This window comes from Sphingobacterium sp. WOUb80 (assembly GCF_050058145.1).
GTDB lineage: Bacteria > Bacteroidota > Bacteroidia > Sphingobacteriales > Sphingobacteriaceae > Sphingobacterium.
The window spans coordinates 5,997,830-6,055,500 of the sequence record NZ_CP165617.1 but is presented as its reverse complement, the minus strand read 5'-3'; the positions used below and the strand labels follow the sequence as shown (position 1 = coordinate 6,055,500).

51 protein-coding genes (2 of these 51 running past the window's edge) are annotated in these 57,671 nt (G+C 38.6%); 30 read left to right on the top strand and 21 right to left on the bottom strand.

All coding sequences use genetic code 11. The features are described from left to right. The 16 genes from AB1Z56_RS25030 to AB1Z56_RS24955 all read left to right on the top strand — a co-directional run. Positions 1 to 1,186: the 3' portion of a dipeptidase gene (locus AB1Z56_RS25030; protein WP_309364446.1), read on the top strand. The gene continues 185 nt to the left of window position 1, outside the view; only the last 1,186 of its 1,371 coding nucleotides appear in the window; its start codon lies off the left edge, out of view; the stop codon is at positions 1,184 to 1,186. A gap of 61 nt (positions 1,187 to 1,247) precedes the next feature. Next, positions 1,248 to 2,150, top strand: a complete 903-nt coding sequence (locus tag AB1Z56_RS25025; protein ID WP_309364448.1) for a LysR family transcriptional regulator — start codon at positions 1,248 to 1,250, stop codon at positions 2,148 to 2,150. 80 nt (positions 2,151 to 2,230) lie between these two features. Further along, the gene (locus AB1Z56_RS25020) at positions 2,231 to 3,211 is read left to right on the top strand and encodes a c-type cytochrome (RefSeq protein ID WP_309364450.1); all 981 of its coding nucleotides are present in this window, start codon (positions 2,231 to 2,233) and stop codon (positions 3,209 to 3,211) included. Between the two features lie 31 nt (positions 3,212 to 3,242). Further along, positions 3,243 to 3,713: a DsrE family protein gene (locus AB1Z56_RS25015; RefSeq protein ID WP_309364452.1), complete on the top strand. Its 471-nt coding sequence runs from the start codon at positions 3,243 to 3,245 to the stop codon at positions 3,711 to 3,713. A 2-nt stretch (positions 3,714 to 3,715) separates the two neighbouring features. Beyond that, positions 3,716 to 4,633 (top strand): substrate-binding domain-containing protein, encoded by a 918-nt coding sequence (locus tag AB1Z56_RS25010; protein WP_426790445.1) that lies wholly within the window; start codon positions 3,716 to 3,718, stop codon positions 4,631 to 4,633. A 65-nt stretch (positions 4,634 to 4,698) separates the two neighbouring features. Further along, positions 4,699 to 5,490, top strand: coding sequence for a lysophospholipid acyltransferase family protein (locus AB1Z56_RS25005; protein ID WP_309364456.1), 792 nt, complete (start codon positions 4,699 to 4,701; stop codon positions 5,488 to 5,490). After that, positions 5,472 to 6,230 carry an ABC transporter ATP-binding protein gene (locus AB1Z56_RS25000; RefSeq protein WP_309364458.1) on the top strand — a complete coding sequence of 253 codons (759 nt, stop codon included), beginning with the start codon at positions 5,472 to 5,474 and terminating at the stop codon, positions 6,228 to 6,230. The genes AB1Z56_RS25005 and AB1Z56_RS25000 overlap by 19 nt, the downstream gene beginning before the upstream one ends. A 122-nt stretch (positions 6,231 to 6,352) precedes the next feature. Further along, positions 6,353 to 6,574 carry a DUF2795 domain-containing protein gene (locus AB1Z56_RS24995; RefSeq protein WP_028072584.1) on the top strand — a complete coding sequence of 74 codons (222 nt, stop codon included), beginning with the start codon at positions 6,353 to 6,355 and terminating at the stop codon, positions 6,572 to 6,574. A 151-nt stretch (positions 6,575 to 6,725) separates the two neighbouring features. Further along, on the top strand, positions 6,726 to 7,193 hold the full coding sequence (locus tag AB1Z56_RS24990) for a hypothetical protein (RefSeq protein WP_426790444.1): 468 nt from the start codon (positions 6,726 to 6,728) through the stop codon (positions 7,191 to 7,193). Positions 7,194 to 7,537: 344 nt separating this feature from the next. Next, a complete protein-coding gene (trpD, locus tag AB1Z56_RS24985) occupies positions 7,538 to 8,527 on the top strand; it encodes an anthranilate phosphoribosyltransferase (protein ID WP_309364463.1) in 990 nt (329 codons plus the stop codon). Between the two features lies 1 nt (position 8,528). Beyond that, on the top strand, positions 8,529 to 9,155 hold the full coding sequence (locus AB1Z56_RS24980; protein WP_426790443.1) for a phosphoribosylanthranilate isomerase: 627 nt from the start codon (positions 8,529 to 8,531) through the stop codon (positions 9,153 to 9,155). Beyond that, on the top strand, positions 9,152 to 10,336 hold the full coding sequence (gene trpB / locus AB1Z56_RS24975) for a tryptophan synthase subunit beta (protein ID WP_313268148.1): 1,185 nt from the start codon (positions 9,152 to 9,154) through the stop codon (positions 10,334 to 10,336). The genes AB1Z56_RS24980 and trpB overlap by 4 nt, the downstream gene beginning before the upstream one ends. A 3-nt stretch (positions 10,337 to 10,339) precedes the next feature. Continuing rightward, positions 10,340 to 11,101 carry a tryptophan synthase subunit alpha gene (gene trpA, locus AB1Z56_RS24970; protein ID WP_309364468.1) on the top strand — a complete coding sequence of 254 codons (762 nt, stop codon included), beginning with the start codon at positions 10,340 to 10,342 and terminating at the stop codon, positions 11,099 to 11,101. Positions 11,102 to 11,285: 184 nt separating this feature from the next. Continuing rightward, entirely contained in the window at positions 11,286 to 13,751 is a 2,466-nt protein-coding gene (locus AB1Z56_RS24965) for a phosphocholine-specific phospholipase C (RefSeq protein WP_309364470.1), read from the top strand. A 377-nt stretch (positions 13,752 to 14,128) separates the two neighbouring features. Beyond that, positions 14,129 to 14,548, top strand: a complete 420-nt coding sequence (locus AB1Z56_RS24960; RefSeq protein ID WP_309364472.1) for an HYC_CC_PP family protein — start codon at positions 14,129 to 14,131, stop codon at positions 14,546 to 14,548. Between the two features lie 281 nt (positions 14,549 to 14,829). Further along, positions 14,830 to 17,412, top strand: a complete 2,583-nt coding sequence (locus tag AB1Z56_RS24955; RefSeq protein ID WP_426790442.1) for a TonB-dependent receptor domain-containing protein — start codon at positions 14,830 to 14,832, stop codon at positions 17,410 to 17,412. Between the two features lie 55 nt (positions 17,413 to 17,467). Here the strand turns inward: AB1Z56_RS24955 and AB1Z56_RS24950 are convergent, their stop codons facing one another. Further along, positions 17,468 to 18,046, bottom strand: coding sequence for a Maf family protein (locus AB1Z56_RS24950; protein ID WP_309364476.1), 579 nt, complete (start codon positions 18,044 to 18,046; stop codon positions 17,468 to 17,470). Positions 18,047 to 18,048: 2 nt separating this feature from the next. Next, positions 18,049 to 18,567 (bottom strand): KdsC family phosphatase, encoded by a 519-nt coding sequence (locus AB1Z56_RS24945; RefSeq protein WP_309364479.1) that lies wholly within the window; start codon positions 18,565 to 18,567, stop codon positions 18,049 to 18,051. 922 nt (positions 18,568 to 19,489) lie between these two features. On the opposite strand from AB1Z56_RS24945, the gene AB1Z56_RS24940 reads away from it, so the two are divergent. The 7 genes from AB1Z56_RS24940 (at position 19,490) to AB1Z56_RS24910 (ending at position 28,741) form a co-directional block, all read left to right on the top strand. Then, positions 19,490 to 22,921, top strand: a complete 3,432-nt coding sequence (locus tag AB1Z56_RS24940) for a response regulator (RefSeq protein WP_309364482.1) — start codon at positions 19,490 to 19,492, stop codon at positions 22,919 to 22,921. A gap of 17 nt (positions 22,922 to 22,938) precedes the next feature. Continuing rightward, complete coding sequence (locus AB1Z56_RS24935; protein WP_426790441.1) at positions 22,939 to 23,676, top strand: CheR family methyltransferase; 738 nt, start codon at positions 22,939 to 22,941, stop codon at positions 23,674 to 23,676. Positions 23,677 to 23,752: 76 nt separating this feature from the next. After that, the gene (locus AB1Z56_RS24930; protein ID WP_205399721.1) at positions 23,753 to 24,313 is read left to right on the top strand and encodes a chemotaxis protein CheB; all 561 of its coding nucleotides are present in this window, start codon (positions 23,753 to 23,755) and stop codon (positions 24,311 to 24,313) included. Between the two features lie 22 nt (positions 24,314 to 24,335). Further along, positions 24,336 to 25,937 (top strand): response regulator, encoded by a 1,602-nt coding sequence (locus tag AB1Z56_RS24925; RefSeq protein ID WP_309364487.1) that lies wholly within the window; start codon positions 24,336 to 24,338, stop codon positions 25,935 to 25,937. Between the two features lie 176 nt (positions 25,938 to 26,113). Beyond that, positions 26,114 to 26,647: a plastocyanin/azurin family copper-binding protein gene (locus AB1Z56_RS24920; RefSeq protein WP_075991088.1), complete on the top strand. Its 534-nt coding sequence runs from the start codon at positions 26,114 to 26,116 to the stop codon at positions 26,645 to 26,647. A 214-nt stretch (positions 26,648 to 26,861) separates the two neighbouring features. Beyond that, entirely contained in the window at positions 26,862 to 28,268 is a 1,407-nt protein-coding gene (gene lpdA / locus AB1Z56_RS24915) for a dihydrolipoyl dehydrogenase (protein ID WP_075991087.1), read from the top strand. Positions 28,269 to 28,336: 68 nt separating this feature from the next. Beyond that, a complete protein-coding gene (locus tag AB1Z56_RS24910; protein ID WP_075991086.1) occupies positions 28,337 to 28,741 on the top strand; it encodes an acyl-CoA thioesterase in 405 nt (134 codons plus the stop codon). A gap of 144 nt (positions 28,742 to 28,885) precedes the next feature. Here AB1Z56_RS24910 and AB1Z56_RS24905 read toward each other — a convergent pair whose 3' ends face one another. Beyond that, on the bottom strand, positions 28,886 to 29,185 hold the full coding sequence (locus AB1Z56_RS24905; protein WP_046674086.1) for a DUF3817 domain-containing protein: 300 nt from the start codon (positions 29,183 to 29,185) through the stop codon (positions 28,886 to 28,888). A 245-nt stretch (positions 29,186 to 29,430) separates the two neighbouring features. Between AB1Z56_RS24905 and lpdA (AB1Z56_RS24900) the strand changes: the two genes are divergently transcribed. Continuing rightward, the gene (gene lpdA, locus AB1Z56_RS24900) at positions 29,431 to 30,819 is read left to right on the top strand and encodes a dihydrolipoyl dehydrogenase (RefSeq protein ID WP_070560650.1); all 1,389 of its coding nucleotides are present in this window, start codon (positions 29,431 to 29,433) and stop codon (positions 30,817 to 30,819) included. Between the two features lie 81 nt (positions 30,820 to 30,900). On the opposite strand, the gene AB1Z56_RS24895 is transcribed toward lpdA (AB1Z56_RS24900), so the two are convergent. The 4 genes from AB1Z56_RS24895 to AB1Z56_RS24880 form a co-directional block, all read right to left on the bottom strand. Then, a complete protein-coding gene (locus tag AB1Z56_RS24895; RefSeq protein WP_309364492.1) occupies positions 30,901 to 31,905 on the bottom strand; it encodes a LacI family DNA-binding transcriptional regulator in 1,005 nt (334 codons plus the stop codon). Between the two features lie 127 nt (positions 31,906 to 32,032). Further along, a complete protein-coding gene (locus tag AB1Z56_RS24890; protein WP_309364494.1) occupies positions 32,033 to 32,563 on the bottom strand; it encodes an HAD family hydrolase in 531 nt (176 codons plus the stop codon). A 75-nt stretch (positions 32,564 to 32,638) separates the two neighbouring features. Continuing rightward, positions 32,639 to 33,118 (bottom strand): hypothetical protein, encoded by a 480-nt coding sequence (locus AB1Z56_RS24885; RefSeq protein ID WP_309364496.1) that lies wholly within the window; start codon positions 33,116 to 33,118, stop codon positions 32,639 to 32,641. 65 nt (positions 33,119 to 33,183) lie between these two features. Continuing rightward, on the bottom strand, positions 33,184 to 33,834 hold the full coding sequence (locus AB1Z56_RS24880; RefSeq protein WP_309364775.1) for an ABC transporter ATP-binding protein: 651 nt from the start codon (positions 33,832 to 33,834) through the stop codon (positions 33,184 to 33,186). A 172-nt stretch (positions 33,835 to 34,006) separates the two neighbouring features. On the opposite strand from AB1Z56_RS24880, the gene sucC reads away from it, so the two are divergent. From sucC to AB1Z56_RS24865, 3 genes are all read left to right on the top strand, one after another. Continuing rightward, complete coding sequence (gene sucC, locus AB1Z56_RS24875) at positions 34,007 to 35,200, top strand: ADP-forming succinate--CoA ligase subunit beta (RefSeq protein WP_046674091.1); 1,194 nt, start codon at positions 34,007 to 34,009, stop codon at positions 35,198 to 35,200. A 321-nt stretch (positions 35,201 to 35,521) separates the two neighbouring features. Continuing rightward, entirely contained in the window at positions 35,522 to 36,967 is a 1,446-nt protein-coding gene (gene asnS / locus AB1Z56_RS24870; RefSeq protein ID WP_120333497.1) for an asparagine--tRNA ligase, read from the top strand. Between the two features lie 149 nt (positions 36,968 to 37,116). Further along, a complete protein-coding gene (locus AB1Z56_RS24865) occupies positions 37,117 to 37,737 on the top strand; it encodes an L-threonylcarbamoyladenylate synthase (protein ID WP_120333498.1) in 621 nt (206 codons plus the stop codon). A gap of 367 nt (positions 37,738 to 38,104) precedes the next feature. Here AB1Z56_RS24865 and AB1Z56_RS24860 read toward each other — a convergent pair whose 3' ends face one another. The 7 genes from AB1Z56_RS24860 to tilS all read right to left on the bottom strand — a co-directional run bounded on the left by AB1Z56_RS24860 (position 38,105) and on the right by tilS (position 43,214). Continuing rightward, complete coding sequence (locus tag AB1Z56_RS24860) at positions 38,105 to 38,539, bottom strand: SRPBCC family protein (RefSeq protein ID WP_426790440.1); 435 nt, start codon at positions 38,537 to 38,539, stop codon at positions 38,105 to 38,107. Positions 38,540 to 38,802: 263 nt separating this feature from the next. Continuing rightward, the gene (locus AB1Z56_RS24855; protein ID WP_120333500.1) at positions 38,803 to 39,366 is read right to left on the bottom strand and encodes a Crp/Fnr family transcriptional regulator; all 564 of its coding nucleotides are present in this window, start codon (positions 39,364 to 39,366) and stop codon (positions 38,803 to 38,805) included. 11 nt (positions 39,367 to 39,377) lie between these two features. After that, the gene (locus tag AB1Z56_RS24850; protein ID WP_227550177.1) at positions 39,378 to 39,650 is read right to left on the bottom strand and encodes a DUF721 domain-containing protein; all 273 of its coding nucleotides are present in this window, start codon (positions 39,648 to 39,650) and stop codon (positions 39,378 to 39,380) included. 46 nt (positions 39,651 to 39,696) lie between these two features. After that, on the bottom strand, positions 39,697 to 40,800 hold the full coding sequence (gene recF / locus AB1Z56_RS24845) for a DNA replication/repair protein RecF (protein ID WP_424544301.1): 1,104 nt from the start codon (positions 40,798 to 40,800) through the stop codon (positions 39,697 to 39,699). Between the two features lie 33 nt (positions 40,801 to 40,833). Beyond that, positions 40,834 to 41,154 carry a DUF4834 family protein gene (locus tag AB1Z56_RS24840; RefSeq protein WP_088160261.1) on the bottom strand — a complete coding sequence of 107 codons (321 nt, stop codon included), beginning with the start codon at positions 41,152 to 41,154 and terminating at the stop codon, positions 40,834 to 40,836. A gap of 89 nt (positions 41,155 to 41,243) precedes the next feature. Next, positions 41,244 to 41,738 (bottom strand): hypothetical protein, encoded by a 495-nt coding sequence (locus AB1Z56_RS24835; protein WP_120333501.1) that lies wholly within the window; start codon positions 41,736 to 41,738, stop codon positions 41,244 to 41,246. A 144-nt stretch (positions 41,739 to 41,882) separates the two neighbouring features. Beyond that, a complete protein-coding gene (tilS, locus tag AB1Z56_RS24830) occupies positions 41,883 to 43,214 on the bottom strand; it encodes a tRNA lysidine(34) synthetase TilS (RefSeq protein ID WP_426790439.1) in 1,332 nt (443 codons plus the stop codon). Between the two features lie 99 nt (positions 43,215 to 43,313). Here tilS and AB1Z56_RS24825 point away from each other — a divergent pair, with 99 nt between their 5' ends. Continuing rightward, entirely contained in the window at positions 43,314 to 45,842 is a 2,529-nt protein-coding gene (locus AB1Z56_RS24825; protein ID WP_313268116.1) for an OstA-like protein, read from the top strand. A 144-nt stretch (positions 45,843 to 45,986) separates the two neighbouring features. Here AB1Z56_RS24825 and AB1Z56_RS24820 read toward each other — a convergent pair whose 3' ends face one another. Beyond that, complete coding sequence (locus tag AB1Z56_RS24820) at positions 45,987 to 46,562, bottom strand: non-canonical purine NTP diphosphatase (protein ID WP_309364510.1); 576 nt, start codon at positions 46,560 to 46,562, stop codon at positions 45,987 to 45,989. Between the two features lie 167 nt (positions 46,563 to 46,729). On the opposite strand from AB1Z56_RS24820, the gene AB1Z56_RS24815 reads away from it, so the two are divergent. Then, positions 46,730 to 47,344: a hypothetical protein gene (locus tag AB1Z56_RS24815; protein ID WP_426790438.1), complete on the top strand. Its 615-nt coding sequence runs from the start codon at positions 46,730 to 46,732 to the stop codon at positions 47,342 to 47,344. A 72-nt stretch (positions 47,345 to 47,416) separates the two neighbouring features. Here the strand turns inward: AB1Z56_RS24815 and AB1Z56_RS24810 are convergent, their stop codons facing one another. The 6 genes from AB1Z56_RS24810 to AB1Z56_RS24785 all read right to left on the bottom strand — a co-directional run bounded on the left by AB1Z56_RS24810 (position 47,417) and on the right by AB1Z56_RS24785 (position 54,724). Then, positions 47,417 to 48,079 (bottom strand): hypothetical protein, encoded by a 663-nt coding sequence (locus AB1Z56_RS24810; protein WP_426790437.1) that lies wholly within the window; start codon positions 48,077 to 48,079, stop codon positions 47,417 to 47,419. A gap of 90 nt (positions 48,080 to 48,169) precedes the next feature. Then, positions 48,170 to 49,150 (bottom strand): deoxyhypusine synthase family protein, encoded by a 981-nt coding sequence (locus AB1Z56_RS24805; RefSeq protein ID WP_046674101.1) that lies wholly within the window; start codon positions 49,148 to 49,150, stop codon positions 48,170 to 48,172. 141 nt (positions 49,151 to 49,291) lie between these two features. Beyond that, positions 49,292 to 51,484 carry an outer membrane beta-barrel protein gene (locus tag AB1Z56_RS24800; RefSeq protein WP_426790436.1) on the bottom strand — a complete coding sequence of 731 codons (2,193 nt, stop codon included), beginning with the start codon at positions 51,482 to 51,484 and terminating at the stop codon, positions 49,292 to 49,294. Between the two features lie 51 nt (positions 51,485 to 51,535). After that, complete coding sequence (locus tag AB1Z56_RS24795) at positions 51,536 to 53,008, bottom strand: N-acetylmuramoyl-L-alanine amidase (protein WP_426790435.1); 1,473 nt, start codon at positions 53,006 to 53,008, stop codon at positions 51,536 to 51,538. Beyond that, the gene (locus tag AB1Z56_RS24790; protein WP_120333506.1) at positions 53,001 to 53,372 is read right to left on the bottom strand and encodes a BlaI/MecI/CopY family transcriptional regulator; all 372 of its coding nucleotides are present in this window, start codon (positions 53,370 to 53,372) and stop codon (positions 53,001 to 53,003) included. The genes AB1Z56_RS24795 and AB1Z56_RS24790 overlap by 8 nt, the downstream gene beginning before the upstream one ends. A gap of 254 nt (positions 53,373 to 53,626) precedes the next feature. Continuing rightward, on the bottom strand, positions 53,627 to 54,724 hold the full coding sequence (locus tag AB1Z56_RS24785) for a mandelate racemase/muconate lactonizing enzyme family protein (protein WP_426790434.1): 1,098 nt from the start codon (positions 54,722 to 54,724) through the stop codon (positions 53,627 to 53,629). Between the two features lie 304 nt (positions 54,725 to 55,028). Here AB1Z56_RS24785 and gltB point away from each other — a divergent pair, with 304 nt between their 5' ends. Further along, on the top strand, positions 55,029 to 57,671 hold the 5' portion of the coding sequence (gene gltB / locus AB1Z56_RS24780; protein ID WP_120333508.1) for a glutamate synthase large subunit. It continues 1,872 nt past the right edge of the window; the window shows 2,643 of its 4,515 coding nt (coding positions 1-2,643); it begins with the start codon at positions 55,029 to 55,031; its stop codon lies beyond the right edge, outside the window.

The following is a 57,671-nucleotide window of genomic DNA, read 5'->3' as shown; positions in this document are numbered from 1 at the left end:
TGCTGGTAATCCAATCGTTTATGGAGAAAAAATTATAGATCCAGCGCTACCTACCGTATTAACTTATGGCCATTACGACGTACAACCTGCTGATCCATATGAGTTGTGGGATACCCCTCCTTTCGAACCGACAGTCCGTGATGGCAAAATCTATGCACGTGGCTCTGCCGATGATAAAGGTCAGTTTTATATGCATGTAAAAGCCTTCGAATACATGATTAAAAATGATGCATTAGCATGTAACATCAAGTTTATGATTGAGGGTGAAGAGGAAGTGGGCTCAGTAAATTTGGGCACATTTGTTAAAGAAAATACGGAAAGACTGAAAGCTGATGTTATTGTTATATCTGACACATCAATGATCAGCATGGCACAACCATCGCTAGAAACTGGCTTACGTGGACTTTCTTATGTTGAAGTGGAAGTTACGGGGCCTAATAGAGATTTGCACTCCGGCGTATATGGTGGAGCAGTAGCCAATCCGGCGACTATATTAGCAAAACTGATTGCCTCATTACATGATGAAAACAATCATATCGCTATCCCGGGATTTTATGATGATGTTGTCGAATTGACTGCTGAAGAACGCAAAGCATTAAATGAAGCACCGTTCGATATTGAAGAATACAAAGCTGACCTCGGTATCCAAAATATCTGGGGCGAAAAAGGTTTTACCACGTTGGAACGCACCGGTATTCGCCCAACCTTAGAAGTAAATGGTATTTGGGGTGGTTATATCGGTGAAGGCGCCAAAACGGTATTGCCTTCAAAAGCGAATGCAAAAATTTCAATGCGTCTTGTACCAAACCAAAACTCTCATCGTATTACGGAGCTTTTCAAAAAACATTTTGAATCTATTGCACCTGATTATGTGAAAGTAGAAGTCAAACCTCATCATGGCGGCGAACCCGTAGTGACACCTACGGACAGCATTGCTTACAAAGCGGCGGAGAAAGCCTTACATGAAACATTTGGTGTTAAGCCTATCCCGACACGTGGTGGCGGTTCTATTCCAATCGTTGCTCTTTTCGAAGACGTATTGGGTTTAAAAACAGTACTTCTGGGATTTGGTTTGGATAGCGATAACCTACACTCGCCAAATGAAAAATATGGCATTGAGAATTACCTCATGGGAATTTCAACAATTCCTTTATTTCATAAATATTACGCGGAACTAAGTAAATAATTTAGTTTTTCATTAGATAAAGGGTTATTTTTAAATTTTAGAAATAACCCTTTATCGTTTTATGGATTTTGATTTTCGTTTAATTGTATTTTACACTGCGGCTCAACACCTTAATTTCACCAAAACGGCCTCGGCCCTTTTCATCTCACAACCAGCCGTAAGCAAAAACATCCAAGAACTAGAAAAGAAACTTGGCGTACCGCTCTTCGAAAGAAAGGGCAACAATCTTAATTTAACTGATCCAGGCCAAATTCTCTATAAATATGCCCAACAAATTATCAATCTGTATAATCAGGCGGGCCAAGAAATACAGGAATTGCAGGAAGGACGAAAAGGAAATTTGGTTTTAGGGGCCAGTACAACCATCTCCCAATATGTTTTACCCGCTCTACTTGCCGATTTTCTATCCCAATATCCCAACAACCGTATCCAGTCTTTTCAATCCAATAGCCGCAGTATTGAGGAACAGCTTGTCGACAAAACATTGGATCTAGGTATTACTGAAGGTTCCACGGATAACAGGGCACTGAAATACATTCCTTTTATGAAGGATGAGCTGGTCCTCGTCACAAATAGCCAGAACCCAATATTAAATCAATTAAAAAATCCGATACTATCCGATATCACACGCTTGCCTTTGGTACTTCGCGAGCAAGGATCGGGTACACGAACAATTATTGAAAATGCACTAAAAGACAATCGTATTAATTTATCGGAAGTACAAATAGAAATGATCCTCCCTTCAACGGAAAGTATTAAAGGTTATCTTGCCCGTCGCAATAGCTTTGCCTTTTTATCTATTCATACGGTGCAAAAAGAAGTACTAAACAATCAATTGACTATTGTCGATATTCCACAATTGACAATAGAACGTTATTTCTATTTTACCCATTTATATGGAGGACTTGCCGGTACGCCCAACCAGTTTCTACAATTCTGTCTGCGACAAAACTTCAAGTTATAACCAAATGTTATACCTCATAAACAAACTTCGTTTTAATTCCGCGTTTGAGGCGACTAGATTTGTACAAATGAATGAGCGTAATGGAATATAAAAAACTAACAAATTATTTAAAAGCACTCAGCTGGATCATTGTCGCATTGGTCATTACATGTACGACCTTATGTGTATTTCCACTAAAACATGAGGAAAACAAAAAGCAAACAGATTCTCTTAAAATGCGCAACGACTCGCTTATTACGCACGTCTCCCAATTTAAGGAAATCTCATTCAAAGATAATCCCGAAGGTAAAATGGCCAGTTATGGTGAAAAGCTAATCAAAAATACCTACGATTATTTCTATGATGGCGAGGTCAAAATCGGAAACAAGCTTGCCTGTAGCAGCTGTCATCTTAATGGAGGCACCAAGGCTTTCGCCGCTCCCTACGTTGGGCTCACCAATGTCTTTCCAACCTATATTGGACGAGAAAATAAGGTTGAATCACTTGAAGAGCGCATCAACGGTTGCTTTGAGCGGAGCATGAACGGTCGAGCCATTCCAGAAAATAGCAAGGAAATGAGAGCCATTGTTACCTACATCAAAAACATCAGCGTAAATACCGTTAATAAAGGCCGGTTGGCGGGCCAAGGATTTATTAAAATGGATATTCCCAACCGTGCTGCAGACTTGAAACATGGTCAATTGGTTTTTGAGAACAAATGCACAAGTTGTCATGGAAAAGATGGACAAGGTCTACCACAAACGGCGGGAAAAGGATATCAATATCCTCCCTTATGGGGAAAAGATAGCTACAATGATGGTGCTGGAATGGCACGATTGCTTACAGCTACGCGTTTTATCAAAGCTAATATGCCTTTGGGCGCAACTTATGACGCGCCGCAATTGAAAGACGATGAGGCCTATGATGTCGCAGCATATATCAATTCTTTCGATAGACCTCAAAAATCAAATAAGCAACTGGACTATCCCAATCTAAGCAAAAAGCCCAAAGACAGTCCATATCCCCCTTACGCCGATAACATTAGTATAGAACAACATAAACTCGGTCCTTATAATTTTTAACTATAGACACCCCATTAAATCAATAATAAATATGAAAAAACAATTTACAATCGCTTGTATTCTCTTAGCGATAATGACTATTCAAGCGAAAGCACAGGACAATAAATTGTTGCTCAATAATCATCAATACACTGGTGCTGTTGCAAAGAAAAAAGCTTATAAAGCCATCTATCAGTTGGACAGTAATGATCCAAAAACAATTGAAAAAGCAATCCGTAATATTAACAATGTCTTGAAGGACCCTCGATTAAAGGGGCACTTGCAGGTTGAATTAGTTGCATTTTCTGGTGGTACCGAGGCTTACTTAAAAAAGAACAGTCAATATGAGAAACCATTGAAGGATCTGGTAGAGAAAGGTGTTATCGTAGCCCAATGCCTGAATACTTTGGAAGAGAAACATATTGCCAAAGAAGAGCTGTTTGATTTTATAGGTTATGTTCCTAGCGGAAATGGTGAATTAATACTAAGGGCAAATGAAGGTTGGATTATCGTAAAACCATAAATATGAGGAGAAATTTTCTACTGCTTGGTCTAACAATCGCATTATTGGGAGCCCAGGAAATTAAAGCACAAGAACATCGTTTTGACCCGCCCTGGAATAATCCACCAGAATCGGCATTAAATTTCACCGTACCTGGAATAGATAATATTCCAGATTTATATGGTGATATCGAGAATCCGCAGCTTACAGTCTTTTTCGCAGGCAATCAATTTATGGTTGTCGATGATCTACTCGCATCTTTCAAAAAAGAATACCCACAATATGAACGTATTTTTGTTGAAACGCTGCCACCAGGGATTTTAGCCAAACAGATTAAAGGCGGATCGCTCACAGTAGGCAATCTACGCATTACACATAAGCCCGATATTTATACAGCAAGCAAAAGGGCCATCAACGAAATGGCAGATTACTTTAGCCATACACAAGTTTATTGCTACAACAATATCTGTCTGATGATTCCAAAAGGAAATCCCGGTAATATTAGGACATTGAATGATTTAGGAAATGAGAAAGTTCGCATCAGCATGCCTAATCCCCAATGGGAAGGAATTGGGGAGCAGATCAAAGCATCCTATAGAAAAGCCGGGGGCGAACAACTCGTCAAGAAAATCATGGAAGATAAGGTCAAAGATGGCAGCACTTATCTAACCAAGATCCACCATCGCGAAAGCCCCATGCGTGTATTGTATGGACAGGCCGATGCGGCTCCCGTTTGGGCTTCTGAAGTCGTTTACCAAAAACTAATTGGCCATCCTGTTGAAGGGATCACTATTCCTGATGCGCAAAATACAACTGCAACTTACGTTGCTGCAAAGCTAAAAAATGCGCCACATACGCAGGCAGCAGATGACTTTTTAAAATTCATGGACTCGCCAACGGCCAAGAATATTTACAAGAAATATGGTTTCACAGTAGACTAAAAAAGAAAATGGATAATTAATTATCCATTTTCTTTCTTTACTTTAGGTCAAAATTTTTGGCTTGTATGATTCTATTGCTCAAAAAACTCCATCGGTATTGGTATTTTATCAGTGTTCTACTTGTTTTTCTTCTGTTTTTCCCTTATATCTATTTTTTAGCACGACGTCCCGAAAAAAACTATGCTAGAATCGCCCGTATGCGACGCTGGGTATCAGTTGGAGGTTCGGCCCTAGCTGGTGTATTTTTTAAGGTGAGCTATGAATCAAAAATAGATTGGAACCGTTCCATGGTACTGTGTCCCAATCATACTTCCGTCTTGGATATAACAGCCCTAACCTATTTATGCCCGGCTCCATTTTCATTTATCGGGAAAGCTTCATTGCTTAAAAATCCGGTTACACGTATCTTCTTCAAAACAATAGATATTCCGGTCACCAGAAGAAGTAAAGTATCTTCTTTCAAGGCCTTCCAGCGTGCCAATGAGCTTGTCCGAAAGGGCAGAAGTGTGGTTATCTTCCCAGAAGGAAAAATAGATGATGGTTTCCCACCACAGATTCACGCTTTTAAATCCGGAGCCTTTCGAATCGCTATTCAGAATGACGTTCCCACAGTCCCCATTATCATAGAAAATGCCTGGGATATCTTTTTCGATGACGGTTCGAAAAGAGGATCTCGACCTGGAATTGTTAAAATACATGTATTCAACCCAATAGAGACGAAAGATTTTAATGATGATAATGCATCAGAGCTAGAGAAAGTTGTATATGACAAAATGCATTCCTATTGGATTATGAAGAATAAATCGTATTTTCATAACCTAGAGAACCTCCAAAAAATATGTCAGGAAAGATCTTAATCGAAATCAAGGATATTGCCAGAGAATACCAAATTGGTACAGAGACAATTCACGCCTTAAGCTCCGTTACGCTCAATATCCATAAAGGAGAATTTGTTGCCTTAATGGGCCCTTCAGGATCGGGCAAATCCACCTTAATGAACATTCTCGGTTGTTTGGATACACCAAGCCGAGGCGAATACATCCTCAATGGGATTAACGTAAGTGATATGACTGACGATGAACTCGCCGAAGTAAGAAACAAGGAAATTGGTTTTGTCTTTCAGACTTTTAACCTACTACCAAAGAATACGGCACTGGAAAATGTTGCACTTCCTCTAATTTATGCAGGTTATAGTAAAGTTAAACGTGAGGAAAAAGCCACGGCAGCACTGGAGAGCGTCGGCTTGGGCCATCGTATGGACCATAGACCCAACGAACTCTCAGGAGGACAACGACAACGTGTTGCTGTTGCAAGAGCACTGATCAACGATCCATCTATTATACTTGCCGATGAGCCAACAGGTAACCTTGACACAAAAACATCCATTGAGATCATGGGCTTGCTTGAAGAAATTCACTCCAAGGGTAATACCATCATTCTCGTGACACATGAAGAGGATATAGCATTGCATGCGCACCGCATTGTACGCATGCGTGATGGTCTCATTGAAAATGATTATCCTAACCCTGATATCAAATCAGTGTCACCAAGACTGAATGCTTTAAACGAAAAGGGCAGTGATTTTGAGAATATTTAAAAATATTATACCGCTAAAAATCAAACACTTATATTATTATCACAAAAATAACACTCAATTTACTTGCTTAAGTTAAATTAAATCATAGTTTTGCGAAAATAGAGAACTTAAATTGTTTTTATATGTATTGGACATTAGAATTAGCTTCGCATCTAGAAGATGCACCATGGCCAGCAACAAAAGATGAATTAATCGATTACGCTATTCGTTCAGGTGCACCTGTTGAGGTGATTGAAAACTTACAATCTCTTGAGGATGATGGCGAGCCATATGAAAATATCGAAGAAATTTGGCCCGACTATCCAACAAAAGACGATTTCTTCTTCAATGAAGATGAATACTAAAAAATAAAAAACGCCTTTATTCAAAAGGCGTTTTTTATTAAAGGTATCTTACTCATTTTGGGAACGACTCAATACAGCTTATTCCGATAAGTTCAAGAGGGTTTTTATTCCGTAGTTTTAATCCATTTCGATGAAGCTCAGTCTTACAGATATGAAAACAAAATTAAAGCTATTGCTGTTCATTTTTATTAGCTGCATGATCAGCCAAAGCTTATCTGCTCAAGAGCAACAAATCTCCAATGATTATGTTGTCGTTTTAAAAAGATTTGTCCAGCGCTTGAATGATCCTAATTTAGCGACTGATATTATTTTAAGCCAAGATCTTATCACGTCTAAAAAACTTAACGAAGATCTGCAGGAATACCTATTGGCGAGCATCGATGAAATTAGGATAAATGTACAAAGCAAGGATATAGACCAACTGGAATACCTCAGCTTTGCACAAGCGGGAAGAAAAGAAACAAGCGACATAGATCTCGAAGGTATCGATCCACAGCAAGTTTATTTTGTCAGATATCTCAAGCGTTTTGTGTTTGCGGCAGTTATCCGTGATAAAAAAATTGCCTCTTTCACTTTGGTCTCTAAGGGAAACAATAAAGCCCATTTTGTCTTCTATTAATTTCAACAACTCTAGACAGTCATATTCTTTCGGTTCCGTAAATATCATTATCAGGACGACATAAATACATACTTTCAAGATTTAGTTTTAAAGTATATTTGTGAGCAATATTAAGCCAATGATGCTTTCTTAAAAATTTTTCAACAAAAACACTTGCATTTTATAATTCTATCAACCATATTTGTATTAATAAAAATAACAATGATAACAACTGTATCAAATAAAGCTTGGTGGTGGCACAACGAATAACGTTGTGGCAAACTCCTATTGCATTATTTGATTAATACGTCAAGATATGATGGGCTTGCCTAAATAAGGTAAGCCCTTTTTTTATTTAAATTACCATGAAAGAAATTTTAGCGCATTTATTTGAATACAAGACATTTTCTCGGCAAGAGGCCTACGAGATTCTAACCAACATTGCCATGGGCAAATATGATAGTCACCAAATTGCGGCATTTATGACGGCTTATGGTATGCGCAGTATTCGCGTTGAAGAGCTTGGAGGGTTTAGAGATGCGATGTATGATTTATGCCTCAAGCTGGATTTTAACGGCTATGATTTAATTGACCTTTGCGGTACAGGTGGGGATGGTAAAAATACCTTCAATATCTCGACAATAGCATCTTTTGTCACAGCTGGGGCTGGTTACCATGTCGCAAAACACGGTAATATCGGGGTATCTTCGAGCTGTGGTTCATCCAATGTCATGGAATATTTAGGCTATCAATTTAGCAACGATAAGTCTGAACTACAACGCCAGCTTGACGAAGCCAATATCTGTTTCCTACATGCACCATTGTTTCACCCTGCAATGAAAACCGTTGCCCCGATACGTCGTGCACTGGGCGTTAAGACTTTCTTTAACATGCTGGGACCATTGACGAACCCCGCGAATCCAAGATTTCAGTCTGTTGGTGTATTTAGTTTAGAATTAGCAAGACTGTATGGTTATCTATACCAAAATACCAACAAACAATATTCCATTATTCATGCCTTGGACGGTTATGACGAGATATCCATGACCGGTGATTTTAAGGTAATCAACAATCAAGGAGAGAGCTACTACAACATGGAAGAACTGGGTTTTACTCCTGTCTCAGCGCAAGACTTGACTGGAGGTGAAACGATAGCAGATGCTGCCCAGACATTCTTATCCATATTAAACAACCAGGGGACAGATGTGCAGAACAATGTTGTTTTGACCAATGCCGCATTTGCCATTAGAACCTTTAATCCCGAAAAATCGTTCGGCGACTGTTTCTATGAAGCTGAAAGTTCACTGATGGAAGGCAAAGCATTGCGAAGTTTCCAAAAACTAATCAAAAAATAAAATGGCGATCAAAGTAAAAGTTTGTGGCATGAAATATCCCGACAATATAACCGCTGTAGCCTCCTTGGGCATCGATTATATGGGATTTATATTTTATGATCAATCCAAACGTTATGTTGGTCAAAGCTCCTCCTCATACATTAAGGATCTTGACAGCCTAAGCAAGGTCGGCGTTTTCGTTAATGCCAGCCTTTCAGAAATTCTAGATAAAATAACTGAATTCCAACTAAATGCAATTCAACTGCATGGAAATGAATCTGCGGAATTCTGTCTTGAATTGAAAGAAAAATCAGCAGTTACCATCGTGAAAGCCTTCGGAGTCGATCAAAACTTTGACTGGATACAGCTGGATCCTTACGCTAAAATTGTAGACTATTTTTTATTTGATACCAAAAGTAGTTCCTATGGTGGTACAGGAGTACAATTTGACTGGTCCTTATTGGACCAATACAAACTTACTAACCCCTATTTTCTCAGTGGCGGTTTAGATCCCGAAAATATCAAAACAGCGCTAGAAAGGAATGATCCACGGCTATATGCTTTGGATTTAAATTCAAAATTTGAAGTAGAACCCGGCTTAAAAGATATTGAGCTATTAAGCCACAGTATAAATACTATTAAAAAATGAGTATATATCAAGTCAATGAAAAAGGATATTATGGTCCCTTTGGAGGAGCCTATATCCCTGAGATGCTCTATCCAAATGTGAAAGAGCTACGTGAAGAATATCTCAAAATTATCGAAGAAGAGAGCTTTCAGGCGGAATTTAACCAACTGCTCAGCGATTATGTCGGGCGCCCTTCTCCATTATATCATGCCAAGCGTCTTTCTGAAAAATATGGAACTACGATTTACTTAAAACGGGAGGATCTTAACCATACCGGAGCGCATAAAATCAACAATACCATTGGCCAAATTCTATTAGCGGAACGCTTGGGTAAAAAGCGCATCATTGCCGAGACAGGCGCAGGACAGCATGGCGTTGCCACAGCTACCGTTTGTGCGCTAAAAGGTATACAATGTGCAGTGTACATGGGGGAAGTTGATATTCAACGTCAAGCTCCAAACGTAGCAAGAATGAAAATGATGGGGGCTGAAGTTATTCCGGCAACCTCAGGCTCCAAAACACTAAAAGATGCAACCAATGAGGCTTTACGGGATTGGATAAACAATCCTGTCGACACGCATTATATCATTGGGTCTGTTGTGGGACCACACCCCTACCCTGATATGGTTGCACGTTTTCAGTCCATTATTTCAGAAGAAACGAAAAAACAGCTATTAGCAAAAACAGGGAAAGAAAATCCAGATATGGTATTAGCCTGTGTCGGTGGAGGCTCCAATGCGGCAGGTATGTTCTATCATTATCTGGATGAAGAATCGGTTCAATTGTATGCGGTAGAGGCCGCTGGCCATGGTGTTGATTCCGGTGAATCGGCTGCCACTACAGCATTAGGAAAAGAGGGAGTTTTACACGGAAGCCGATCTATACTGATGCAAACGGCAGATGGGCAGGTCATAGAACCTTACTCCATATCGGCAGGACTCGATTACCCTGGTATTGGCCCTCAACACGCTTGGTTATTCAAATCCGGCAGAGGTAACTATGTAAGTGTGACTGACGACGAAGCGATGCAGGCAGGTCTTGAGCTTACCCGACTAGAAGGCATCATACCGGCTATTGAGAGTTCTCATGCCCTGGCTTATTTGGAAAAAATACCTTTTAAAGGTGATGAGACTGTCGTTGTCTGTCTTTCTGGACGTGGTGACAAGGATCTAGATAATTATATGAAATACTTTGATTTTTAAGGCATGAATACAATTGAAAAAAAAGAAGGTACTCCCCTTTTATCGATATATTTTACAGCTGGATATCCAACATTGGACAGCACAATAAGTATTGCCAAGAAATTGGAAGAAGCTGGCGCGGACTTTTTGGAAATCGGTTTTCCTTATTCCGATCCTGTCGCAGATGGACCTGTCATTCAGCACAGTTCGGAAATTGCTTTGGCAAATGGTATGACCGTAAAAAAGCTGTTCGACCAATTGGTCGACCTTCGTAAACATGTTAGCATCCCCGTATTTCTAATGGGCTACTTTAATCCTGTCCTTCAATTTGGTGTTGAGAGATTCTGTGAAGAATGTAAAAATGTGGGCGTGAATGGTGTCATTATACCCGACCTACCCATGGACGAATACGAAGAACTTTACAAAGAAACGTTCGAGAAAAATGGCATCGCCAATATATTTATTGTAACACCACAGACTTCGGAAGAACGAATCAGAAAAATAGATAGCCTTTCCAGAAGCTTTATTTATTTACTCTCTTCCAATGCAACGACTGGTAAAACACTTGATGTTGGAGACAATACCGCAGCTTACTTCAAACGGATACATGATCTTCAATTAAAAAATCCATTGATCGTTGGCTTCGGTATCTCCGATAAATCTACCTTTCAAAAAGCGAGCAAACATACTGCAGGCGCTATTATAGGCACTGCATTTGTCAAAAGGTTAAAAGAACCGGATTATCTTGCACAGATTCCAGCATTTATCTCGTCTATCAAAGATTAACATGCAGGTTAAAAATTAGGAAAGCATTATTTCTTTAATAAGAGTTCGGTCTAAAGTTTTTTTTCTTGGATCGAACTCTTATTTTTAAGACAGTTTTCGAAAATGTGATTTTTCGAAGAGAATAACTTTGTTGCCTTGATCAACCAAGCAATAGGCAGCCAGTCAAATCAATACTGATATAACCATGGATACTCGAAGAGATTTTTTAAAGAAAGCGGCTATGCTTGCTGGGGGAGCTTCTATCTCCCATGTTATTCCATCTGCTATTGCGAAGGCGATGGCGATTAATCCAGCATTGGGTAGCACGTTTTACGATGCCGAACACATTGTTTTATTAATGCAGGAAAACCGTTCATTTGATCATGCCTTTGGAACACTGCGTGGTGTAAGAGGCTTCAATGATCCTAGAGCTATCCGTCAACCCAACCGGAATAAGGTCTGGTTTCAGACGCAAAAATCCGGCGAAACATTTGCTCCCTTTCGATTGGATATCAAAGATTCAAAAGTTACCTGGATGGGTTGTCTCCCACATAACTGGACCGATCAAACAGATGCACGCAATAAAGGCAAGATGAACAAATGGTTGGATGTAAAACATTCTGGGTTTAAAGAATTTTCGAATCTACCGTTGACTATGGGACATTATAGTCGCGAAGATATTCCATTTTACTATTCGCTCGCAGACTCTTTCACAATCTGTGACCAACACTTTTGTTCGAGCATCACCGGCACGAATCCGAATAGGCTTTATTTCTGGACAGCCAATATCCGTGAGAATCTTACAGGAAAGGCCTTGGTTTGGAATGGCGATTCCGAGTTTAGCGGCAAGGCAACATGGACAACTTTTCCCGAACGCCTTTCGGAATTAGGCGTAGACTGGAAAATCTATCAAAATGAAATTTCTTCAAGCAGCGCTGGTTATAGTGGAGAGGCAAACAGCTGGCTCGCCAATTTTGGCTGTAATCCGATGGAGTACTTCCCACAATATCAAGTCAAATATCATCCACGCTATCGTCAGCTCCTAACACTAAAAAAAGAAGATCTCGAGCGCAAAATTAAGGAAACAACAGCTGCCGACGCACTTGAAAAATTAAATATAGATCTCAAACATATCCAAGAGGAACTACAGTTATATACCGCTGAAAACTTTGAGAAGCTCGACGAGCGGACAAAAGATATTCATCGTCGCGCTTTTGTTAACAACAGTGCACAGCCCGATTATATGGAATTGGAAACAATGCATTATCAGGATGGTGATCATCAGCGGGAATTGCAGATCCCAAAAGGGGATGTCCTGTATCAATTCCGAAAAGATGTTGAGGAAGGTAAACTACCAACAGTGTCATGGTTAGCACCGCCACAGCTCTTTTCTGACCATCCTGATTCTCCATGGTTTGGGGCATGGTATGTCAGTGAAATCATGGACATCCTAACGCAAAATCCAGAAGTTTGGAAAAAGACGGTCTTTATTCTTACATATGATGAAAATGATGGGTATTTTGATCATTTTGCACCCTTTACCGCTCCAAATCCTGATGAAACAGACAATGGAAAAGTATCTGTAGGAATAAACCCTGATTTAGAATTTGTACGCCGCGATGAGCAATATTATCCTGAAAGCGGAAGAGAAAGCAATATAGGTCTTGGCTATCGTGTACCGATGATCATTGCTTCTCCATGGACTAGAGGAGGCTGGGTCAATTCACAAGTATTTGACCATACCTCCAGTTTACAATTCTTAGAAAAGTTTATCAACAACAAAATCAAGAAAGATATCAAAGAAACCAACATTAGCAGTTGGCGACGTACGGTATGCGGAGACTTGACTTCAGCATTTCGAGCTTATCATGGCGAAACCATTAACAGACCTCTTGTGCTAGAACGAGAGCCTTTTATCCAAGAAATTCATCAAGCGAAATTCAAAGGACTTCCTATGGGGTTCAAAGCACTTAGCCCAATGGAGATCAAACAAATAGAGCAAAATCCCGGTAGTTCACCTTATTTCCCGAAACAGGAAAAAGGACTCCGTGATTCATGTATCCTTCCTTATGAGCTCTATGTCCATGGAGAGTACCAATCCAAAGGGGATTATTTGGTCACATTTGAGGCGTCGAATAAAATTTTTGGCAAACATTCGGCAGGCTCACCTTTTACGGTCTACCATGCTGCTTCTTATAAAGGAGAAGTTGGGACCTCCAGAAATTATGCGGTTTCACCAGGAGACAGTGTAACGGACCGCTGGTCACTAAACGCCTTCGACAATGGCATATACCACCTGGAAATTCATGGTCCAAATGGATTTTTTCGAGAATTTAAAGGCGACACGAATAATCCGTATTTAAAGATCCGCTGTACTTATGAAAAAAATAGAAATAATTCGGCATTTACTGGCCGTTTATCTTTTTCTTGTACCAACGAGGGGAAAATATCCCAACAACTTAACTTTGAGGACGTCAGCTACGGGCAAGAAAAAAAGAGTATCCAACTTAAAAGCGGGCAATCCATTAGAATACATTTTGATTTGGCTAAACAAAACTTCTGGTATGACTATCGCATCACTTGTACTGGTTATCCAAACTTCGAGGAACAATATGCAGGTCGTTTAGAATTTGGAGAAGCGGGGAAAAGCGATCCCTTATTAAGCCGATAAACAAAGAAAATGGGAGCATCTAATAAAATGCTCCCATTGTTATGAACTCTTTCCTGAATAGTTAAAGTTTGTTGACGAGTCCACACCTGTCATGCTAAGTAAAGTCAGTACACATTGAACTTAATACAAAGTACCTCAAAATAAAATAAAACATATTATTTTATTCCTGTATACGACGAACGAGATGGTAGAATCCCTTATACAATAAAACTGCCCCAACAATCAAAAAGATAGCTAATAAATATGAGCTGACCGGATTGATAAATAATAAATACATAACTCTGGTAATTTTTGGTTTTTCATTTGTTACTACAAGTTATAACATTTATCCAAAATATTACAAAAAAAAATTACATATTTTATCTATTTTTGCTTCGATGAAGAAAATTGCACTATTTATCGGCTTATTTTTCTATTTGCTCGCGGCAAGTGGTGCATCGTTGCATCTTCATTTTTGTCAGGGAGAAACAAAAAGTGTATCATTAACTGAAAGTCATAATACCGACTGCCCTCTCTGCGCTAAGTCTGCAAAAAAGCATCAAAAACACTGCCATGAAACAGGAAGCTGTAAAGATGTTAAGATCGAAGCACAAAAAGTCGATCACTTCAGCCGAGTAACACAAAATCTTGATTTTAATAATCTGTCTCCTGCGATAATTACGCTTCATTGGATACTTAATGATTATCAGTTCTCTGGCGAAGAAGAAGGTTTTTCCAAACTAAAGGACACCAATTTTGCGAGCAACAATAGACAGAACCCTCCTGTTTTCATTCTCAATCAAAATTTTAGAATTTAATACCATCACTTTTCTCTGATTACAGTTCATTTTTCTGAATTGATTTAAGACCGCATCGTTTAAAAAACTGTCTGCCATTATATTTCGTTAATGCCAGACTTTATTCCCAACAATGATCGTTTTGTACCCTGTTACGGAACAAAAACAACGGACTCTTATATCACTTTGCAAAAAAATTAATAAAACTGGAAAAATAGTTCCGTACCCTATCAATGGGGTTACGCGACATCATGAAAGTAAAAAATAAATGCTAGTTGAAGCGACTACTCTTAATTAAAACGATGAATCAAATTTTAAAAAAAATATATACAACCACCATTTTATCCTTAATTTTTCTGGCATTTGTACAGGCACAAACCGACAGTACTGCAACACTTACAGTAGCTGGAAACTGCGCCATGTGTAAAAAACGTATTGAAACGGCGGCAAAAATGCCGGGTGTAGAAACGGCTGTTTGGAATGCTGGCGACAACTTATTACAGATCAAATACAATCCTCAAAAAGTTCAATTGGAGTCCATCAAAAAAAATATTGCCCAGGTTGGCCATGATGTAGACAACCTGGTTGCGAACGAGGAATCCTATGCTAAACTCCATGAATGTTGTATGTACCCACGATTGGAAAATGGAAAGATCCCCGAAAAGAAAGTTTTGACAACTGATAACCATGATCATCCACATACAGTTACTGGCGTTGTCGTTGAAGAAAACGAAAAGGGAGATCTTAAACCCATTATTGGAGCTAATTTACATTGGGCCAACCTTCCCACTAAAAATACAAGGACAAAAGAAAATGGTGTTTTTAAATTGGACCATAAGGAAGGATTTAACAAATTAGTCGTGAGCTATGTCGGCATGAAATCCGATACGATCACCATCAAAGACCTTCATGAAGTCATTATGATTACAGCAAAAGGGAATGTTTTGATGGAAGTTGAGGTTAAAGGAACACGACGCTCAAATTACATTGATCGGATGACGCCAGCTCGATTGGAAGTTCTAACCGGAAAAGAGCTTTTCAAAGCGGCATGTTGTGATTTAAGTGAAAGCTTTGAAACAAATGCCTCTGTTGATGTTGTCAGCGCAGATGCAGTAACAGGAAGTAAACAAATTCAAATGTTAGGTCTTAGCGGTATCTATACGCAGTTAACTGTTGAAAATTTACCAGGACCACGCGGATTAGCTTCTCCTTTAGGCCTAAATTCTATTGCAGGAACATGGATAGAATCAATTCAAATCGCAAAAGGTATTGGCTCTGTAGCCAACGGATTCGAAAACATGGCCGGACAGATCAACGTTGAATTGAAAAAACCTCAAAATTCGGAAAGATTGTTTTTTAACGCCTATGCTAATAACATGGGGCGTACTGACGTCAACTTAAACCTTTCCCAAAAAATTGGTCAACACTGGTCGACAGCGGTTTTGTTGCACGATAATTTTATGTACAATAAGTCTATGAATTTTAGCCACAACGGGTTTAGAGATGTACCAGTTGGCAATCTATTCTCTGGCGTGAACCGTTGGTTTTATGAAAATGGAAAAGGACTTATGGTCCAGTTTGGAGTAAAATATCTCAATGACGACCGTACTGGTGGGCAGATTGATTTTAATAAAAAGACTGATAAGGGTACGACCAACCGTTATGGCCTAGGCTTTGATATTGAACGTGTAGAAGGTTTTGCTAAAATTGGCTACGTGTTTCCTGAAAACAAGCACCGTAGTATCGGTCTTCAGCTCGCCGGATCAAACTACAATCAAAAAAGTTATTTTGGACTCAACAACTACGATTCGGAGCAACAAAATGGTTATGCCAACCTCCTATTTCAAGATATTATAGGTACAGTCGCTCATAAATATCGCGTTGGAGCTTCGATAAATTATGACAACTACAACGAATGGTATTTAAAAGATCAAAATTTCAAACGTAAAGAAATTGTGTCCGGGGCATTTGCAGAATATACCTATAGTCCTTCGGAAAAATTTGATGCCATCGTTGGCCTCCGTCAAGACTACAACTCGTTGTACGGCTGGTTTACAACACCACGTATACATCTACGTTATGCTCCTATTTCAGGGACCACAATTCGAGCAAGTTCAGGAAGAGGTCAGCGTACAGCAAATATATTTGCGGAAAATACGGCAGTATTGGCTAGTAGTAGAAAATTAATTATTCAATCACCTGATATATATGATAAAGCTTATGGCCTACAACCAGAAGTATCATGGAATAGCGGCCTTGCTATAGACCAAAGTATGCGAATCTTTGGACGCGAGGCTTCGGCATCTGTCGAATTTTTCCATAATAGCTTTTCCAATCAGGTAGTAGTAGATTATGAAAATCCGAGAGAAATTAATTTCTATAACTTGACAGGGAAATCCTTCTCCAATAGTCTACAGACAGAATTTCGTTTTATGCCAGCACCGCATTTTGAGACAAGATTAGCCTATCGATTACTTGATGTACAAACAGACTTTGAAAACGGGAGAAAGACTAAACCTTTATTGGCCAAACACCGGGGTTTCGTTAATCTAGCCTACAATCATCATTCCGGCTGGAGTCTGGATTATACATTAAATGTTGTTGGACAAAAACGCATTCCGTCAACGGCAGAGAATCCTGTTGAATATCAAATGTCGACAACATCGAAAGCTTATGCAACAATGAACGCTCAAATCAGCAAGACTTTTGGAAAAGATAAAAACTTCACGGTCTACGTTGGCGGAGAAAACTTATCGAATTATTTTCAGAAAGTGCCCATCCTTGCAGCGGATCAACCCTTTGGAAATTATTTCGACACATCGATGCTTTGGGGACCTTTAACAGGACGCATGTTCTATACGGGTATTCGTTATTTCATCAAGTAATAACCAAGCAAAAAAATCAAGTGCAAAAAAGGTGGCATTGCAAAAAGCCACCTTTTTATTTTAATTTTTTCAATTCCTGATAAAGCTTTGCCGTTGGCAATCCTACCACATTATTGTATTCACCCTCGATTTTTTCTATTGCGATCAGGCCGATCCATTCCTGTATTCCATACGAACCTGCTTTATCCAAAGGTGAAAATGCAGCGACATAATGCTCGATTTCTTTTGGATCCAATTCGTAAAAATAAACTGTTGTCGTTTCGACAAAAGTGGATATCTCACCTTTCCAGGAAATCGCTACTGCAGTCAGAACCGAATGTTTTTTCCCGGACAGATGAGCTAAAATCAGCTTAGCTTCTCTTTCATCTTTAGGTTTGCCTAAAATTTCTCCCTTATCTGATACAACGATTGTGTCAGCACAGATAACCAAACTATCTCTTTTATCCTCAAATACCTCAGCCTTACAAATAGCAATTTGACGAACAACCTCAGCAGCGGACAAACTTGGATCTACATACTCTGCCGTTTCCCTTACCTCGACTTCGAAGGTCAACCCAAGCCCTGCTAATAGCTGTTTTCTCCTTGGGGATTGAGATCCCAATATAATTGTTCTATTTTTTAGATTTTCCAACATCTTTATATACTTTTTACAGTTTCATCCTCATACCAGTTCCCCTGCACTTTCATGACCTTTTCGATCAATTCACGGACAACGCCTTTCCCGCCACCAAAAGCAGACACGTAATGTGAAATTTTCTTGATTTCTTCTACTGCATCCGCAGGAGAAACAGCCAAGCCGACAGATTTCATACAACTAAAATCAGGAATATCGTCGCCAATGTACATTAACTGGCTCAACTCCAACTTGTAATTACGCGCAAGTTCTTTCATTTTCGAAAGTTTATCGGCAATTTTTGAATGTACTTCTTGGATGCCCAGCCCTTTCATACGCAGCTCTACACCAATCGATCCCCCACCTGTTATAATAAAAATAGGATAACCTTTCTTGATTGCTAATTGCATAGCATATCCGTCCTTTATATTAAATGTACGTAACTGATGCCCCTTTTCGTTCACTTGCACTGTACCATCAGTCAATACACCATCAACATCCAGTACAAATGCCTTTATTGATTTAAATTCGGTCAATACCATAAAAATATATTTTTGTAAAAGTAAGGCATTTCGGGTAATTATTCGAGTAACGATATCGATCTATCCGAACAGGTCTGTCAGATAATTATTCAGATTCGCCAAAATATCATTTGCATGTCACAACATAGTTGTATTAGCAACTTATTCTCAAAAATATTTGGATGCTACTGTATATTTACCGTATCTTTGTAGAAGATAATTAAAGGTTATCTGGCTATGAAACACTAACAGCAAGCAATCAAGGAAGTTATTTGCTTGGAACTTGCATAAGATTTAAAAAACAATCATTTTTAGTTTTCACGGCAAAATACGGCAACTAATTTAGTTTAGAAGCCCTTAAAGAGTCTTTTCATAATTTAGGTTTATAATTGGTTAGTAACGAACCCTGGTGCCCATCATCAGGGTTTTGTTTTTATAAGTATTTTTTCTTCTTCTACTTTATAGATTTGACTTTTTGATAATTACCTGATTATAAACAATCAAGATCATTATTAGAGCTGATACATCTGCATATCAACTTAAACCTAATCACAATTTTCAATCAATTTTTAGACAGTGATCAGTCACTGGTTATTCAGTCTATACTGAGTGATCACTGAACAATCACTGAACGAGCACTGAACAATCACTGAATAAGCACTGTTAGAAGACCGAATTTGATCACTACTTTATCCCAAGTTGCTCCAATGAAGAATTAAAAGACAAAAAATGATATGAGCTACGCTTACGCAACAAAAAATCACTATTGCGCGGCAATCGATTATTTTGGGATCTCCCTTGACTGTTTGTAGGTTTGTTTCTATTCTGACTTTTGATTATTTTAGGAATAGCAAGTTTTTTTGTTATTTTACATATATCTTTTTCCCCAGGTACCATCGAAACACAATACCTACAGAAAAGTAAACGATAAACTCATTCTAACATGGATCGAAAAAATTATAGAAAGCAAATTACCATAGGAGTGATAATTTCTTTTTCGCTTATCTTCCTTTCAGCCCTATATTTTTTCATATCGCTGCATCATAATTTAAATAACGAGCGAAGTATTGTTCGTGTTGCCGAAAATAGATTCAATATCATTAATGAAATTAAATCAAGTGTAGACGAAGTAAATGACATCAAACTTGATTACCTGAATAAGAAAGACGCTTCACTATTTATTCCCTATAAAATGGAATTAAAAAAAATGGACGAACTGTTGCGATCTTTAAGTTTGAAAGATGATTTCTATCATGTTCAGCCAAACAGCACTGAAAACATCCGCAAAGATATCGTTGCATTTTACGACTTTGAGCAGGATATCGATCACACAAAGGAAACTCAATCCATATCCCATAATATTCACGAACGAAAGGCCTCGATATTAAATCAGATCGATCTCATGTCGAGAGATCTATTAGACCAACGGGCAAGACTCTTAGAAAAATCTAGAAATGAACTGCAACTGGCCCAGTACATTACTTACCTTTTCATCGCCATTGGCTTAAGTGGGTTCTTCTATATTCTCGCTAAAATTTCCTCGATCTCTAGATTTCTGAGATCTACAGTGAAAAGTCAACAAGAATCCAATAACCGCCTACAACTATTGCAAGACCAGACCAACAGTGATAACTGGATTTTGAATGCTATTAATGGCATCGACGAACAGTTACGCGGTGATTATACAGACAAGAAAATTGCCGAAATAAGCTTACATGCTATTGCTTCCACGACAAAAGCATTAGGTGGGACTATTTATATCTTCGATGACAACTATCAGGAATATCAGCTTTGCCATAAAATTGGCATTTCTGCGACACAGTACATCAAACGAACATTTAAGGAAAACGATGGTATCCTGGGCGAAGTCGCAAACAATCATAAGGTCGTTAAAATAAAAGATATTGACCACAACCATCTTATCTTAGAAACCTCCTTATCCGATCGTTTAGAAGCTGATATTTATATTGTCCCCTTCTCTTATGAAAGCCATTGTGTCGGTCTCATGGAAATTTGTTGTCCCATTATCAATGAGAAGGACGAGCAATTGCGATTTAACTTCTTGGATAAAGCAAAAGATAACATTGCCGTTATCATCAAAGTAGCCCAAACTCATGGAAAGCTTGCCGATCTTTATGAGGAACTTCAACAGCAAACGGAGGAATTAGAGACTCAACAGGAGGAACTGAGAACAACCAATGAGGAGTTAATCCACAAGACACATTTGTTGGAGGCTTCTGAGGAAGAGCTTAGAGTACAGCAGGAAGAACTTATCCAAACCAATAATGAGTTGGACGAGAAGGCAAAATTGCTTTTTGCACAAAATGCAGATCTAGAAAAAGCCCGTCAGGCCATAGCCCAAAAAATAGAGGAAGTAGAGCTGTCTAGCAAATATAAATCTGAATTTATGGCCAATATGAGCCATGAACTGCGGACACCACTTAATAGTATTCTCATTCTTGCCAAATTACTTCAGGATAACAAAAAGAAAAACCTCAATGAGGATCAAATAAAATATGCTTCTGTTATTCATAGTGCAGGTTCAGATCTACTACATTTAATTAACGAATTGTTGGATCTAGCAAAAATTGAATCCGGTAAAGTTGAAGTCCAAAAAGAACGTATCAACACAAACTATCTTCTCAATTATATTAAAGATTTTTTCAGTGATACCGCAGCGTCGAAAAATATTCACTTCTTACTCGATGTCGACGTAAATGCACCGCAGGAATTCATTGGCGATGAACATCGTATACAACAAGTCCTCAAGAATTTATTATCCAATGCGTTCAAGTTTACAAGCGAAAAGGGCGAAGTCTCTTTAGCAATAAAAGCTGAAGCAGAAAATCTTCTTTTTACGGTTAAAGATAGCGGTATTGGCATTGCTCCTGAAAAACAAGAGCTAATCTTTGATGCTTTTAAACAGGAAGATGGTTCAACTAGCCGTAAATATGGCGGCACTGGTCTCGGCTTATCGATATGCCGCGAAATTGCTAGCTTATTAAAAGGGAAAATAAGCTTATCCAGTAAGGTTGGTGATGGTAGTATCTTCACCTTTAGCATCCCGCTAGAACAGGAAATTCAAATTTCAGTCCCGAAAGTAGCATCTATCGAAAAAGAAAGCAATCCGCCAACGCAAATTCCGAAAGAATCTCCTATAGTCGAAAAAACGAAGTCGATAGACAACGATGGAAAACACAATAAACTTCTGATTATTGAGGATGATTTTATTTTTGCAGATATTCTAAAAGACTACGCCGAACAAAATGGATACGATGTATACATCAGCTATGATGGGCAAGATGGTTTACAAAAGGCACAAAATTTACGACCTGCGGCAATTATCTTAGATATCATGTTACCTAAAATGGATGGTTGGGAAGTTCTTCGTAACCTCAAAAAAATTGATAGCACAAAGGAGATCCCCGTGCACATGATGTCGGCAGGAACATTTTTACATGATGAACCTATTTCTGCCGGAGCCATTGGATTTATGGCTAAACCCGTTTCAGAAGAATCTTTGGCTGAAACATTCTTAAAAATAAAAGCATCGACTAGTCATCCATTGAAAAAAATTCTGCTGGTGGAAGATCAGGAAATCCAAAGCGATTTTATCAAACAATCTTTAGAAGAACAGCATATTCAGATATTTCAGGCTTTCAATGCGAGACAAGCACTCGATTTATTAGATCAAGAGAAATTGTTTGACTGCATCATTATGGACCTGAATCTCCCTGACAAATCAGGCATTGAGCTCCTGAATGAAATCAAATCGAACAATCAATTTAAGGATTTACCCATTATCATCAATACGGCAATGGAACTCACTACGGAGCAGACTTCCGAAATTTTGCATCACAGCCAAGCAATGGTCCTTAAGTCCGCTAAATCAAATAATCGTCTGATTGATGAAGTTAATTTATTCTTAAATAAAATTCGCAGCAATAAGCACGAATACACGATGTTCAATCACTCAGGGTCCTCTGTAATTGCTGAGAACAATTTAGCTTCCAAAACAGTATTACTAGCAGATGACGATATGCGGAATATTTTTGCCCTTAGTACCGCATTTGAAAGCTATGATATGAACATTGAAATTGCCAACAATGGTCAGGAAGCTTTAGATATTCTTGAACGAAATAAACAAATTGACCTTGTCTTGATGGATATCATGATGCCCGTTATGGATGGTTATGAGGCTATTGAAAAAATAAGGGCAAACAAGAAATTTGCAAACCTTCCTATTATTGCTGTGACAGCGAAAGCAATGAAAGGTGATAGAGAAAAAACAATTGCTGTTGGAGCAAACGATTATATTAGTAAACCGGTTGATGTTGACAAATTAATATCCCTAATGCGCGTATGGCTGAGTTAACCGATAAAATAGTGGCAATGATAAGTTTTGAAGAGTTAGAAGAAATTATTGATATAGTCAAAAATCTCCACGGCTATGATGTGTCTGGTTATACAAGAGCCTCCCTAAAAAGACGTGTGACCAGAATAATGGAACTCAACAAGCTCAATCTACAAGAGCTAAAGTCTAATTTAATCAATCAACCAGGATTCAGCACCTATTTCCTACAGGAAATTACAGTTAATGTGACTGAAATGTTTAGGGATCCTGATTTTTATAAAGCTGTAAAAACGGATGTATTTCCCTATCTCGCAACTTATCCACATATAAAACTCTGGAGCGCAGGCTGTTCTACTGGCGAAGAAGTTTATTCGCTGGCCATCTTATTAGAAGAAGCAAATCTTTACCAACGTGCATTTATTTATGGTACCGACATTAACGGCAAAGTGTTAGAAAAGGCAAAACGCGGGATCTATTCTCTTGCAAAAGTTAAAGAGTACTCGGAAAATTTTATTAAAACAGAACCAAAAAACTCATTGTCGGATTATTATACAGCAATGTACAACGCTGCCACCATTAATAATAGCCTTAAAAAAAATGTGCTTTTTTCCATGCATAGCCTTGTTTCTGATGGCGTATTTAATGAATTTCAACTGATTACCTGCCGCAATGTATTGATCTATTTTGACACTGAATTGCAAAATAAAGTCCTAGATTTATTCTATCACTCGCTTTGCCATCTGGGTTTCCTATGTTTGGGTGCGAAAAATCTTTAATTAATTATAAAGACGCCGCTAAATTCAAGATTGTAAACAAAAAACAGAATATTTACCAAAAAATTGGGTAGTAGTGATGGAAAGAAAAATTCTTTTGTTGGCGGGATCTGCAGGCGGATTTAGTGTGATTCTAAATATCCTAAAATCATTGGAACGACCGATCCGCATACCAGTTATTGTCATTGTACACAGAAACCCTAAATATGCTTCTAGTATTGAGGACACACTTTCCAAAGCGCTTGTTCAAAAAATAAAAACTGCAGATGATAAGGAAGCAATAGAAAATGGGACTATTTATTTTGCCCCTGCTGGCTATCATCTTTTAGTTGAACCAGATTATAGCTTTTCTTTGGATATCTCAGAACCTGTTCAATACTCAAGACCATCAATTGATGTGACTTTCGAATCCGTGGCCGAAATATATAAAGAAAATTGTACAGCTATCCTATTCTCTGGAGCGAATCAGGATGGTGCACAAGGATTATTAATGATAAAACGGTACGGCGGGAAGACATTTGTACAAGACCCTGCGACTGCTGAAGTTCCCATCATGCCCGAAGCAGCTATTCAACTCGATGCACAGGAACGCATTTTGACCATTCAAGAAATAAAAGATTACATCAAGCAATTGACTTAAAATTGTATTTAGATTTGCTATAATGAAGAAGATAAATATATTGATTGTCGATGATAAAATTGAAAATATTATCAGTCTTACAGCACTGCTGGAGGATATCGAAAATATAAATATAGTGACGAGCACAGATCCTAACGAAGCTTTAAAAATCTGCTGGAAAGAGGACATTGACTTAGCGCTCGTTGATGTACAAATGCCAGATATCAATGGTTTTGAATTTGTTTCCTTCCTAAAGAAGAATCCGAAAACAAACCATATTATCCCGATTATGGTAACAGCGATTTCAAAAGAAGACAAATACCTTATTCAGGGACTTAATAGCGGAGCTGTAGATTATCTATATAAACCGCTAAACCCGGAAGCGACCATCGCAAAAGTAAAATCTTTTGTTCAGCAATTACTGATACAGCAGGAAATTAAAGAGAAAAACATTGCCTTAGAAGAATCAAAACAGGCCATTCTCAAAGCTAAAGAAGAGGCCGATCTTGCTCGGAAATCCAAGGAAACCTTTTTAGCCAATATGAGCCATGAGATACGGACGCCAATTAACGGCATTATGGGGATTACACAAATGCTAAAAAACTCTCAGCTCACTTTAGAGCAAGAAAACTGGATCAATAAACTGGACTCTGCCTCTCAAAATCTGTTGACTATTATCAACGACATATTAGACCTTTCGAAAGTCGACTCAGGTATGATGAAACTTAACATGGAGTCTACATCAGTGCACGATATCACAGATGATCTAAACAACCTATTTATTGATAAAGCCAACTACAAAGGGTTGAATTTTTCAATTGATGTAGACGATCGGATCACAAGTTATTTTCTGACAGATTCACTACGGTTGAAACAAATATTGACCAACTTTATCTCCAATAGTTTTAAATTCACCTCGGAAGGTTCTGTTGTCTTAAAAATTCAGCTTTTAACAGAGGATAACCATAGCATCTGTTTACGGTTTCAGGTTATAGACACGGGGATCGGCATTGTAGAAGACGCCCTGGAAAAAATATTTATTGCGTTTGAACAGGGAGAAGATAGTATCACCAAAAAATTTGGCGGTACAGGATTAGGTCTTGCGATTGTAAAACGTATTGCTGCACTGCTCAACGGTCGGGTTTTTGCATCGAGTGAATACGGTAAGGGAAGCATATTTTCCTTTGAATGTACCTTTGACAAAATCAAAGACAAACCGGTAGAGAAAGAAACGCAAGTACTTTATACGGAATTACCCAAGTTCAACTTCCCGATGATTCTCATTGCTGAAGACAATGAATTAAACAGCTTTATGCTGGCGAATATCCTCAAAAGTTGGAATTGCGAAATCACTTTGGCGACCAATGGCCTCATTGCATTAGAGGAAATCAGTAAGAAAAAAATTGACCTGGTATTTATGGATGCCCATATGCCGCTCATGAGTGGTTTTGAAGCGATCAAGGAAATACGTCGAAACACTAATCCGATAATCGCAAACATGCCGATTATTTCCATTTCAGCCTCTGTGCTCCAAGCCGAACAACAGGAAGCGCTCGATGCTGGAGCCAATGAAGTTGTCGGAAAACCATTCGATCCTATCAAATTATATAAAACAATTGATACTTTATTGTCAAAATTGAAATGATAGTTTCAATTTATCAATGAAATCATTAATTTTAGAACATAAACAAGATGTTTTGATGTTATTTCTCATGAACGTGCATCCACAAAGGGATTACGTTCGTCATAACTTCATCACTAAACCGCTAAAGGCTGCGGAAATGCCTACAATAAATAAAAGATAAACAAACAATCATTCAAATGAAAAAACTTTTTATGATACCAGCAGTTGCAGTTGCTTTATCAATTGCATCTTGTGGTGGAAACAGTGACAAGTCTGAAAAATCAACTAGTACAGAAGCGACAACTTCAACAGAAAGCCAAGCAACAGAAACAGTGCCTGGAATTGAAAACGTGGCTATTTCCAACAGCTTATCTTTAGAAGGTAACGATCAAATGAAATATAATAAGGATTTATTCCGTGTAAAAGCGGGTGAGCCAGTAGAATTATCTTTCAAAAATGCAGGTACTATGCCAAAAGAATCCATGGGACATAACGTAGTTATCCTAAAACCAGGTGTTGACCTTCCAACTTTTGGTGCTGAGGCTGCTGCAGCTGCTGCAGACGAATATATTCCAAAATCAGCTTTATCTTCAATTGTTTCCCACACAAAATTATTGGGACCAGGAGAAACTGATAAAATCACTTTTACACTTGAAAAAGGAGTTTATACGTTTATCTGTAGTTTCCCTGGACACTATGGTGTTATGCAAGGAAAAATTGTTGCAGAATAACTAATAAATAAAAAAGGATATTCAAAATATGAATATCCTTTTTTCAATTTCATACCCCCACTGGCACCGATTCATTGTTCCCCGAGGTGCATAATTTCCATTCTTTTATCAAAAAAATGTAAAGTAAGGATCTTTGGTCACAAATCGTAAGTTTTGATTTCCTATCCCATTAATAATCATTAAATTTGTGGTACAAAAAAATAAAACGTAATCAATGCAATACGACGTAATTGTAATCGGAAGTGGTCCAGGCGGATATGTAGGAGCTATCCGTTGTGCCCAATTAGGATTAAAAACAGCTGTTATTGAAAAATATAGCACATTTGGTGGTACTTGTCTTAACGTTGGATGTATTCCTTCAAAAGCGCTTTTAGATTCTTCGGAGCATTACCACAATGCTGCGCACAATTTTGATGCATTTGGCATCAGCTTGAAAGATCTGAAAGTAGACATGGCAAAGATGATTGCTCGTAAAGACGATGTCATTGCCCAAAATACTGCTGGTATTACCTTCTTATTTAAGAAGAATAAAATTGACAGTTTTCAGGGTGTGGGTTCATTTGTGGACAAAAACACCATCAAAATAACGAAAGCAGATGGTTCTACAGAGCAGATCACTGGTAAAAATGTAATTATCGCAACGGGATCGAAACCGACTTCATTGCCTTTCCTACCTGTTGATAAAAAAAGAATCATTACCTCAACCGAAGCACTTAACCTAAAAGAGATTCCAAAACACCTTATTGTCATTGGTGGTGGTGTTATCGGTTTGGAACTAGGTTCTGTTTATGCACGTTTGGGTTCAAAAGTTTCTGTTGTTGAATTTGCAAAATCTATCATCGGTACAATGGATGGTGGCTTAGGAAAAGAACTACAACGTGTTTTGAAAAAATCATTGGGCATGGAGTTCTATTTAGGTCATAAAGTGACTGGAGCTTCCGCGAAAGGTAAAGTTGTAAAAGTAACTGCTGAAGATCCAAAAGGACAAGAAGTAACTTTAGAAGGCGATTATTGTATCGTAGCCGTTGGTCGTACTGCATATTCTGAAGGTTTAGGATTAGAAAATATCGGCATCACAGTAGAAGAAAGAGGTAAGAAAATTCCAGTTAATGCACATCTGGAAACAGCTGTACAAGGTGTATTTGCAATTGGTGATGTGATCACTGGAGCAATGTTGGCACACAAAGCTGAGGACGAAGGTGTATATGTTGCAGAATATATTGCAGGTCAAAAACCACATATTGATTATAATTTGATTCCAGGTGTTGTTTATACTTGGCCTGAAGTTGCTTCTGTTGGAAAGACTGAAGAGCAACTTAAAGAGGCAGGTGTAAAATACAAAGCTGGATCATTCTCTTTCAAAGCTTCTGGTCGTGCAAAAGCATCTGGTGATACGGATGGTTTTGTAAAAGTACTGGCAGACGCGACAACTGACGAAGTATTAGGTGTACATATGATTGGTCCTCGTGCAGCAGATATGATTGGTGAGGCAACCGTAGCTATGGAATACCGTGCATCTGCAGAAGATATCGCACGTATTTGCCATGCACACCCAACCTATACTGAAGCAATCAAAGAGGCGGCGCTAGCAGCTACAGCAAACAGAGCAATACACGCTTAGGCGATAAATATCGAATATTTAAGGGGGAAAAGGAAACTTTTCCCCCTTGTCATAAATACCTATATACGATGAATTTTTATACAAGAAAATGGGTCAAACCCGAAGACCTAAATCCCAATGGAACATTATTTGGCGGAACACTACTGCGGTGGATTGATGAAGAAGCGGTCATCTATGCTATCGTTCAATTAGGAAATCCCAAAGTGGTTACGAAATTTATTTCAGAAATAAACTTTGTAAGCTCAGCCAAGCAAGGCGATATTCTCGAACTGGGTATTGAAGCGATCAATTTTGGAACAACATCGTTAACGATGCGCTGCGAGGTACGCAATAAAATATCCAGGAAAACAATTCTATCGATCGATAAATTGGTCTTTGTAAACTTGGATGAAGATGGTAATCCAGCTCCTCATGGAAAAGATAGCATTACCTATGCGTATATGGGGATTGAGAAGACAGGTAGAGATGATTAAACATCTCCCCTGTCTTTATTAATTTGGTATCTCCTCAAGGGAGATGGCACATTTATTCTTCCATTGAATCCAGGCTATTCTTCTAGTCTAGTACTCACCTAACCCTTTGCAAAAATTCATGCATTTTTGTATTTTTTAAACAAACTATGATTTCTGTCTCTTTCCTTCAATTTCTTTTTTAAGATCCAATTCCACCCAAAAGCCAAAAATAGGGATCAAAGAAGCCAAGAAATATTTCACGGCCTTTAATATAGGCCACTTGTATTCTACAGTTGACATGATCAGCATAACGACGAAGATAACGACAAAGAAGCCATGAATGGAACCGGCTATTTTGACTGCTTCGGGGATACCCGCGAAATATTTCAACGGCATGGCAATAAAAAACAAGCAAATGGTGGAGATTGCTTCCCACAGGGCGATCTGTCTGAATATTCTTAACATAATGATAAACTGTGTATTGTGAACCTCAAAAATAAGACTCTAAAAACGCTTTAACTATTATTTTTCCCCCTTTGACCAGGATGTGACATTCAGCTAGAAACAGCGACAGTGTTTTATCAGAAACCGCCAATTTTACAATAAATAGTTCATATTCATCAGAAAAAATGCGTACTTTTGAATGAATATATGCTTCACAGATTTTGTCATTTGAAGCTATAACACTCAACTACAGAATATTTATTTATATGAATTACGACATCATTGTAATCGGTAGTGGTCCAGGCGGGTATGTTGCTGCCATTAGAGCCGCTCAGTTAGGGTTCAAAACAGCGATTATTGAACGCGAATCATTAGGCGGAATCTGTCTAAACTGGGGCTGTATCCCTACAAAAGCATTATTGAAAAGTGCTCAGGTATTTGAATATTTAAACCATGCCGCTGATTACGGCATCAATGTTCAAGGTGGTGAGGCTGATTTTGACGCTATTGTCAAAAGAAGTCGCGGGGTTGCTGAAGGAATGAGTAAAGGTATTCAGTTCTTGATGAAAAAGAATAAAATCGACGTCATCAATGGAACTGCAAAAATTAAAAAAGGTGGTAAAATCGATGTGAAAGGAGCAGACGGTTCTACTAAAGAATATTCGGCAAAACATACCATCCTAGCGACTGGTGCACGTTCACGTGAATTGCCTAATTTACCTCAAGATGGTAAAAAAATCATCGGATACCGTCAAGCAATGACACTTCCTAAACAACCAAAATCTTTAGTTGTTGTTGGCTCAGGTGCTATCGGTGTTGAGTTCGCTTATTTCTATAATGCAATCGGAACAAAAGTAACTATCGTAGAATTTATGGATAGAATCGTTCCTGTTGAAGATGAAGAAATTTCAAAACAATTAGAGAAAAGCTTAAAAAAACAAGGTATCACCATCTTAACGAAATCTGAAGTTCAGTCCGTTGACACAACAGGTGAGTTGAGCAAAGTTTCTATCAAAACAGAAAAAGGTATTGAAGTTATCGAAGCAGAGATTGTATTATCGGCTGTTGGTATCGCTCCAAATATCGAAAATATCGGCTTGGAAGAGGTTGGTGTAAAAACTGATCGCGGCCGTGTTGTTGTAGATGATTTCTACAAAACAAACATCGAAGGTGTATATGCGATCGGTGACATTGTTAAAGGCCAAGCCTTGGCTCACGTTGCCTCAGCAGAAGGAATCACTTGTGTTGAAAAAATCAAAGGTCTACATGTTGAACCTATTGACTACAATAATATCCCTGGATGTACATATTGTTCCCCAGAAATTGCTTCTGTAGGTTATACCGAAAAAGCGGCAAAAGAAGCCGGCTATGAAATTAAAGTTGGTAAATTCCCATTCTCAGCTTCAGGAAAAGCTTCAGCTGCTGGTGCCAAAGATGGCTTTGTTAAAGTTATCTTTGATGCTAAATATGGTGAGTTCCTAGGCGCACACCTTATCGGAGCCAATGTTACAGAAATGATTGCAGAAGTTGTTGTTGCCCGCAAACTGGAAACAACAGGTCATGAAATGATTAAAACGATCCATCCTCACCCAACAATGAGTGAAGCGATTATGGAAGCTTGTGCTGATGCTTACGGTGAAGTGATCCACTTGTAGTATTAAAACAAATAAAACTAAAAAGGGGAAAATCTAACGATTTTCCCCTTTTTAGTTTTATGATCGAATGGTTAATAGCGATTACATAACCAATCGCGACTTAAAGACGATCTGTTGATCGACAATTTCGCTGTTGTCAATGCGTTCAAATAAAATTTCAGCCGCTTTACGCGCTTGCATTCCCGGAAATTGCTCTATGCGTCCCATTGGCGGATTTTCCATATATTGCCATAACGGATAGTTGGCATAACTAATAAAGAAAATATCTTGATTTAAGACAAGCCCCTTTTGTCTGGCCGCTTTCATCAAATCAAGTGTAACAAAGTCATTAAAAGATATAATGGCAGAAGGTCGCTCAGACATCGCAAATATACTATCCATAGCCTTTTCATTTCCTTCCGTACTCAGGTCTGTTTCGATGATATTCTTTTCTAGAATATCCATACCATTCCTTTTCATAGCCGATAGATAAGCTACTTTTCGATCTTCACTGGCAGGTAGTGTTTTCGGTCCATTTACAAGTGCGATGACTTTATGCCCACGTGCTACAAAAGCATCGACAGCTTCGTTCATCCCAGTAGAAAGATCACTCTGCACTTTATTGATATTAGGTAAACTAGGCACACAGTCAAAGAAGACAATCGGGATACCAGACGCTTCCAATTTCTCAATGAATTCTAAATTGGTCGTCTTTTTACCTATAGACATCAAAATCCCATCGACACGATGGTTTTTAAATGTTTTTAAGATCTGCTCTTCACGATCAGGATCATCCAATGATTGTCCCATCAGAACAGTATATCGGTGTTCGGATGCAACATTTTCAATTTCACTAATGGCGAAAGAAAAAAACGGTTCAGACAAACTCGGCAAGATCACAGCAATAGTGAATGTCTTACGTTGTTTGAAGAATATAGCCGTCTGATTGGGTTCATAATTCAATTCTTCGGCCATTTTTTTAACTCGCATTGTTGTTACTAATCCAATACTTGGATGATCATTCAATGCTCTAGAAACTGTCGAAGGACTGATTTTCAGCTTCTTGGCAATTTCTTTAATCGTGGCAGGCTTGTTCACTTTATTCATAAATCCAAGGGCTTTATATAAAAATAGGGCTTTTATATCCCTAATCATAATTTTTTTTCAACAATATTGACTACGATTTTAAAGACAATTATTGTTGGTAGATTAAACAAAGATACTTACTGTAGACTTAGTCTACAAATTGAATTTCGGCAGTTCCCACTGCAAACTCCGTGGCCAGGAACTCCAATGGCTCTACTCCCCTAAAAAGGAGTTCATCCTTAAAATAAACTTTTATCTTGTCACTATATTCGCCCCAATCCACAAATTTAACTTTATTGAGCTGTTCAAGTGGATTACCTTTCGTTAGGATACAAATGTGCTTATCAGCAGCTTTTAACTGCGCAAATAGGGTGTTAATATGATCAAACAAGTGTAGGCGTAGCGGCAAAATTGCATTTACATGAAGCCGTTCAAAATTTTCCTTATATTTTTGATCAAATCCAAAAGTTTGTTGTGTATGTTCGAACAATAGATTCTCACCTTGATGCTCAAGGTGATTTTTCATAAATTGAACCAAATCTGCTTGGGCCGGAACAGTCTCTGTAAATTCTATAAAACTAGCAAAAAGATAATATACTTGAAGTAAGTAGTCCCTTTTGGGAAAAACAACATCATCTAATTCAAAAACATACACCTTTTTTTCTTCTGGAAACATCATGAGTATAAAAGCTTAAAGTTAAGGGCTGTATCAACACCGTTGGAACGATTATTACATGAGCCACAAAGTGATATCCTATTTGGATACACAGATTAATGCAAGATCCTCACCAGAATCTGATGTGGCAAATAATCCGTCCAATGATCTTTCGAAAGTCGCTGAGCCCAATAAATCGTTGCCCTTTGACAGAAGTCTATAAGGCAAATCAGCTGGCGGATTTTCCATAACAGGAATAGTTTCAAGCAGATCTTTATCAGGAACAAGAACTGAAATCTGATATTCCTCAAATAAAACTTTGGCTGCAGCCAATGGTTCCAGCTCAAAACCTCCTAAAGGCAGCACATAATTAACCTGTTGGTCTAAACTTAATTTGAGTATCTCATGTGCAAAAGTGGGGAGAAGTCCTTTCGGAATCTTCGCATAGTTACCTGAATTTAGCAGCAATTCAGGAATATCTTCTGAACTTGCATATATTATTTCGAAATCAGTTCCCAATTTTTTAGCGATACGCATTGCCAAAGGTCTGGTTCCGAAAGTGATGAGTATTTTCTTCATTAAAAATATAGTTATAAACCCGATTATTTCAGGGCATTTTGATATTTCTGGGTATTTTGGATCTGTCACACGACTAATCCATCACGCATATGAATCGTTCGATCCGAAATTCGGGCAAGTTCCTCATTATGGGTAACGATAATAAACGTTTGCTGAAACTTGTTTCTAAGATCAAAAAACAATTGATGTAAAGCTGCTGCATTTTCCGAGTCTAGATTACCAGAGGGTTCATCAGCCAAAATAATAGAAGGATCATTGATTAGAGCACGCGCTACAGAAACACGTTGTTGCTCACCCCCAGACATTTCTGCAGGCTTGTGGTCAATACGATGCGAAACCCCTAATAAGTCCAGCAGTTCCTTTGCTTTAGCTTCCGCTTCGGACCTCCCTTTTCCCTGAATAAAAGCTGGAATACATACATTTTCCAGTGCTGTAAATTCAGGCAACAGATGGTGGAATTGAAATACAAAACCAATATGTTCATTTCGGAACGCGCTTAACTTTTTAGCATTCAATTTTTGAACATCAACACCATTGATGGAAACCGTTCCCTGATCAGGCTTATCCAAGGTACCAATGATGTGCAACAGTGTACTTTTACCAGCTCCTGAAGCACCAACAATACTGACGATTTCCCCTTTTTCAACAGCGATATCAACACCTTTCAAAATTGGTAATGACCCATAAGCTTTGTGAATTCCTTTGGCATGTAACATCATAGGACAAAGATAAATAAATTTACGATACCACGAGTTTGAATAAATAAGCTGTTATTTCTCTATTCCAGCCATTTTATTTTGTCTAAATGTCAAAAAATAGATAAAAGAGCAACTTATCCCTTGTCTTATCCCCCAAAAAATTATATTTTTACGCCAAATATTTTTGCAAATGAACATTCACGAATATCAAGGAAAGCAAATACTAAAGAGCTTTGGTGTGCGCGTACAGGAAGGTATCGTAGCAGATACTCCAGAGCAAGCTGTGGAAGCGGCCAAAAAAATGAAAGAAGACTACAACTCTGATTGGGTTGTTGTTAAAGCTCAAATTCACGCTGGTGGCCGTGGTAAAGGTGGTGGTGTCAAGTTAGCTAAGAACTTGGATGAAGTCAAACAAAGAGCAACTGACATCATTGGCATGCAATTAGTAACGCCTCAAACTGGACCTGAAGGTAAAAAAGTAAACAAAGTTTTGGTAGCTCAAGACGTTTATTATCCTGGCGAGAGCGAAACAAAAGAATTCTACATGTCTGTATTATTAGACCGTGCTAAGGGACGTAACATCGTTATGTACTCTACAGAAGGTGGTATGGACATCGAAGAAGTTGCAGAAAAAACACCACACTTGATTTTCAAAGAAGAAATCGATCCAAAAGTAGGCTTACAAGGATTCCAAGCACGTAAAATTGCTTTCAATCTTGGTCTTTCTGGTGCTGCACACAAAGAAATGGTGAAATTTGTTGCCGCTCTTTACAAAGCGTACGATTCTACAGACTCTTCTATGTTTGAGATCAATCCGGTATTAAAAACTTCAGACGACAAGATCTTAGCAGTTGATGCGAAAGTAAATCTTGATGAGAACGCTTTGTACCGTCACCCAGATTACGCTGCTATGCGTGACGTAACTGAGGAAGATCCAACGGAAGTTGAAGCTGGTGAATCAAACCTAAACTACGTTAAATTAGATGGTAACGTAGGTTGTATGGTAAATGGTGCTGGTTTAGCAATGGCTACAATGGATATCATCAAATTAGCTGGTGGTGAACCTGCAAATTTCTTGGACGTAGGTGGTACTGCAAATGCTGAAACTGTAAAAGCTGGTTTCAATATCATTTTAAAGGACCCTAACGTAAAAGCGATCTTAATTAATATCTTCGGTGGTATTGTTCGTTGTGACCGTGTTGCTCAAGGTGTAATTGATGCTTACAGCGAAATCGGTAACATCCCTGTTCCAATCATCGTTCGCCTTCAAGGTACGAATGCTGAAGAAGCGAAAAAATTAATTGATGAGTCCGGTTTACAAGTTTATTCTGCAATCTTATTGAAAGAAGCTGCTGAATTGGTAACGAAAGTATTAAAAGGTTAATTCCTTTAATCATCATAACAAAAACGCGGACTAGTGATAGTCCGCGTTTTTTGTTTCTACTCCTCCTATCGCTCGCCACACAGACAAAAAGCTCTCTTCTTAGCAAACCTATATTCCATAGCAAAACGAGGTGTGTGCCATTTCCCAATCTTTGAGTTTTCACCGGTCCTTATTTCAAAATATATTTCCCTTGTGCAGGTTAACGAACCATCTTTAAGTGAATTAAATCAACATTTATAACCAATAAACCAACAGAATAGCTTATTTTTGTATTGCTTTTTTAACAAAGCATCTTTTACAAGTCAATCTCCAAAAATTAAGATGGAACACACAAGAATAAAGGAACTATTGAATGCCACAGAATTTGGCAAAGAGGTCGTTGTTAAAGGTTGGGTAAGAACTTTCCGCAACAATCAGTTTATAGCAATCAATGACGGTTCGTCAATCAATAATATTCAAGCAGTTGTCGATTTTGAAAATACACCTGAAGATATCTTAAAACGTATCACCACTGGAGCAGCAGTTCGCGTAAAAGGTCAATTGATAGAATCATTGGGTAAAGGGCAAAAAGTTGAGGTCAAAGCTACTGAAGTTAGTATTATTGGCGACTCTGACCCCGAAAAATATCCATTACAACCCAAAAAGCATAGCTTAGAATTTTTACGTGAAATTGCACATTTGCGTTTCCGTACCGGAACATTCAATGCGGTATTCAAAGTGCGTAATGCTTTAGCATTTGCAGTACACAAGTTTTTTCAGGAAAACGATTTTGTCTACATGCATACACCAATCATCACAGGTTCGGATGCGGAAGGTGCTGGAGAAATGTTTCAGGTTACAACCCTGGATTTAAAAAACCCGCCACGCAAAGAAAATGGAGATATCGATTTCAAAGAAGACTTCTTTGGAAAATCGACGAACCTTACTGTATCGGGCCAATTGGAAGGAGAACTTGGTGCCATGGCATTTGGAAACATCTATACGTTCGGTCCAACATTTAGAGCGGAAAACTCAAATACAACACGCCATTTGGCTGAATTCTGGATGATCGAACCCGAAATGGCTTTCTATGAATTAGAGGACAATATGGACTTGGCCGAAGCTTTGCTGAAATATGTGATTAAATATGCTTTGGAAACCTGTCCAGAAGAAATTGAGTTCTTAACCAATCGTTTGCTGGAAGAAGAGAAATCTAAACCTGCTGCAGAACGCTCAGAATTAAATCTTGTTGAGAAGTTAAACTTCGTATTAACAAACGATTTTGAAAGGGTTACCTATACCGATGCCGTTGAAATATTAAAGCGTAGCAAACCAAACCAAAAGAAACAATTCAAATATTTAATTGATGATTGGGGTGCTGATTTACAATCGGAACACGAACGCTATTTGGTTGAAAAACACTTCAAGAAACCTGTTATCTTAACAGACTATCCGCGCGAAATCAAGTCCTTCTATATGAAGCAAAATGAGCCGGATGCACAAGGAAGAAACACAGTACGTGCCATGGATATTCTTTTCCCAGGTATTGGTGAAATGGTCGGTGGTTCGCAGCGTGAAGAAAATCTTGATCGTTTACTTGATCGCATGGCTGAAGTTGGTATTCCCGCAGAAGAAATGGAGTGGTTCTTGGATACACGCCGTTTTGGATCGGTACCACATTCAGGATTTGGCGTAGGTTTTGAACGCCTCGTTTTATTCACGACAGGGATGACCAATATCCGCGACGTCATTCCATTCCCACGTACACCGAAAAACGCAGAATTTTAATATAAAGAACAACAGCCAAAACAAAATATTTTGGCTGTTGTTCTTTTAGATATAGCGTATCTGAATGCAGATAATAACCATTGCCCTATTGACATTCTACAACAGGGGCTAAGATTAAACCTAATTCAGGTACTTAACAAAAATAGAAAATGCTTATTAAGATATATAACGACAATCCTAACCCCAAGGCAATAGAACAGGCGGTTGATATTCTACGGCGTGGAGGTGTAATCATCTACCCTACTGATACCGTATATGGTATCGGCTGTGATATCACGCAACAAAAAGCCATAGAACGAGTATGTGAAATTAGAGGTCTAAAACCAGAAAAGGCTAATCTATCATTTATATGCTATGATTTAACAGATATTTCGCAATACACAAAATCCTTCGATACCTCCGTATTCCGTGTATTAAAAAAAGCCTTGCCTGGACCTTTTACCTTTATTTTTAACGCAACAACTAAAGTCCCTAAGCTACTAAGTTCCAAAAAGAAGACTGTGGGTATACGGGTGCCAGACAATAATATTGTTCGTGAAATTGTCAAACAATTAGGTAACCCTATTGTGACAACCTCCATTCACGATGAAGATGAAATTATTGAATATTCTACTGATCCCGAATTAATTCATGAAAAATACGAAGATCTAGTTGATGCTGTTATAGATGGCGGTTATGGCGATAATGTCGCATCTACCGTGGTCGATCTTACAGAAGGAACTTTTGATGTTATTCGTGAAGGAAAAGGTGATTTGGAGCAATTCCTATAAAAACCAACTTTCAGTAGAAACTCCCCTTATTAACCTATTTGCAAAATTCCCACCAGTATCATTGTTGGTAATTTGTGCATAAACTACTCCCATCAACATACTTATCAACAAAACAAGCTACTTATTAACACAAGAAATGTTAATAAGTAGCTTGTTGACATATGGATACTAACATAAAATGTGTATAAGTAGTCCTTTATCAACACTACATTGTTAATAACACAAACAAAAAGGATTCAAAAAAACAACAAAATGTGTAAAACTAGGGGGTTATACACATAAAAATGTGCATAAGATAACATTCATCGGCAAATTCGTTAAATATCGTGTTTATAAATAAACTATACTAACAGATCTCTGTGGAAAGTTAAGAACGATACTCTACCCGTTTTTTTATCGCTATGTTGAAAAGTTCAAATCCGCGCTTTGTTTCTATCAGTAGTTTTCCCAGAAAAGGAACCAACAATCCAGAAAAAAATTCGCCTTGGACAAATCTAACTTGTGAAGCTCCCACTTGTTCTAACCTAAAATAATGCTCGCCATCAAAAATACCTGGAAAGAATAAATCTCCTTTCCAGCGCAGCTCGCTATTCTGTTCAATAGACAGGAATTTTGGATTCATTTTGATCTTGAATCCGTTTGGTTGTTCTAAAAGCACTTTGCAGCGTTTTCCGACTACCGGTTGCTTTTCAAACTGTTTGATTGTTGGACTCCATTGGGAATAAGCCTTAAATCCACTTAATACCCGCCAAACCTCTTCTGCTGTCGCATCAATGAGAATACTCGTTTCAATCTTTTTCATTTTGTTCTTTTTATCGCTGAAACGACAAAATAGCTCAAGCTTCTTCACCTGTCTTCAAATAACGCTAAAGCGGATGTGATGCTATTCTAGTTTCATCTTAATTTCAATTATTACAACTGCAAACAAACTACTCCAAGCTTCATATGAACCATATAAATGTATAAATACACAAAATTTTGGTTACATGTTCTATTAAGCAAGCTGTTCGTTAACAGCTACAGGACAAAACTAGAAAAAGACAGGCGGCTCGCTCTTGACTTTTATCAAGAACTTATTTTTGTTCGAATACGACTCAAGGTTTCTGGGCTCATACCTAACACGGAGGCGATATATTGAAGGGGAACTTGTTGGAATAATAATTTATGTTGTTCAAAGTATTGGACATATCTTTCTTCCGCTGTTAGACAAATAAAATCCGAGATTCGCTGCTCCATGGTGCAAAAGCATTTTGCCAAAAAAGCCTTCTCAAATTTATTCCATTCCACAATTTCGGATTCCATTCGCTGGTAATCGGACTTTGACAAACGGTATACCGTACAGTCGCTAATGCATTGGAAATTCCATATGGAAGCCCTGTCAAAAATGAAAGAAGCAAGATCTGTCACAAAATGATTCCTTGTACCTATCCATTGCGTAAACTCTCCTTTTTTTGACCAAGCATATTGACGGATTAATCCGGATTCTATCACAAACAGATTGGAAGAGTAATCGCCCGCCTTGATCAGATATTCACCTCGTTTTAATTCAATACGCTCGAAGTTTGAGAAAAGTTTTAAGGCACTAGCCTCAGAAATAGGAAAAAAATCTCGAAAGAGTTGATCTAACATGAAAGGAGGTTTTATAAAATCACGACTTCTTCAATAATGACGTGACCTACATATTCATTTACCCTTCCTAGAATTTGTCTTCGCATAAGCGCCAATTCATTCTTAATAACAGCAGACTCTACACGTACGAACAGTTTTTTATCACGAACATATAGCTGCTGTGTGCGATTAGCGATAGCTTTACCAATCAATTGAGGCCAAACAGATGCGATCGAAGTTTCATCAAATTTTCTTCGTAGTTTATAAGCCTCAAGAAGACGCTCAACTCCCTCCTTAATTGTCATATCGTCGCTTGACCGAATGAATTCTAGGCTTTTTTTAGTTTGCTTCTTATACATTGACTTGTCCTCCTTCAATATCAAATATACGAACAGGTCGGCTGATTTCGTCAAAGATTCGCTGAATTCTCACGGAATCCGTATCTGTCAGGAAAATCTGTCCAAAATCATCTTCTGAAACCATCTGCATCAATTTATGTGTACGGCGATCATCAAGTTTATCAAAAATGTCATCCAAAAGAAGTAAGGGCTTAAAACCCTTTTTCTGCTGGAGATAAGAATATTGTGCAAGCTTCAGGGCAATTAGAAAAGATTTTTGTTGGCCCTGAGAACCAAACTTCTTTAAGGGCATTCCACCGTGAATGGTAAAGATCAGATCATCTTTATGTATTCCTTGCGTTGTGCGTTCCAGCATACGGTCACGTTCCAAATTCTTCTCCAAAATATTTAGAAACGAATCTGTCATTAAAGGCGATTCATATTGTAATTGAACAGACTCTGCATCCTCGGTGAGGAACTGATAGTGTCGGTCAAACTCCGGCTGAAACTCCTCCATAAAAGACCTTCTTTTTTGAAAAATAATATTTCCAACTTCTTCAAGCTGAAAATTGAGAATTTCGATTAGGCCAAGATCCAATACACTGGTTTGACGTGCTTGTTTAAGGAGACTGTTACGTTGGGCTAAATACTTATTATAAATAATCAGGGTATCTAAATATTTATTATCTGTTTGGGAAATCACATTATCCACAAACTTTCTACGCTCTTCACTCCCATCTGTGACGATGATGCTATCGTTTGGGGATACCATGACCAAAGGAAATAGGCCGATATGATCAGCCAGTCGCGGGTAATCCTTTTTATTTTTTTTAAATTGCTTTTTCTGATTTTTTTTAAGGCTACAAGAAATGAAATCACTAATGGATTCTTTATCAAATTCACCCTGTACCATAAACCAGTCATTTCCTGATTTGATATGCTGCGAATCAATTGGATTGAAATAACTTTTACAGAGTGATAAATAGTGAATCGCATCCAAAAGATTGGTTTTACCAACACCATTATTCCCCGTAAACGCATTTACCTCGGGGAGAAATTCCAAAGATGATTCCGAGTAATTCTTGAAATTTAGAACAGAAAGTTGCTTCAGCCACATAGCACAAAGATACGCTATTTGGATTGCTAAAAATTATTTTATTTCCTCAAAATCCACAAACTCACCAGCGGTTTCAGTTCCTTTACGTTCAGGACTTTCTTTCGGTGGAATGTAATCGACATGTACCTTCCCTTCGGGCTGAGACCTTTTACTTTCCTGTTGCCCTTGACCATTAAATTCATAATAAAAGGTACCGCCTGATCCTTGGCTACCATATGCTCCACCCTGCTGCTGCGCTTTTTTCATCAACTTTTCAGCTGCTTTACGCATTGCAAATGGTAAAAATAATCTAAATAAGAATCTTACTACAAAGTAAACAGCGAATGTAATAAGTATAAATTTTAAAAATGCCATAGTTAATTCGTTGCTATTTTATCAAATTTAACCAATAACTCGATAAACTGTTGTCTTTAAAATGTCAGATAAGAATTTATTAACAAATTTTAAGACTTTCCTAATCGCGCTTTTGTTTCCATAATAATTCGATAGAGCTCTTCTTGGCGCTGTGTACCCAACACGTAGGTAAGACCATCTTTATCCGTTAAAAAAACTGCATTTTTGCCTCCAGCGAAGAATTTAATCTTTCCTTTAGTATGCAGATTATAAACAGGATTATTGAAAAAGAATGTACTATAAGGCGCCTTTTCTATTTTTGTAATAGAGGCAAGATCGATTTTGACGACTCGAGTAGACCATAGTCCACTAATAAGTATATGGTCTTGAAATACTTCCGTACGGAATAATACCATATACATCATGACAATAGACGTGATGATAATACCTACTCCTACAATAAAGAACAATTGGCTCGATATCAAATGGTCTAAATTCAAATAAAATGCCGTAAAACAAAAAAGTACGAGCACTAAACGCACGCTGATCCAAACACGGTCACGACCTAAATATTGATTTTCCGAATAGAGTACACCTTCTTTCATTTACTTAAGATTTAGCTATTAATTTGGAGACTTCGCACCATTGTCTCTTACTATTTGAACTCCTCATTAGTATCATTTTTGCTTCTATAGATTTTGTATCATTCAGGATCCTTCCGTCATTTTTAGCAGCAACAATTTTTCTTGCTAATCAGTTCTGCAAACTAAAGTAAGGACTTTTTTTGTATTGGCGGTAATTTTATAACGATTGTCCATGCGATAATTGGCTACCCAAAGGATATCTCCATTTCCATTCACCACGATCGGAATATTTTCCTTTTCAAATAAGCTGATCTTCTTATTGATAAAAAAATCACTCAACTTCTTACGCCCTTCCATACCTAAAGGATAAAAGCTATCGCCAACTTTCCATGATCGAATTGTGAGCGGGAAAACCAACACATCATAATCCAGCTTTGCAACCTCACTTGCTTTGACAATAGCTAGATCGGCAGAAACATTGGCATGAAAACAATAGTGCTTCCACTCCACAGTCGAAGTTTCGGAGGTGATTAAAGCCTCATCGGGAGAAATAAATTCCTTTTCACGAATAAAAAGTTCATTTCTATCCAGGAGCATATGGTAGGCATCGGATTGAAAAATACGTCCAGACTCTCTTGACCAAGCTTGTTGAAGATCACTTAGTACCGGCTTTGAGAAATTAAAAGCCGAAAACAACTCATAAAGCAAAGGCAGATTATCCATATAGGGTTCCAGATCTTCCTTCTGAACTCCCCATCCTTCGTCAATAGGGTAAAACAGCTTTCTCCGAATGGGCTCCACAAATTGCTGCAACAGCTGGTAAGATTCCTTAAAATGATTGATATTCTGCTCGAAGACCATCTCAAAATCTGGCTGAAGTTTTTTAAAATGTGGGATGATATCAATCCTTATTTTATTACGTGCATATTTTGTTGAAAAGTTGGACTGATCGTCCCGATAAGCAATCCCATACATATTCACAAAATGTTCAATTTCGCTTGCCTTCAGAAAAAGTAGTGGTCGGATGATGCGCTCTCTGATAGGAAAAATACCCTGGAGGCCTTGGAGACCGGTTCCACGTGAAAGGTTCAGGAGTACCGTTTCGATATGATCGTTCAGATGCTGAGCTACTGCAATTCGATCGAACTGCAGCTCATGTCGCAATTTCTCAAACCAAGCATAACGAAGTTCCCGGGCCGCCATTTGAATCGAAACCTGATGGTCCTTTGCGTAAGCTTGTGTATCAAAGTGTTTCACGTATATTGGAACATTATTTTCCGCTGCAAATTTTCTGACTAGAGCTTCATCCTCTTCAGATTCCGCCCCCCTTAATTGAAAATTGCAATGTGCAATAGCAATCGTATACCCTGCTTTTGCAAATAAATGTGCCATTAACATCGAGTCCTTTCCTCCACTCACCGTAAGCAATATTTTATCATGAGGCATCAACAAATGCTCCTTTTCAATATAGCCCATTAGTCTTTCCAGCACATTCATATAACAAAGTTACGGTATATTTTGTCCGAATGATAAATTCAAGTCTTAAAATTTGTGAAATCCAGTGAAGTAGCAATTAAAATCCATATTTTTGCCCTTGTGAAACAATACATTTATACACTTATTGTATTTATTTTAACTGGCTTGTCGGTCCAAGCACAGAAACAGGATGAACTAAAGCTTCTTTCATCATCCCATATTATTACTGGAAAAGACGGCAATATCCTCTTTTACCGCCCAGTCTATGAACATGTAGGCTCAACGCTATCATCAGATAGTGGCTATTTACACAAAGACAACATTGGCAGACAATTTTTTGAAGCCTTTGGAAATGTAATCATTACTCAACCCGACGGTACGCAGATATTTTCCAATAAATTGCACTATGAAGCGGCCATGCAGCTCGCTACACTTACGGGCGCTGTACGAATGGTCAGCACCAGTGGCTCTATACTGACAACCGATCATCTTGTCTATAATATGCGCAGTAAAATCGGTAATTATTACAGTGGTGGGCGTATTCTATCAGGAAGCGATACAATTACAAGCCAGCGAGCTACTTATTTCGAAAATACAGGGGAATCTTATTTCAATCAAAAAGTTGTGGTCCGATCAACCAATGTAAAAGTCTACACGGACTCCATGAAATATAATGGTAATACACGCATTACTGATTTCTATGGGCCTACCAATATCAAGGGAAATAAAGGGGAAAACCTGTATACTGAAAAAGGCCGATACCATATGGCAACGGGCCAGGCTTATTTCTCTAAAAACAACCTCTACACAGAAGGTACAAAGTTTCTTAAGGGAGACAGCCTATTCTACGATAGACAAGTGGGAATCGGTAAAGCCGTAAAAAATGTGGTCTTTGTTGATACCTTAGACAAATTTTACGCCTATGGTGGATTTGGTTTGTACAACGGGAGAAACGAATCCATTACGATGACAGACAAACCCCTGATCATTTCGGTTGTCAAAAAAGATTCAACACAAAAAGATTCTGTATCTTCTTTGTCTCCTGTCCAACAAAAATCGGAGAAAGAGTTAAAAAATGAAGCCAAAGAATTGAAGAAGATTGAAAAAGAACAACACAAAGATGACCTCAAATCAAATAAAACTACATCGCAAGTTGCGCTAGAAGAAAAGGAACATCCAGGTAAAAATGTCAAAAGCGGCAATAATAAACCACTTAAGGCTGATTCACAGGTAGATTCTGTTTTTATGACAGCCGACACGCTCTTCTCACAGATGATATTTCGCCGAGATTATATTGCAAAAGATTTTAAATTGAATCGTGAAGGTGGGGCTATTGAGGATGACAATGAGGTCGATTATGGTGATCATGATTCAACATCAACACAGATTGATTCTACAGGTACATTAAAAACCGTTGCAGATAGTCTCCAAAAAGATTTAGATAATCTGCATAAAAAAGAAGTCAGGAAACCGGTGCTTGAAAAAAACACAAACAAAGTACAAGATACCCTTACGAATAGGAAGCCGATTGCTCCGAAGAAAGCACCGGTAATAGTCGGTGATCAAAACAAAATAGAAATTGAAAAAAATCTCAAGGCTGATAGTTTATTGCGTAAAAAAGCGATCATCCCGAAAGGCGGTGAATCCGATAAACTGATGGGAGCAGCTTTAAAAAATGCTCAAGAGGGAAAACGCGATTCCCTTTCCCAGGATACGGCTAAAACACGGATTATAAAGGCCTACTATAATGCTCGATTATTTAAATCGGACTTGCAGGCTGTAGCAGATTCTATGTATTATGGTATGCAAGATTCCATGTTCAGACTAATGGGAAAACCAATGATGTGGGCCGAAAACTCGCAGATTTCGGGAGACACCATATTTCTGCAAGTAAAGAACCAAAAGCTGGACAATTCACTACTTGTGGGCAATGCATTTATGGTAAACGCGACCAGTGATTCTTTAAAGTTCAACCAGATTAAGGGACGGAAGATTACCAGCTTTTTCACCAATAACCGCATGGAGCGTCTGTTTGTCGATGGCAATGCAGAAAATATCTTCTATAATATTGATGAAAAGACCAATGTAACCACTGAGCTTATCCATGATCGAAGCAGTCGTTTCAAGATCTTGATGGAAGACAATAAGTTGAAGGAATACGTATCCATCCGGAAAGTGGATGGCAAAGTCTATCCTATTGCGGAAGTCACCGCCGATAAAGAGTTTCTTCCGAATTTCACTTGGCGACCTGAAGACCGCCCCAAATCAAAAGATGATTTATTAAATCGAAAAAGAGATCTTTCAAAAGCTTCATTTACGGTTCCGACGGCACCAGAAGGTGAAGAATCTGGAACAATGAAGTCTATAAAAAAAGGTGATAAAACCACGACCCCTCCAAAGGGTGCCGCCAAGAAAGCTGGTGCTAACGAAACGCTCGAGAAAGAAAAAGAGGTGGACGCTACAAACAATAAATCAAGCGCTGTCACCAAAACAGCTAAGCCATCTGAAACAACGGATAAAGCTAACGCTACAAAAACAAGTGTAAAGACCGCAACTGACAAAGTAGCTTCAAAGTCCGACTCAACAACTAATAAATCGGCGATAATACCTGCTCAAGATAGTACCCAAACAAAAGTAAAAGCTAAATAATAAGAGAAGTCAACACAAAAGGAAGCGCAAAACAAATTGTTTTGCGCTTCCTTTTTTTATTCAAGGCTTCAACCGGTCAGATTACGATCCCCTCCCGGTAAATTGCAAGCTCCTACTTTTAATCTAAATGAAAGAAATATTAACCTATTTTGTTTTTAGGTAATCAGCAAGTTTGCCTACAGCAATCGCTCGATGGCTAATGCTATTTTTTTCCGCAGCTGTCATTTCGGCAAACGTTCTATCATAGCCATTCGGAATAAAAATGGGGTCATAACCAAAACCATCAATACCCTTACGCTCTTCAATAATTTTTCCCTCTATACTTCCTTCAAAAAAGTGCTGCTGCTCATTCAAATATAATGAAATAACTGTTTTGAATCTCGCTGTACGATTGGGGTTATTGCCTAAATTTTCCAGGACAAGATCAATATTCTTTTCCATATCCCTCGATCCGGAATAACGTGCTGAATAAACTCCAGGCTCGCCATTTAATGCATCAATTTCCAATCCGGAATCATCTCCAAAACAGTAAAGACCATATTTGTTCACCAAATAGTCCGTTTTCTGCTGGGCATTTTCTTCAAAGGTCACTCCCGTCTCTGGAATATCGTCGTTACAGTCAATATCATTTAAGCTCTTAATGATAAAAGCATTCCCCACGATCGCTTGGACTTCCTCTAATTTATGGGCATTATTGGTTGCAAATACAAGTTCTAGCATCTTCTTCAAATTTAGTTTTTGTTTGTTCTTTCGCTTTATCGACCGTGCTCCTCACTCTGCAGTGGGCTACGATTTTTCCATGAAGTTACACCTCCAAAAATAAGCATTACGATATATATATTCTGTAATAAAACTTATATTTGGCAACTATTAACCCAATAAAAATAATGAAAAAGTTATCTTTAGCAGTTTATCTACTGCTGACCTTAGTGATGGTGTCGCCATGCAGTACATTTGCACAAAAAATGAAAGTTCTTTCTGGAAATTTTGAGTTCCTGAAAGGACAACAAGAATTGAACGTTGTGTTTGATTATACACCCATGACCTTTTATAATGAGAAGATGTCTGAAAACGACTATCTAGAAAAAAGAAATAAAGACATTAGCGCCAATAAAGGTTCAGCTGAAGCCGAAAATTGGAAAAATGATTGGGAATATTCTAAATCTACAGCATTTCCAAATAAATTTTTTGCTTCTATGAACAAAAACTGTACTATCGTGACAGGGAGCAAAGAATCCGCCCCTTACACATTAGTCGTTCAAACAACATGGATCTATCCAGGGTGGTTTGCCGGAGTAATGAAACAACATGCAAAAGTTACCACATTATTAAAGTTTATCGAAACAGCTAATCCCGCTAATGTGCTACTCGAAATAAACAGTGAAAAAGCGCCTGGAGATTTTGATTTCGTCGGGATACCCAATACCAATGACAGAATAGCCGAGGGTTACGCTAAAACTGCAAAGTCCCTTGCCAAATTAATAACAAAGAAGATTAAATAATAGATGGGGTTTAAGAGCTTACATTTCCTCTTAAATCCCAATTTTATTCATAACAAGTATCTGATAAAAAAATCAAGAAACAATAAAGGTCTTAAATTCATTCCAGAACAACTTCTTTTTATTTACATCAACAAACATCTCTTCAAAACTGAACGTATTAAAAACCGTCGCAATACGGCCTTTCATGTAGGAATTATGTTCAATAAATGGAAGTTTCAAAGATGCAGGTTCCACACCCAACAATATAATCTTAGTCGGTTGGAAAAACTGCATAATACGCTTAAAATCATTCGGGTTATGGGAATTTGCCAAATTGAGAACCGCAACGGTCTCTTTGGTCAATTTCAAGGCACCAATTGTTTTTTCAAAAGCGTCCAATGCAGCTGGAGAAAAGTAGGGGTATTGCTCGTAACGCAAAATAAAAAGTACTCCCTGATCCTTATTTCCTTGATATATAAATTCACCACCCAATACTTCCAGATGGTTAACAGTATCACCGCCCTTGCGGGGCTCAATAGCCACAGCGGCCTGCTCCGCACCTAACCCTACTGCTACATACGAAGTGTCCTTCGTTGTCGATGATGCTTGTACAATAGCTGCTTGCGCATGAACACTATTCTCCTCCTGTAAAGGATGTGCAGACAGATCGGCTTGAAAATCAAAACCATTTCCAAAGATTGTTTCATCCATTAAGGTCTGAAGTGCAACGGGATTATCTGTTGTAAGATTGCTCATCGGGAAAGAAATATTAGACAGTAAAGATAAAGAAGAAAAAGAGAAAAGAAAAAGGAGCGAAGAATCGCTCCTTTCTATATGTCAAAAAGATTAATGACCTAAGATATACGAGAAGATTAATGGCGCAACGATCGTCGCATCAGATTCTACGATAAATTTAGGTGTATCAATATCTAATTTTCCCCAAGTGATTTTCTCGTTTGGAACAGCACCAGAGTAAGAACCATACGAAGTTGTCGAATCTGAAATTTGACAGAAATAAGCCCAGAAAGGTACTTCTTCCCATTCAAGATCTTGATACATCATCGGAACTACACAGATTGGGAAGTCACCAGAAATACCACCTGCGATTTGGAAAAATCCAACACCTTTACCAGCTGAATTGTTACGGTACCACTCTGTCAAGTAAATCATGTACTCAATACCAGATTTAACAGTACTCGCTTTCAATTTACCTTTGATCACATTGGAAGCGAAGATATTACCTGTCGTTGAATCTTCCCATCCTGGACATACAATTGGTAAATTTTTCTCAGCAGCAGCAACAATCCAAGAATCTTTTGGGTCGATTTCATAATATTGCTCCAACACACCAGAGTTAACGACCTGATAAAGAAACTCATGTGGTAAGTAACGCTCACCTTTAGCCTCAGCAGCATGCCAAACATCTTCAAGATGTTTCTGCAAACGACGGAAAGCTTCCTCTTCCGGAATACAAGTATCTGTAACACGATTATAGTGATTATCCAATAGCTCTCTTTCTTGCTCAGCTGTCAAATCTCTATAATTCGGGATTCTTTTGTAGTGTGAGTGTGCCACAAGATTCATCACATCCTCTTCCAAATTAGCACCAGTACAAGAAATAAAGTGTACTTTATCTTGACGGATCATTTCTGCCAAAGAAACACCCAATTCAGCAGTAGACATTGCACCTCCCAAAGAGATCAACATTTTTCCACCATCCAATAGATGTTCCTCGTAACCTTTTGCAGCATCTACTAATGCAGCTGCGTTAAAGTGACGGTAATTATGCTCAATAAATTGAGAAATAGGTCCTTTTTGAGTACTCATGATATTTTCTAACTTTTATAAAATAATAAGTATCGCAAAGGTACTGAATATAATCTATTTTCGTCCCAACAGAGATTCAAAACGCGTATAGACCACATTTTTTTTAACAAATGTAAAAAGAATGGTATTCCTCGGCTGCGATTATAAACGTGACGCTTCTCCTTCGATCGAAGTCTGTTTGATCTTTTGCTTTTTATAAAGGCCAAATGTATAATTAAAATTTAGGCCAATAATTCTTGAATCGACTACTGTTTTAGAATAAATGTTGAATCCCTGTCCCAAAATCTCTCGTTTCAAAACACGGCTATGAAACAGATCCCGTACCGTCAGCGTAAGACTTAACACATTCGAAAATTGCTTATTGACCGCCAGATGCATTTCATATAAGGGTTTTATAATCGTTTGGGCATAAAGTACCTTAGTCCGGTATGAGTTTGTCCAATTTACTGTCATTTGATAAGGTAAATTTAACTGCATCATAAAATTACTCTGAAAGGACCAAAGTCCCCGATGGATCAGAAGATCATTCAGCTCCGTGGGTATATTTTTATAATGTACATACTGAATCTGACCAAAACCATAGATTGTCAAATTCTTAACAATGTCCTTTCCCATATTCATCGAAATAGCAGCACTCTTAACACCGGCAATATTCTGATAGGTTTGCGTATAATTCTGCGCACTAACCTGATGGACCATGGAGATATAATTCCGATGATTGATCAAAGAAAGCCCCATATTCCATTTTTGACCATGAACATATTTAAGATCCATATTATCTGACAATTGAGCAGAAAGCTGCGCATTACCCTGATAACTTGTGCTTGGATCGAAAAAGAAAATGGAAGGGTTTAGATCTTGATAATTGGGTCGTGATATTCTTCGCCCATACGCGACCTGTACCGCTTGACCATTATCGTTATCTATTCGATAAATACCAAACAAGGTTGGGAATAGATTGAACATTTGCTTTCTTCCATTCGTATTTCGATCTATGTAGTCAATTTTCGTCTGAAATTGTGCGTATTCAGCACGTACACCTAATTTAATCTCCCATTGTGCAAGTTTTAGTTGAAAATCCGTATAAATCGCTTCCAGGTATTCAGTTTGTTTAAAAGTATTCTCTAGGCTATCATCGTCGGCCAGTGCATACTCCTTTTCCCCTTTTTGATAATGTCCATACGACTGACGTTGGGACCGATTCGCCTGAAAGCCTGCTTCCATAGAAAAGGGCCCGCTAAGTTTCCGTTGAAAATCACCCTTGATACCAAAAAGATCAACATAGAACGGGTTATTTGAACGCAAAAATTGCTGCTGCCCTTGCTGTTCGGAAAAAACAGGTACTGTCCTTGTCTTCAAGTCCTGTTTCCGAATACTGCTGTATCGCAAATAATCAAAATCGAACTGCAGCGCTTTATCCTTATTTTCCCCAGCAAAATCATAGTGAAGATTTATACTATTTCTATGCAGCGGATTTCTCAGGTTACTAGTTGAAGCAGTGGATTGCTTCAATGTTCCATCGGCTGAAAAATCATTTTGATAGACACCTATCTCTTCATAATTATTACGAAGATAATTCCAGTTCAGTTCAACAGACGACTGCTTGTCGATCCGATAATTCATGCCCAAACGACCATTTAATTCCTGTGTATTATTTGTTTCCTTATTCAGCTGTCCGATCACATAATGAACATTTTCACTATACGCAAGTTCACGCTTACGCTCAACATCAAAATAATTCGAAGAGCGCGCAACGGAAAAACTGGAGTTTAAGGACCATCTCTTCATTCCATACTGCAGGCTCACGCCATTATTATACTTCCAAAGCCTGCCCTTTGATGCACCTAAAAAAACATTTCCTTTTAGACCTTTCAGTACATCCTTTTTTAAACGAATATCAATTACCCCACCAGCCCCCTCCGCACTCCATTTCGCAGGTGGTATAGTCATGAGATCAATGCTCTCTAAAGAGCTTGCCGGTATAGATTTTAAATAGCCGACCAAGGAAGTTCCGGTTAAATAGGTCTGCTTGCCATTGATGGTAATCAATACTCCCGTTTTTCCCTGTAACGACAAGTTACCTAATTCGTCTACCTCTATACTCGTAATGGCATTTAAAACAGCGAAAGTATTTCCATTCAATAAAACGGGATTGCTGCCTGGTCGAATACGGACCCGATCCAAAAGCTGCTCTTCGAGAGGCCTTGATCCCACTACAAGCACTGTATCTATCCGTTTTGAATCGGATCCCGTATTTCGCAGCATCGTACTGTCAGTTAATTGTTGTTTAGTTTTGGGAACTATTTGCGCCAATAACAGACATGGCAATGCCATGGATAACCCTATAAGTATCCTGAACTTCATGGTATCTATGAAAATTAGTGCTTAGTCTTCAAAGCTTTGGTCTACAGCCTGTGCTAGTTTATGGACAAACTCAGGTTTAACGTTTTTATCAATGGCATTGATGTTATCCAGCTCAAGGAGAAGCGCCGGTATTTTAGCACCACGTAAAACAACATGTTTTGTACTGATCTGAGGCCTATTCACCGATAATCCATTTTGTTTCAGTTTCTGATCCAGGCTAAATGCAAACCTATGATTATGCTGTTCCAATATATCGTTTGTAAACCCTGATTGGTACAGAATACGAATAGGAAGCTCTTCTCTTGTTTCTACATGATCAAAATGAATGGAAAGCAATAAATCCCCTTCAAAATTGGAACGATCCTTCAACAATTTAAATTCATCACCTGCACGCGATAATATCACTTTATATCCTTTATGTTCCAATTCTTGTTTCAAGAGTACACAAGTTTCCCAAGTCAACGATTTTTCCATCAATCCAGAATATGCCGTTGCACCAGTATCCTTCCCACCATGCCCCGGATCCAGGACAATTGTCTTCGTAGTTCTATCTTTTCCGGAATAAAAGATAGACCAGGAATACATTGGTGGATTAATAAAAGAGTAAAATAGCAGTAAAAGGCCTAATAAAGGAACAGTCAATACATATTGCCATCTTTTCTTTTTAGAAGAAGGTGTTGCCATCATGGCCTGAACCCGTTCAACCAGCTCATGCCTATTGTTAAATAAACTGCTTTGCAATCCAGCAGGACAGGACTGCTGTGTTAAAGTCAGTAGAAAACGGGCATAGCCGCTGTTACCATATCGATTGGCCAATACCTCGTCAACCTGATATTCATGCACCAGATACAGCTGTCTACGCATCCAATAAACAAATGGATTTAGCCAAAAAAGGCAACGAAAAACTTCTATAAACAATTTATCCCGACGATGTTTAAAAACAATATGCTGGCTTTCATGTTCAAAAATCAATTTTCCATCTGGCGTATTAAGCTGATCTTCTTCCATAACAATTACATGCTGAACTGAACAATTTGCATAATGTCCAAAGGGAGCAACCATCGTAAATCCTTCAAAGTTATACTGACTCAGCTGTCCAATACGACGGACTAAGCGGATATAGCGTAACGCAAATCGGCATAACAAAACAAAAGATACAAGCAGATAACCATAAGCAATGCCATATCCAATCGAAAAGGAATGCCAGAAAGAATCGACCATTTCTGTTTCAGATACGAGATCACCCGAAGCTCTTATCGAATGAGCAACTGTGTTCGATTGTTCCAAAGCGAGCACTGGACTTGTCGGCGAAAGAAATAGTTCGCCTAAACGTACAGTTCCAAATGGCAGAAGCAGACTCAACAAACATAAACCCAGGATAAAATAACGGTTCCATTGAAAAAATGAAAGCTGTCTGAATACCAGAAAATAAAGAACTGCCCCGATTACTAGACTGCAGTTAACTTCAAATAAATAATAAAGCAAGCTATTCATGATCTTCGTGTTTTTTGATAAGTTGTTCTATTTTCTGAATATCCTCCGCCGAAAGCTTCTTTTCTTTGACCATAAAAGACAGTAAGTTCTCAACCGAATCATCAAAATAATGATCAAGCACTCTTGAGAATGATAACTTTCGGTATTGCATCTTCGAAATCAAAGGATAATATTGATAAGTCTTTCCGAAGGCTCTATAACCTACATACCCTTTCTTTTCCAGTATTCTTACAATCGAGGAGATTGTATTATAGGGTATGGAACTACTTGGATCCAGGTACTCAATAATATCTTTGACAAAGACCTCTTTGAGCTTCCAGATCACCTGCATGACTTCCTCTTCTTTTTTTGTTAATTCTTCCATAATTTGACATGTTGTTTATACTAACATAAAGCTATAACTTATTTTTCAGTTTTACAACTTAAAAATAAGTTATAAAACTAAAAAATAAGTTTACAGAAGATATTCAATCAAAGAAGAGAAACTAAAACCTACTTTTTCAACAACTTAGAGAAAAACAAATAGGCCGCTACCAAAAATATAACGATAATAATCAGGACAATAATCTCTTGTGTCCCTATTCCCCAGTTCATACTATTCATAATTTTTTTTCCAATTTAAATGATCCATTTCTCGCATTGATCTAAAAAAGTTTGGTCTATATCTGCCCCGATTCCAATCTGGTCTGAGATATGTATTTTGTATCCGTCATATTGGATACCACCGATAACAGGATCCTCCAGATGACCAACCATACAAGTGTCCAGATCAAAAAACTTGACATTTGGGGCAGCATACGCGAAATGTACCTTAGCAGCCAAAGCCAAGCGAGATTCCAGCATTCCTCCGATCATACAAGTAATGCCGTATTCCGCGGCAATATGATTAATTTTTAAGGCCTCTTGAATACCTCCTGATTTCGAAAATTTAATATTGATATAATCGCAAGCATCAGCTTTACAGAGACGCTCTGCGTCATGGTGAGAATAAACAGATTCATCTGCCATCACGGGAACAATAGTTTCTGTGCGCAATTGCGGTAAATATTCATCATCCCAGGTACGCATTGGTTGCTCACAAAATTGTATCTTAAAAGGTTCCAGCCCCTGCAAAGCTTCTATTGCCCCCGCATAAGACCAGCCTTGATTTGCATCAACTCGAATAGGCATTTCGAATCCAACAGCCTTACGTATTTCACGAATACGCGCAATATCCGTTTTTGGATCCTTACCCAACTTTACTTTCAACATGACAGCACCTTCGTCCTGTAAACGTTTTGCTTTCAATGCCATCTCCTCCGGAGAAGCAATTCCCAAGGTGATATCTGTCGTAATCTCTCGCTTCGCTCCCTTTAGAAATTGATAAAGTGGCAGACCAGCATGTTTAGCCGCCAGATCATGCAAGGCCATATCAAAAGCTGATTTGATCGTTTTGTTACCGGCAATATACAAATCCAATTCAGCCAAACGCTCTTCTATGGCCAAAGGATCGCGGCCCTTCCAGATCTTTGCAAAATCCCGTGCCAGAACTAAGCAAGTATCTTGTGTTTCTCCAACGATCATCGGAAAGGCAGAACATTCGCCCACACCATATATATTGGCATCGGTATATATACGTATAAAAGTATTTTGCGCATAGTCCATTGTCCCTGTCGCAATGACAAAAGGTTCCATAGGAATGCTTAGTCGATAAATTTCAATTTCAGTTATTTTCATCTCACTCTTTAGTTAAGCCATGTCGATACAGCATAAAGGATATGCAATACTTTGCCTAATTTATATATATTCTCGCAATCTTGGGATGCTTTTTCCATATCCCACAAAAAAAAATTGCCAAATAATGCATTTTTCAGCTGTGCGTTAAACTGCATTAATGGCCGCAAACATTAAATACAATATCGGCAACAAAACACTTTAAAAGAAATGATAAAATCAAATTAAATACATTTTCATTAGAATATTTACAATATTTACGTTTTTTATTCCTATATTAGCAATGTATAATATTTGAAAAGGAAAGATGATTCAACAAAGACCGAAAACGGAGGGCCTTTACGACCCTAATTTTGAGCATGACGCCTGTGGGGTAGGCTTTGTCGCCCATATAAAAGGGAATAAATCACACGCACAAGTAAAAGATGCATTAACCATGCTGGAGAATATGGAGCACCGCGGTGCTTGTGGCTGTGACCCAGAAAGCGGTGACGGAGCAGGTATCATGATCCAGCTTCCCCATGAATTTTTATGGGAAGAATGTATCAACTTGGGTATACAATTGGAAGAGCCAGGGTATTATGGCACAGGTATGGTCTTTCTTCCAAAAGAAGAAGACATGAACAAAATATGCCGGGATTTGATTGAGGAAGCGGCAGCAGAAAGGGGTATGAAATTCCTTGGCTATCGTCCAGTACCAGTCAATCGTGAAGGTATTGGACCAACAGCCCTCAGTGCAGAACCTGAAATTGTCCAATTTTTTGTCAGCAGACCGGACGGCGTTTCAAACACTGAAGAATTTGAACGCAAGCTTTTTGTACTACGTCGCCTGATCATTCAAAAAGTTAAACAACAACAAGAATACCCTCTCCCCCTTTACTTTGCATCGCTTTCTTGCAAAACAATTATTTACAAAGGTCAATTAACAACATACCAAGTCGGAACGTATTATCTTGATTTACGCGATCCTCGTGTGGTATCTGCTTTTGGCTTAGTTCACTCGCGCTTTTCCACCAATACATTCCCTTCATGGTCCCTCGCTCAGCCATTCCGTATGCTGGCACACAATGGCGAGATCAATACGTTGACAGGTAACCTGAATTGGTTTTATGCAGGTATGCGCGCTTTATCATCGCCCTATTTTACGGAAGAAGAGATGGAAATCTTACTTCCAATCGTTGACCGTGGTCAGTCCGATTCGGCCTGCCTTGACAATGTAGCGGAACTTCTTTTACACAGCGGTCGTAGCCTCACCCATGTCATGTTGATGTTGGTCCCTGAAGCTTGGGATGGCAATACGCAAATGGATCCTTTAAAACGTGCTTTCTACGAATACCATGCGACGTTGATGGAGCCTTGGGATGGTCCTGCAGCCCTCTGCTTCACCGATGGTAAGCATATTGGTGCTACACTAGACCGCAACGGTTTACGTCCACTACGTTATGCCGTAACCTCAGACGACCGCGTCGTTGTTGCTTCTGAAGCGGGAGCGCTTCCGATCGAGGAGTCTACCATCATCAAAAAAGGCCGACAACAAGCAGGCAAGATTTTTCTTGTCGACATGGAACAGGGCCGTATCCTCACTGATAACGAAGTAAAAGATCAGCTGATCAACCAGCAGCCCTACAGCGATTGGTTGGACAATTACAAAATTAAACTGGAAGAACTGGAAGAGCCTCGTGTAACCTACACCTATCTTTCCAAAGATTCCGTTTTCAAATATCAAAAGACATTTGGTTTCTCTCGCGAAGACCTAGAAACCATCCTGACCCCAATGGCATTGACGGGGTACGAACCGACAGGCTCAATGGGCTCCGATGTTCCGCTGGCCATTCTTTCCGATCAACCACAGCATATTTCAAGTTATTTTAAGCAATTTTTTGCCCAAGTAACCAACCCGCCAATCGATCCGATTCGCGAACGCTTGGTCATGAGTTTAGCAACATTCATCGGTAATGCAGGCAATATCCTGATCGAAGACAAGAAATTCTGTCACTGTGTGACCTTGCCGCATCCGATTCTGACCTCCAAAGAACTGGAGAAATTGCGTTCTATAGATACAGGATTATTCCAAGCAAAAACCATTCAGTCTTATTTCCGCTCAGATGGTAAACCTGGATCATTGGAAGCGGGCTTAGAGCGTCTGTGCCGCTATGCAGATGATGCTGTACGTGATGGTTTTGAAGTCTTAATTCTTTCAGATCGTGCGATCGATTCCAAACATGCAGCAATACCATCGTTACTTGCTGTTTCAGCAGTCCATCACCACTTGATCAAAACAGGTAACCGTGGCGCTGTAGGCCTAGTGGTCGAAGCCGGTGATGCTTGGGAAGTACACCATTTTGCCTGCCTATTGGCATTCGGTGCCACAGCGATCAACCCCTATATGGCCCTGGCAAGCATTCGTACCATGAAGGAACAAAACACTTTGGATACCGAACTGACTTGGCCTGAACTATCCAAAAATTACGTCAAAGCCGTCAACAATGGTTTGTTGAAAATTTTCTCCAAAATGGGGATCTCCACATTACAATCCTACCATGGCGCACAGATCTTTGAGGTACTTGGTATTGACAAGTCTGTTGTCGATAAATTCTTTTGCGGAGCTGTCTCACGTATCGGCGGTATGACCTTGGATGATCTGGCTAAAGAAGCTCTTTCAAAACACTGGCGTGGATTTGAAAAAAGCCGTACCCCGCAAAATCTACTGCCAGAAGGCGGTATTTACCAATGGAAACGCCGCGGTGAAGGCCACCTTTGGAACCCAGACACGATTCACCTATTGCAACAGGCCTGTCGCACAGGAGACTATGCAACCTATAAAAAATACGCGCAGAAAATCAACGAGCAGAAGGAACACATGTTTACTCTTCGTGGATTGTTGGACTTTGCAAAACATCGCAATTCTATTCCATTGGAGCAAGTAGAACCTGCTAGTGAAATTCTAAAA

What these genes read in the sequence shown, in the direction of transcription:
- AB1Z56_RS25025 (WP_309364448.1), top strand. Translation starts at nt 1,248, where the DNA reads ATGGATTTTGATTTTCGTTTAATTGTATTTTACACTGCGGCTCAACAC.
- AB1Z56_RS25020 (WP_309364450.1), top strand. Translation starts at nt 2,231, where the DNA reads ATGGAATATAAAAAACTAACAAATTATTTAAAAGCACTCAGCTGGATC.
- AB1Z56_RS25015 (WP_309364452.1), top strand. Translation starts at nt 3,243, where the DNA reads ATGAAAAAACAATTTACAATCGCTTGTATTCTCTTAGCGATAATGACT.
- AB1Z56_RS25010 (WP_426790445.1), top strand. Translation starts at nt 3,716, where the DNA reads ATGAGGAGAAATTTTCTACTGCTTGGTCTAACAATCGCATTATTGGGA.
- AB1Z56_RS25005 (WP_309364456.1), top strand. Translation starts at nt 4,699, where the DNA reads ATGATTCTATTGCTCAAAAAACTCCATCGGTATTGGTATTTTATCAGT.
- AB1Z56_RS25000 (WP_309364458.1), top strand. Translation starts at nt 5,472, where the DNA reads ATGTCAGGAAAGATCTTAATCGAAATCAAGGATATTGCCAGAGAATAC.
- AB1Z56_RS24995 (WP_028072584.1), top strand. Translation starts at nt 6,353, where the DNA reads ATGTATTGGACATTAGAATTAGCTTCGCATCTAGAAGATGCACCATGG.
- AB1Z56_RS24990 (WP_426790444.1), top strand. Translation starts at nt 6,726, where the DNA reads ATGAAAACAAAATTAAAGCTATTGCTGTTCATTTTTATTAGCTGCATG.
- trpD (WP_309364463.1), top strand. Translation starts at nt 7,538, where the DNA reads ATGAAAGAAATTTTAGCGCATTTATTTGAATACAAGACATTTTCTCGG.
- AB1Z56_RS24980 (WP_426790443.1), top strand. Translation starts at nt 8,529, where the DNA reads ATGGCGATCAAAGTAAAAGTTTGTGGCATGAAATATCCCGACAATATA.
- trpB (WP_313268148.1), top strand. Translation starts at nt 9,152, where the DNA reads ATGAGTATATATCAAGTCAATGAAAAAGGATATTATGGTCCCTTTGGA.
- trpA (WP_309364468.1), top strand. Translation starts at nt 10,340, where the DNA reads ATGAATACAATTGAAAAAAAAGAAGGTACTCCCCTTTTATCGATATAT.
- AB1Z56_RS24965 (WP_309364470.1), top strand. Translation starts at nt 11,286, where the DNA reads ATGGATACTCGAAGAGATTTTTTAAAGAAAGCGGCTATGCTTGCTGGG.
- AB1Z56_RS24960 (WP_309364472.1), top strand. Translation starts at nt 14,129, where the DNA reads ATGAAGAAAATTGCACTATTTATCGGCTTATTTTTCTATTTGCTCGCG.
- AB1Z56_RS24955 (WP_426790442.1), top strand. Translation starts at nt 14,830, where the DNA reads ATGAATCAAATTTTAAAAAAAATATATACAACCACCATTTTATCCTTA.
- AB1Z56_RS24950 (WP_309364476.1), bottom strand. Translation starts at nt 18,046, where the DNA reads ATGTTGGAAAATCTAAAAAATAGAACAATTATATTGGGATCTCAATCC.
- AB1Z56_RS24945 (WP_309364479.1), bottom strand. Translation starts at nt 18,567, where the DNA reads ATGGTATTGACCGAATTTAAATCAATAAAGGCATTTGTACTGGATGTT.
- AB1Z56_RS24940 (WP_309364482.1), top strand. Translation starts at nt 19,490, where the DNA reads ATGGATCGAAAAAATTATAGAAAGCAAATTACCATAGGAGTGATAATT.
- AB1Z56_RS24935 (WP_426790441.1), top strand. Translation starts at nt 22,939, where the DNA reads ATGATAAGTTTTGAAGAGTTAGAAGAAATTATTGATATAGTCAAAAAT.
- AB1Z56_RS24930 (WP_205399721.1), top strand. Translation starts at nt 23,753, where the DNA reads ATGGAAAGAAAAATTCTTTTGTTGGCGGGATCTGCAGGCGGATTTAGT.
- AB1Z56_RS24925 (WP_309364487.1), top strand. Translation starts at nt 24,336, where the DNA reads ATGAAGAAGATAAATATATTGATTGTCGATGATAAAATTGAAAATATT.
- AB1Z56_RS24920 (WP_075991088.1), top strand. Translation starts at nt 26,114, where the DNA reads ATGAAAAAACTTTTTATGATACCAGCAGTTGCAGTTGCTTTATCAATT.
- lpdA (WP_075991087.1), top strand. Translation starts at nt 26,862, where the DNA reads ATGCAATACGACGTAATTGTAATCGGAAGTGGTCCAGGCGGATATGTA.
- AB1Z56_RS24910 (WP_075991086.1), top strand. Translation starts at nt 28,337, where the DNA reads ATGAATTTTTATACAAGAAAATGGGTCAAACCCGAAGACCTAAATCCC.
- AB1Z56_RS24905 (WP_046674086.1), bottom strand. Translation starts at nt 29,185, where the DNA reads ATGTTAAGAATATTCAGACAGATCGCCCTGTGGGAAGCAATCTCCACC.
- lpdA (WP_070560650.1), top strand. Translation starts at nt 29,431, where the DNA reads ATGAATTACGACATCATTGTAATCGGTAGTGGTCCAGGCGGGTATGTT.
- AB1Z56_RS24895 (WP_309364492.1), bottom strand. Translation starts at nt 31,905, where the DNA reads ATGAATAAAGTGAACAAGCCTGCCACGATTAAAGAAATTGCCAAGAAG.
- AB1Z56_RS24890 (WP_309364494.1), bottom strand. Translation starts at nt 32,563, where the DNA reads ATGATGTTTCCAGAAGAAAAAAAGGTGTATGTTTTTGAATTAGATGAT.
- AB1Z56_RS24885 (WP_309364496.1), bottom strand. Translation starts at nt 33,118, where the DNA reads ATGAAGAAAATACTCATCACTTTCGGAACCAGACCTTTGGCAATGCGT.
- AB1Z56_RS24880 (WP_309364775.1), bottom strand. Translation starts at nt 33,834, where the DNA reads ATGTTACATGCCAAAGGAATTCACAAAGCTTATGGGTCATTACCAATT.
- sucC (WP_046674091.1), top strand. Translation starts at nt 34,007, where the DNA reads ATGAACATTCACGAATATCAAGGAAAGCAAATACTAAAGAGCTTTGGT.
- asnS (WP_120333497.1), top strand. Translation starts at nt 35,522, where the DNA reads ATGGAACACACAAGAATAAAGGAACTATTGAATGCCACAGAATTTGGC.
- AB1Z56_RS24865 (WP_120333498.1), top strand. Translation starts at nt 37,117, where the DNA reads ATGCTTATTAAGATATATAACGACAATCCTAACCCCAAGGCAATAGAA.
- AB1Z56_RS24860 (WP_426790440.1), bottom strand. Translation starts at nt 38,539, where the DNA reads ATGAAAAAGATTGAAACGAGTATTCTCATTGATGCGACAGCAGAAGAG.
- AB1Z56_RS24855 (WP_120333500.1), bottom strand. Translation starts at nt 39,366, where the DNA reads ATGTTAGATCAACTCTTTCGAGATTTTTTTCCTATTTCTGAGGCTAGT.
- AB1Z56_RS24850 (WP_227550177.1), bottom strand. Translation starts at nt 39,650, where the DNA reads ATGACAATTAAGGAGGGAGTTGAGCGTCTTCTTGAGGCTTATAAACTA.
- recF (WP_424544301.1), bottom strand. Translation starts at nt 40,800, where the DNA reads ATGTGGCTGAAGCAACTTTCTGTTCTAAATTTCAAGAATTACTCGGAA.
- AB1Z56_RS24840 (WP_088160261.1), bottom strand. Translation starts at nt 41,154, where the DNA reads ATGGCATTTTTAAAATTTATACTTATTACATTCGCTGTTTACTTTGTA.
- AB1Z56_RS24835 (WP_120333501.1), bottom strand. Translation starts at nt 41,738, where the DNA reads ATGAAAGAAGGTGTACTCTATTCGGAAAATCAATATTTAGGTCGTGAC.
- tilS (WP_426790439.1), bottom strand. Translation starts at nt 43,214, where the DNA reads ATGAATGTGCTGGAAAGACTAATGGGCTATATTGAAAAGGAGCATTTG.
- AB1Z56_RS24820 (WP_309364510.1), bottom strand. Translation starts at nt 46,562, where the DNA reads ATGCTAGAACTTGTATTTGCAACCAATAATGCCCATAAATTAGAGGAA.
- AB1Z56_RS24815 (WP_426790438.1), top strand. Translation starts at nt 46,730, where the DNA reads ATGAAAAAGTTATCTTTAGCAGTTTATCTACTGCTGACCTTAGTGATG.
- AB1Z56_RS24810 (WP_426790437.1), bottom strand. Translation starts at nt 48,079, where the DNA reads ATGAGCAATCTTACAACAGATAATCCCGTTGCACTTCAGACCTTAATG.
- AB1Z56_RS24805 (WP_046674101.1), bottom strand. Translation starts at nt 49,150, where the DNA reads ATGAGTACTCAAAAAGGACCTATTTCTCAATTTATTGAGCATAATTAC.
- AB1Z56_RS24800 (WP_426790436.1), bottom strand. Translation starts at nt 51,484, where the DNA reads ATGGCATTGCCATGTCTGTTATTGGCGCAAATAGTTCCCAAAACTAAA.
- AB1Z56_RS24795 (WP_426790435.1), bottom strand. Translation starts at nt 53,008, where the DNA reads ATGAATAGCTTGCTTTATTATTTATTTGAAGTTAACTGCAGTCTAGTA.
- AB1Z56_RS24790 (WP_120333506.1), bottom strand. Translation starts at nt 53,372, where the DNA reads ATGGAAGAATTAACAAAAAAAGAAGAGGAAGTCATGCAGGTGATCTGG.
- AB1Z56_RS24785 (WP_426790434.1), bottom strand. Translation starts at nt 54,724, where the DNA reads ATGAAAATAACTGAAATTGAAATTTATCGACTAAGCATTCCTATGGAA.